Origin of the sequence: Pseudomonas soli (assembly GCF_021283165.2) — a bacterium.
Lineage (GTDB): Bacteria > Pseudomonadota > Gammaproteobacteria > Pseudomonadales > Pseudomonadaceae > Aquipseudomonas > Aquipseudomonas soli.
This window is the reverse complement of sequence record NZ_CP128543.1, coordinates 4,126,934-4,184,604: the sequence shown is the minus strand read 5'-3', so window position 1 is coordinate 4,184,604 and position 57,671 is coordinate 4,126,934. Positions and strand designations below refer to the sequence as shown.

Genomic DNA, 57,671 nt, shown 5'->3' with positions numbered 1-57,671 from the left:
CGGTGGCCAGGGACGGCAAGCTCAAACCGGTGGTGCAGCAGGCTAGGCACACGCCAAGCAAGGTCAACCCCGAGCGCCAGGCCGGTGCCCATGTGCATTCGCTGGTGCTGTCGCCCGATGGCCGCCACCTGTATGCCAGCGACCTGGGCGCGGACAAGGTGTTCATCTACCGCTATGACGGCGCCAGCCCCGAGCATCCGCTGAGCCCGGCGATTCCGCCGTCAGTGGCGTTGCCACCGGGCAGTGGCCCGCGTCATCTGCTGTTCGACGCCAAGGGTCGGCACGCCTACCTGACGCTGGAGATGAGCGCCGAGGTGGTGGTATTCGATGTGCAGGACGGTGCTCTGACCGAGCGCCAGCACTTGCCGCTGACCGACAGCAAGGATGCAGCGGCCAGGGCCGCGGGCGGGCTGCACCTGTCGGCCGATGGCCGCTTCCTCTATGTCAGCAATCGCGGCACTGCCAACGAGATCGTGGTGTATGCGGTAGGCAAGGATGACGGCCAACTGAGATTGGTGCAGCGCCGCTCGGTCGAGGGCGACCATCCCCGCGAGTTTGCCCTGGACCCCAGTGGCAACTACCTGCTGGTGGCGAACCAGAAGAGCAACCAGATCGTGGTCATGCGCCGAGATCCGCGCAGCGGCAAGCTGGGGGACACCCTGCAGAAGTTGGCGCAGCAGGCGCCTTCGGACCTCAAGTTCCTCGAATAATGGCGGACACTGAGTTGGCGTGGGAGCGGCATCGGCAATTATCAATGGCCATGATAATGGCTACTGCCGCAATGAATTTTTACAGGCAGATCCATCGGCGTAAGTTTTGACCCAAGGCCCACGACGGGCCAACGTCAACCACCGAAGTCGAGGTCTGCCAGCATGAACTTCAATCTCTTCCCACTCATCGCCGCCTCCGCCATCTCTGCCTCCGTCGTTTTGCCAGCCCACGCCCAGGCGGAGCAGGGTACCAAGGCCTCGAGCACCCACAGCTACACCCAGAAATACCTGCAACAGAGCGCGCATTTCCATGCCGCCTTGAGCAAGCACTCCAACTGAGTGTGTAAAGCCATTGGTAATAGCACAAAGCCATATGATTTAATTTGACGCTAAATTTTTGACTCGCCAAAGGGGCAGAGCATGATGTGGCGTATCACGGCGGTAGTGCTGTTGCTGATGTCCGCGCCGATTCTGGCGTTGTGAGTAGCGGGCGGCAGGAAAAAACACAGGACGAACGACGCTTTTTCCTGCGGCCTGCAGTGTGTCGCGTGGGGCACTATGGCTTCGCCATGACGGCCTCGAACAGGGATGACCCCAGCCAGCCCTGAAGCCAGCTCCGCAGCCGCGGATAAGCAGCCTCGGCGAACCATTGCGGTTCGACCCCGGCAAACTGGCGCATCAAGGGCAGCAAGGCGGCGTCGGCCAGGCTAGGGTGCTCGGCGAGTAGCCAGGGCCTGCCTTCGAGAAGGCTTTCCAGCTCGGCCAGCCAGGGCTCGGCCTGGGCGCGGTAGTGGGCCCGGGAATACTTTGGATAGCGCTCGGCATACTTGTACAGGTTTACCTGCGCCTTGAACGCGCTGTCGTTGCGGGCTATCAGCGCGTCGGCCTGGCGCGCGGCCGCTGGGTCAGCCAGCAGGCGCCAGTCTTCGGGGTCGTGGCGGTCGAGCGCCCAGCGCATGATCTCGAGGCTTTCCTCCAGTACGCCATTCCCGGTATCGAGCACCGGCACCGTGCCCTTGGGCGACAGTGCCAGCAGTTCGGCGGGCTTTTCCTTCATCTTTACCTCGACCACCTGCACGTCGCACCCGGCGTAGCGCAGCGCCAGGCGTGCGCGCATGGCCCAGGGGCAGCGGCGGAACGAGTAGAGAATCACCCGCACACCTCGACATCGCTCAGCCCATTGCCCTGACGGCGCACCTGGATCTGCACCGGGATGCGTTCGTGCATCTCCTGCACGTGGGAGATCACCGCTACCTTGCGGCCCTGAGCCTGCAGACCGTCGAGGGCGTCCATGGCCAGTTGCAGCGACTCGGGGTCGAGGCTGCCGAAGCCTTCGTCGATGAACAGCGATTCGATGCGCAGGGTGCTGGAGGCCATCGACGCCAGGCCCAGGGCCAGCGCCAGGGAGACCAGGAAGGTTTCGCCGCCCGACAGCGAGTGCACAGAGCGCAGCTCGTCGCCCATCTCGGTGTCCAGCACCAGCAGGCCCAGCGCGCTGCCGCCGCGCTTGAGGCGGTAGCGTTTGGCTAACTGGCGCAACTGGCTATTGGCGTGGTGCAGCAGCAGGTCGAGATTGTAGCCCTGGGCGATCTTGCGGAACACATCGCCCGAGGCCGAGCCGATCAGCGCATTCAGGCGCGCCCAGCGTTGCCATTGCTGGTAGGCCTGCTCGATCTGCTCGGCCAGGGCCTGGCTGGCCTGCTGACGGCGCTGGTCGTCGGCCTGGCGCGCGCGTAGTTCGGCGCAGCCTTGTTCTTGAGCGGCCAGTTGCTGCTGGAGCTCGCTGAGTGCTTGCTCCAGTTCTTCCGCCGGCAATTCGCCGTGGGCCTGGCTGGCATGTTGCTGCAGGCGTTGTTCACGCTCCTGAAGCAGCACCCGGCCTTGCTCGATGGCCTTCTCTGCAGTTTGCAGGCGCTGACGCAATTCACCGAGCTGGGCATCGTCGACGGCCAGCAGGCGGTCAAGGCCGGCATCGTCCAGCTCAGGGTGCGCGCTGCGCCAATTGGCGATTTCGCCCTGCAACTGCTGATGCTCCTGTTCCAGGGCCTGCTGACGCTGCTGGTTGGCCTTGAGGTCGCCGGCCAGTTGCACGCTTTGGGTGTGCAGCGCTTGCAGCTTCTGGACGCAGTCGGCCTCGGCGCTGCGCGCCTGCTCCAGCTGGGTATCCATGTACTGTTGCCAGGCTTCGGCGCTGGGCTGTTCACCGAGCAGTTCGCCAAGTGTGGCGCGGGCCTGCTGGTGTTGCGCGTCCAGCGTGGCAAATTTCTGTTGCAGTTGCTGATGCACGTGCAGGCGTGTCTGTTGCTGGTCCCGCAGCTTGTCGAGCTGGACTTGACGGGCCTGTTGCTCTTCCTGTTCGTCCTTGCGCAGGTCGAGTTGTTGGCGGCGCTGGGCGATCTGCTGGTCGAGGCCGAGGAAGGCGTTGGCCGGGTCGTCGCGCAGGGCCTGGAGAATGTCCTGGGGCAGCACGCTGCCCAGGTCGTCGAGGCTTTGTTCCAGTTGCTGGGCGTCGGCGGCCAGGGCCTGGTGCTGCTGGTCGAGGTGACGCTGCGCCTGTTGCTGGGCCTCGCCTGCGGCCTGCAATTGCTGGGTAAGGCGAGCGGCATCCTTCTGCAGGGTGAGCAGGGCGCCCTGACGTTTCTCGTCGCGGTCTATCTCCTCGCCGAGGCGGCGTAACTGGCCGTCGAGCCACTTGCCGCGGGCCGCGTCGTCTTGCGGGGCAAGCGCCGGCCACAGAGCATGGGCGTGGAGCTGTTCGGTCACAGGCTGCAACTGCTCGCCGAGCTGCTGTTGTTGTTGCTGGTAATCCTTGAGCTGGGCATTGACCACGCCCAGTTCGGTGCGCAGTTCCACCAGCTTGCCATTGAGCTGCTCGACTTGCTTGTGCGCCGCCTCTTCCTCGGCCTGGTCGTGTCGACCAAGGCTGTGCAGCAGGGCTTCGGGCTGGTGGAACGGGTGTTCGGCGCTACCGCAGACCGGGCAAGGCTCGCCGTCGCGCAGTTGCGCGCGCAGCTCTTCGACGCTGGTGTTGCGCGCCAGGCGCTGGCGCTCGAGCAATTGACGGGTGAGGGTCAGCGCTTGCTCGGCGCTTTCCAGCTCGGCCTTGGCCGCGGTGCCTTCGCCGATCAGTTGCTGGCGCCGCTGCATGGCTTGCTGCTGGCGTTCACGCAGGGCGGCGATGGCCTGGCGCAGTTCCTGCTCGCGACCATGCAGGCGGCCCAGCTCTTCGACGGCGCGCTGTTGCTTGCGGTTGTCCTGAAGCATGGCGCCGAGCAGATCGACCTGCTCGGCCAGCGCATGGGGTTCGGCACCGGCTTCGCGGAACAGCAGTTCGAAATGCTCGCGTTGCGCTTGCAGTTGGGCGTTGGCCTGGCTGGCCTGGGCCTGCAGCCCGGGCAGCTCTTCGCGGCCCTTGGCCAGGCGGCCGCCGGTCAGCATGACCTGCTTGAGTTGTGGCAGATAGGCCTGCCAGGCGTCGGCGAGGCCGCCCAGATGCTGGCTTTCGGCCAGGGCGGCATCGATCTGCGACAACTGCTGCTGGCTGCGTTGCTGATGGTCCTCCAGCTGTTGCAGCTGCTGCTGGCCCGCGCTGGCCTCCTGCTCGGCCTGGTTACAGGCTTCGCGCTGTTCCGTCAGGTCCTTGTCCAGGCGTGCGATGTCGCCTTGAGCGGCGAAGGCCTGGCGCAGGCGCGGAGCGTTTTCGCCTTGCAGGGCCTGCTGTTGGCCCAGGTGCTGGCGGGCGGCTTCGAGGGACTGCTGCAGTGCGTCGATATCTTGCTGCATATCGCTTTGCTGGCGTTGTTGCTGGTCGATATCCGCCTGCACCGGGGCCAGTTGCGCGGCCAGGTGCTGTTGGCGATGGAACTGGTGGCGCTGGGGCGCCAGGCGCTCCAGGCGTTGCAGGTCGACGCGCTGTTCGGCCAGTTGCTGCCACGCCTGCTCGGCGGCTTGCAGGGCAGTGCCGGCCTCATGGTGCTGGGCGTGCAGGCGCTGCTGTTCTTCGAACCAGGTGCGCTGTTGTTCGAGCAGGCGCTGGCGTGCCTGGCCGGCCTTGAACTGTTGCTGGGCCAGTTCAAGTTCCTGGTCGAGGGCGGCACGAGCTTCGGCGTCCATCGGCAGCAGATGCTCGGCCTGCTTCTTCAGATCGTTGTGTACCTCGCCGGTTTCCCGAGCCTTGCTGAAGGCGCGCTGGCCGAGGCGGGTGTAGATCGCCGTGTTGGTGAGTTTTTCCAGCAATTCGCTGCGCTCACGGTCGTCGGCCTTGAGAAAGGCGCCGAACTCGCTCTGGGCCAGCATCACCGCGCGGGTGAACTGCTCGAAATTCAGGCCCAGGCGGGCCTCGACCAGCTGCTTGTATTCGTTCTTGCCGCTACCCAGCAACTGCTCGCTGTCCAGGTCGTAGAGGCTTTGGCGGCTGTTCTGCAGCTTGCCGGTGGCTTTCTCGCGGGCGCGATTGGCTTCCCAGCGGGCGCGGTAGCGGCAGCCGTCGATGCCGATGAAATCCACCTCGGCAAAGCCGCTGCCGGTGCCACGGCGCAGCAGGTTGCGTGGGTCGGAGGTGGGGATCTCGCCGTCGGCATCCGGCACCTTGGCTTCCCGGGCGATATCGTTCAGGCGTGGCACGCTGCCGAACAGGGCCAGGCACAGGGCGTCGAGCAGTGTGCTCTTGCCGGCCCCGGTCGGCCCGGTGATGGCGAACAGGCCGGCGCTGGCCAGGGGCTCGGCGGTGAAGTCGATGTCGATGGGGCCGGCAAGGGAAGCCAGGTTCTTCAGGCGGATGGCGAGAATCTTCATGGTCGTTCCTCCTCTTGCAGCACGTCCTGCAGCAGCTCGGCAAAGTCGGCCAGGGCCTGCTCGTCGGCAGGGTTGCCGTACTGTTGTTGCCAGGCACGGCCGAACAGGTCCTGCGGGGTCAGCTGCGCCAGTTCGACAAAGGTTTGTTCATCCTCCTCCTGGCGCCCGGCGCCGGCATACTCGGCGCTGATGCGCACCAGGCGCACAGCCTTGCCTTGCAGGGCGGTCTCGATCTGCTGGCGCAGGTCGGGCTGCGGCTCGTCCAGGCGTACCCGCACCTCCAGCCAGGGTTGGCGGTTGGGGTCTTCGAGCAGGTCGATCACCGGCAATTGGCCCAATTGTTCGAGCAACTCGCCCAGCGGTGCCGGGCCGACCCGCTGCAGGGCCACGGCACGCGGCACCGGGCGCGGCTCGACGCTGACCAGTTCGGCGCCCTCCAGCTCCACTTCCAGCACCTGGTGCGGGTAGTTGATTTCAGCGAAGGACAGCGGGATCGGCGCGCCGCTGTAGCGGATGCGATCCTCGCGGTTGACCTTCTGCGGCTTGTGCAGATGACCCAGGGCGACATAGCTGATGGCCTTGTCGAACAGCCGCGCCGGCAGCGCCTCGGCATTGCCGATGATCAGGCTGCGTTCGGAGTCTTCCGAGATGCTGCCGCCGGCCATGTGCGCATGGCTGATGGCGACCAGCGCCTGGTCCTTCTTGCGTTTCTTCTGTGCTGCCGCGATCAACTGCTCGTGGACCTGGGTGATGCCCTGCAGGTAGTCGTCACCCAGCGCCGGCCCGGTGACTTCGGCGGGGCGCAGGAAGGGCAGGGCCAGGCACCAGGCGCCGACCTTGCCGCGGGCGTTGGTCAGCGGGATCAGCAGGCGCTCGGCGTCCAGCTGGCCCTCGTCGAGCCAGTGCACGCGGCCCAGGGCGTGGGTGCGCAGGCGGCGCATCAGTGGCGCCGGCAGCTCGATGCGCGAGCCGGAGTCGTGGTTGCCGGCGATCATCACGATGTCCAGCTTGGGCTGTTGCTCGTGGGCCTGGACGATGAAGTCGTAAAGGCGTTCCTGGGCTTTGACCGGCGGATTGACGGTGTCGAAGATGTCGCCGGCGATCAGCAGCGCATCGGGCTGGCGCAGGCGCAGCTGGCCTAGCAGCCAGTCGAGGAAGCAGGCGTGTTCGAAGTCGCGTTCCTGGCCATGCAGGCTCTGGCCCAGGTGCCAGTCGGAGGTGTGAAACAGACGCATGGAAGATCCGTAGGGTGAGCGGCAGGGGGCGTTTGGATTCGGGCGCTATGGTAACTCATCGCGGACTTGTGGGAGCGGGCTTGGCCCGCGATGGGGCTACTTGGGATAAAGCGGAGGCAGGCTACTGGCCTCGCCCGTCGGCGCCAGCTCCTGCTCGGCCGGCGGTATGGCGCCGATGGCCCGCCATAGCTCGTCGCCATGCCAGTACTGGCCGCTTTCGCTGTACAACGCACCGTTCAACCCATCCAGCGCATCGGACAACGGCACGAAGCGCGCCGCCATCTCGGCCAGGGTTTCCGGCTGCTGCCGCGCCCAGGCGTCCAGCGCCTGGCGGGTGGCCTGCGGATCGTTGGCCTGGCAGGCGCGCTTGAGGTCGTCGAGCAGCGTGCGTGGACTTGGGCCAGTCTGCGCCGCCCGCAGTACCGCCGGTTGCGAACGGGCCCGCCACCACAGGGTGAAACCGAGCAAGGTGGTCAGCGCCAGTACCAGCGTAGCCAACTGCCAGGGCCAGAGCAGGCTGGGGGCCATGTTGCTGTCGCCGACCGGGGTGTCGGCGCTGAGCGCCGGATTGTCCTGCACGTTCAGGGTGCGTGCCGGCAGGCTGCTGTGCTCCAGGTGGTCCTCGCGGGTGTTCCACCAGGTCACCTCCAGCGCCGGCAGGGCCAGCTCGCCGGCGTGGGTCGGCACCAGCGCCTCGCGTTCCTCACGGTTGGCGACCATGCCGCGCTCGCCGATCTCATTGCGCAGCAACGGCTGGTCGGGGTAACGGCGCAGGCCGGCGGCCTCGGTGGCCGGCAGCGGCGGCAACTGAGTGCTCGAAAGGCCCTCGGCGCGCACACTGATGTTGCGCGTCAGCGAGTCGCCGATCTGCGTCGGCTGGCTGTTCGGGTCGGGGTTCCAGTGTTCTTCCAGGGTCAGGCTGCGTGCCGGCAGCCAGGGGCGGTCGGCCGGGTAGCCGGCCGGGATCGGCTTGACGGTCAGGCGCAACGGCAGCGAACTAACCTGCACCTGGCGGCCGACCCTTGGCGTGCCGGCGGGTTGCTCGCCATTGTCGGCGGCGGTGGCGGTGAAGCGCAGCGGCGGCACGTCAAGGTCGCCGCTTTGCTGGGGGTAGATGGCGTAGCGGGTCTCGATCACCCCATGGCGCACGCCATTAATCTCTTTCTCGTACGTGCGCGACTCACCCAGGGGGTCAACCTTGGCGTTTTCCAGTTGCAACGGGCTGAGACTGCTGTCGTCGTATAGCGCGACCGAATGGTAGATGCGCAGGGTCAGCACGGCCTGGGCCTGGACATAGACCGCGCTGCTGTCCAGGGTGGCCTCGACGAACACTTGCGAGGCTGCGTCCGGGCGCTGGCTGTCGGCCTGCAGCACCTGCAGCTCGATGGCCTGGCTGCGCGACTGGCCCAGTTGCAGCTCGGGGATGCGCAGGCTGCCGCTGCGCCGGGGCAGCAGGGTGATGATCCAGCGGGTGCTGGCGCGGGTTTCGCCGTCGAGGGTGTGCAGGCTGTTGAGCTGGCGTGTGCCGCGAACCTCGAAATCCGGCTCGAGGGTGCGCAGGTCGGGCTTGCCGAACTGGGTCACGTCCTGGCTCTCGAGGGTGAGTTCCAGGGTTTCGCCGGCCTCGAGGCGCGTGCGGTCGACACTGGCCTGCAGGGTCGGTTCGGCCTGGGCCGCGAGGCTCCACAACAGGCCTAGGAGAAAGACGCCGAAGCGACTCATCGTGGGGTTTCCTGATGCAATTGCTGTTCATACCAGAATTTGCGCCGCAGCAGTTCCGCCGGATTGTCGGGGATCTCCCGCAGCCACTGTTCCAGGGCCTGGCGCTGCTCGGCGTCGAGGCTGGTGGAGAGCGGCCGCTGGGGCGGCTGGGTGATGCTGTCGTCATCGCCGTCGGCAGTGCCGGACGGAGCCTGGGAGTTGCCCTGATTGTCACCGTTCTGCTGGCCTTGTGCCGGGTTTTCGCTGTCCGGCGCGCCCTGGGCCTGGCTGCTGGTCGAGCTGCTATTGCCTTCCGTCTCATTGCCGGGCGTGTCCCGGGCATCGGCGTTGTTTGGCTGTTCCTCGGCCTTGGCCTGGCGCTGTTGCAACAATTGCTGGACCAGCGCCTGGTTGTCCAGCGCGGCTTTCAGGTCGGGCTGGCGCTCCAGTGCCTGTTCGTAGGCGTCCAGCGCCGCTTCCAGTTCGCCGGCGCGGGCCAGGGCGTTACCACGATTGTAATGGGCGGCTGCTGTGCCGGCTTGGGCGAATGCGGCGGCGGCGCCTTCGAAGTCGCCGGCCTGGTAAAGTGCCATGCCACGCCATTGGCTGTCGGCGAAGTGCCGGGCGGCCTCGGCGGGGCGTTGTCGTTCCAGCAGGCGCTGGCCCTGCTGGTCGGGGCGCAGCCACAGGTCGTTGAACTCGAAGGCCTGGCTCGGCTGCGGCAGGGCCAGCAGCAGGGGGAGGCAGAACAGCCAGCCACGCCGGCCGGCGCAGGCGGCGAGCAGCAGCAGGGGCAGTAGCAGCCAGTATCCCTGATCGGCCCAGCTGTCCAGTTGCAGGGGCTGTCCGTCGTTGTGCAGCAGGCGCGGGTTGTCGAACAGGCCCAGGCCGCGCAGGTCGAGGTCGTCGATGCGGGCATGGCGATAGCGCCCGCCGGTCGAGCCGATGAAAGTCTTCAGCGAAGCGCTGTCCAGGCGTGGCATAAGGATGCCGCCCTGGTCGTCCTTGAGGTATTCGCCATTGGCCTGGCGCACCGGCGCGCCCTCGGCGCTGCCGACACCCAGCATCAGCAGGCTCGGGCCCTGGCGGCCAAGGGCCTGGCGTATGCCTTCGCGTTCAAGTTCGCTCAGCGACGAGCCGATCAACAGCAGGCGGCCCTGGCCCAGACCGCTTTGCGCTAGCAGCGCGAGGCCCTTGCGTACGGCCAGGTCAGCGCGCTGGCCGGGCTGCGGCATGATCGATGGATCGACGGCCTCGAGCAGGTTGCGCGTGGTGCCCAGGTCATCTGACAGCGGCACCAGGGTGTGGGCGCTGCCGGCATAGACGATCAGTGCGGTCTGGCTGTCGCGACGATGCTCGAGCAGGTCGAGCACCTTGCGTCGGGCCTGCTCCAGGCGGTTCGGCGCGCTGTCCTCGGCGAGCATCTGCGGCGTCAGTTCGAGCAGGATCACCAGCGGGTCGGCCGGGCGCTGGCGGGTTTCCTCGAGGCGTTGCCAGCTGGGGCCGAGCAGGGCCAGGACGATCAGCAGCCAGGCCAGGCCCAGGGCGATCCACGGCAGCTTGCTGGTGCTGCCGCTGCCGCCACCGAGCAGTACCGCGTGGAACGGTTGCGGCAGGATCAACTGCCAGCGTCCGGCGCGCTTGCGTCGGTGCCAGAGCTTGAACAGCAGCCAGCCAAGCAGTGGCAGTACCAACAGCCAGAGCGGGCGCAGCCATTGCGGCCAGAGTTCGATCATCGCCGCCTCCTCAGGCGCAGGCGCTTGAGGCGCTGGCGCCATTCCGGGTGAGGCTGCAGGAAGCGCGGTTTGCGCAGCAGGCGTTGCAGCAGGTTGTCCGGCCACTGCACGGCCACCACCAGCAGCACGCTGAGCAACAGCGCCAGTGCCAGTGGCCAGGCGTACAGCTCATGGGCGGTGCGCGCCTGGGTCGGCTGCTGGGCCACCGGTTCCAGTTGGTCGAGGGTGTCGCCGATGGCGTCGAGCTCGGCGCCGTCGTGGGCGCGGAAGTAGCTGCCATGGGTGATTTCGGCGATCTCCTTGAGCGCGGCCTCGTCCAGGTCCAGGCTCGGATTCAGGCCCAGCAGTCCCGGCGTGCCGCTGGCCTCGGGGTTGGCGCCGATGCCGATGGGGTAGATGCGCACGCCTTCCTGGGCGGCCAGGCGCGCGGCGGTCAGCGGGTGGATCTGCCCGCCGTTGTTGGCGCCGTCGGTGATCAGGATCAGCACCCGGCTCTGCGCCGGGCGCTGGCGCAGGCGTTTGACGGCCAGGCCAATGGCGTCGCCGATGGCGGTGTTCTTGCCGGCGATGCCGATCTGCGCTTCGTCGAGGAAGGTGCGCACGGTGCGCCGGTCGAAGGTCAACGGGGCCTGCAGGTAGGCTTGGCTGCCGAACAGGATCAGGCCGACGCGGTCGCCCTGGCGGTCCTGCAGGAAGTCGCCCATCAATGCCTTGACCAGGTCCAGGCGGCTGATCTCGTCGTCCTTCCACTGCATGTCGGGGAAATCCATGGAACCTGATACGTCCACCGCCACCAGCAGGTCGCGGCCACTGGCCGATACCGGCAGCGGATCGCCCAGCCATTGCGGGCGGGCGGCGGCCAGCAACAACAGTAGCCAGATCAGGATGAACGGTGCCTGCTGGCGCCAGGTCGGCAGGTTCAGGCGGGCACGGCGCCCGGCCAGGCCCTCGAGTTCGTCAAGGAAGCCGACCTTGAGCACCGGTTCGCCGCTGTCGGCGGCCGGCAGCAGCAGGCGCGCCAGCCAGGGCAGCGGCAACAGCAGGAAAATCCACGGCCAGCCCAGTTCAAACATGCTTGCGGATCCAGGTTTCGACCGCCTGGGCGAGCCCGGCGATGGCCTTGTCATCGAGCTTGCACTCGGGCTTGTAGGCGCCTTCGACCAGCACCATCCAGCGGGTCAGGCCGGCTGCCGGGCAGCGATTATCGAGAAACGCCAGCCATTGCCGGCCATTGAGGGTATGGCTGTTGGCCCCCGGGTAGTGATTACGGCACAGGCGTTTGAGCAGGGCGTTGATCTGCTGCAGCCAGGCCCCGGCGGGCGCGCCGTCATAGGGACGCGGCAGGCGCGCAAGTTCCGCCAGGGCCTCGACGCGGATCGGGTCCAGCGGCAGTTCGGCGCGCACCACCTTGCGCTTGCCTGGGCGCCAGTGGCGCAGGCGCCAGGCGCCCCAGCCGAGCAGGGGCAGCATGGCCAGCAGCAGCCACCAGCCGGGCGCGGGCGGCCACAGGCCGATGGCGGGTGGCGCGATCAGCGGCTGCAGCTGGTCCAGCGGGTTCATTTCGCGCCTCCAGGGCGCTGTGCATTCAGGTATTCACGCAACTGCTCGATCATCTCGCTCTGGGTGCTCAGCGGCATCAGCACCACGCGCAGTTTCTGTGCCAGCAACTCCCAGCGCTCGATGCGCGCTTCGGCCTGCTGGCGGTAGGCCTGGCGCAGGTTGGCGTCGAGGGTGTCGAGTTCCAGCTGCGCGCCGCGCTGGGCGAAGCGCAGCAGGCCGGCGGCGGGCAGGGCGTGGTCGAGCGGGTCGCTGACCGGCATCAGCAGCACGTCGCAGTGCCGTGACAGCATGGCCAGGTGCTGCTCGACGCTGGCGCTGAGGGCGCGTTCGTCGCAGATGACGATGGCCAGGCTGCCCGGGCGCAATACCTCTCGCGCCCGGCGCAGGGCAAGGCCCAGGCTGTCGGCCTGGGGCTGGGCCTCGGTGTGCAGGGCCTGGTTGATCTTGGCCAGGCGGTTGAGCAGTTGCAGCAGGCTCTGCTTGCTGCGCCTGGGCTTGACTTCATGGTGCTCGTTGTCGCCGAACACCAGCCCGCCGATACGGTCGTTGTGGCCCAGCGCAGCCCAGCCGAACAGGGCGGCGGCCTGGGCGGCCAGGACCGACTTGAACATCTGCCCGGAGCCGAAGAACAGCCGCTGGCTCTGCTCGACCATGATGAAGATCGGCCGTTCGCGCTCTTCATGGAACAGCTTGGTGTGCGGCTCCTGGGTGCGGGCGGTGACACGCCAGTCGATATTTCGCACATCGTCGCCGGCCTGGTAGACCCGTACCTGGTCGAAGTCCACTCCGCGGCCACGCAGCTTGGAGTGGTGCAGGCCCACCAGCGGGCTGCGTTGGCCGGGCCGGGAGAACAGCTGGATCTCGCGCACGCGATGGCGCATGTCGATCAGGTCGGCCAGGCCGATGCGGATGCCGGGTTCGGCCAGCTGTGTGGTGGGCATGGGGTCAGGCGACGGCGACGACGTCGAGGATGCGCTGAACCACGCGGTCCTGGTCGACCCCCGCCGCCTCGGCCTCGAACGACAGGATGATACGGTGGCGCAGCACGTCGAACAGCACCGCCTGGATATCCTCGGGGCTGACGAAGTCGCGCCCGGCCAGCCAGGCGTGGGCGCGGGCGCAGCGGTCGAGAGCGATCGAGCCGCGGGGGCTGGCGCCGTAGGCGATCCAGTCGGCCAGTTCGCTGTCGAACTTGGCCGGGGTGCGGGTGGCCATCACCAGTTGCACCAGGTATTCCTCCACCGCATCGGCCATGTACAGGCCGAGGATTTCCTTGCGCGCGGCGAAGATCGCCTGCTGGCTGACCCGTCGCTCGGGCTTGACCTCGCCGCCCAGGGCCTCGCCCCGCGCTTGCAGGAGGATGCGCCGCTCGACGGCGGCATCGGGGAAACCGATCTTCACGTGCATCAGGAAACGGTCGAGCTGGGCTTCGGGCAGCGGGTAGGTGCCCTCCTGCTCGATCGGGTTCTGCGTGGCCATCACCAGGAACAGGGGCGACAGCTCGTAGGTGCTGCGTCCGACGCTGACCTGACGCTCGGCCATGGCCTCGAGCAGGGCCGACTGCACCTTGGCGGGGGCGCGGTTGATTTCGTCGGCCAGCACCAGATTGTGGAAGATCGGGCCTTGCTGGAACACGAAGCTGCCGGTTTCCGGGCGGTAGATCTCGGTGCCGGTGATGTCGGCCGGGAGCAGGTCGGGGGTGAACTGGATGCGATGGAACTGGGCCTCGATACCCTCGGCGAGCTCCTTGATGGCCTTGGTCTTGGCCAGGCCCGGGGCCCCCTCGACCAGCATGTGGCCGTCGGCCAGGAGCACGATCAGCAGGCGCTCGACCAGTTTTTCCTGGCCGAGGATCTGGGAAGAGAGAAAGGTGCGCAGCGCGATCAGCGCCTCACGGTGTTCCATCGTTGACGGTTCCTGGGGATGAGCCCTGGCGCGCTGGGAGCGGATGCCGGGCGAGGGGGGATACTTTAATCCATCCGGGGGGGCGGGGACCAATGGGGGTTTGCAAAAAACGTGTAAAGGATGGATTGGGGAGCAAGACTGTCCCGATCCCGATCCCGATCCCGATCCCGATCCCGATCCCGATCCCGATCCCGATCCCGATCCCGATCCCGATCCCGATCCCGATCCCGCTCTTGCCTTTGCCTTTGCCCTTGCTCTTGCTCTTGCTCTGCTTTTGCTTCTAAGTGCGCGATAGTTCAGGCGACACAAATTGCGACTTCAGGAGGCCGAACGCAGGTCTTGCGAAGGGAGGTGACGGGCATGGATGCCCGTCAAGCGCTGCGCCCCAGGATGGGGCGTTCAGCGCGGTCCTCCCGGGAGCAAGGCCGGAGTGAGGGGACCCCGGAGCGAAGCGTAGGGGCCGGATGAATGGAGCGAGCATTTTTTGGTTCCTTTTTGATGCTTCAAAAAGGGACCCGCCGTAAGGGCGGAAAGGTGATTATGCGTCACCATCGCAAATGAATGCGCATATAACTTTCGAGACGCACGCTGTGTAAGTCAAAGTCAAAGTCAAAGTCAAAGTCAAAGTCAAAGTCAAAGTCAAAGTCAAAGTCAAAGTCAAAGTCAAAGTCAAAGTCAAAGTCAAAGTCAAAGTCAAAGTCAAAGTCAAAGTCAAAGTCAAAGTCAAATGCGATCGGCGTGGGTTTCCACAGTTGTAAGCGCATTCATTTACTATACTGACGCATAGTCACCTTTTCGCCCTTACGTGAACTGACCCCCGAAAGTTGGACAGGTAGCGCTATGCGGCCAGCGCTTGGGTTCGGAATTCTACCGGACTCAAGCCATTCAGTCTGAGACTGATGCGTTCTTGGTTGTAGTAGGCGATGTAATCCTCTAGTCCTGATGCCAGTTGCTCAACACTCTCAAACGACTCCAGGTAAAAAAACTCGCTCTTGAGCGTGCCGAAAAAGCTTTCCATGGCGGCGTTGTCCAGGCAATTGCCCTTACGCGACATGCTCTGCTCGATATTCTTCCCAGCCAGCATATGCCGGTAAGTTGGCTGTTGATACTGCCAGCCTTGATCGGAATGCAGTATCGGTGTGTCACCTGGATTCAGCCGCTCGAAGGCTTGCTCCAGCATTGTCGAAACCATCTTGAACTCAGGACGCCGGTTGATCTGATAAGCAAGGATCTCGCCGTTGTACAGGTCCATCACAGGCGAGAGAAACAGCTTCTGCCCCTTTACCTTGAACTCTGTCACGTCGGTTGCCCATTTCTGATTGGGGGCTTCTGCCTTGAATTTGCGTTTGAGTAGATCAGATGCAACAACCCCCTCGGAGCCTCGGTACGAGCGATATTTCTTAACTTTTACCAGAGATTTGAGGTCCATCAACTGCATCAGTCGCTGCACCTTCTTGTGGTTGACCACCTCGCCATTGTGCCCGAGGGCCGCAGTGATGCGACGATAGCCATACCGCCCCTTATTTCCGTGATAGAGGCTGTTGATGCGCTCTTTGAGAGCAGCATGCTTGTCAGCCACCAGCACTTTGCTTTGGTAATAAAAGGTACTGCGTGCCAGCCCTGCAGCACGTAGCAGCAGAGCAAGTCGATGCCCGCGCCTCAATCCTTGGATAGCCTGCGTTTTCTTGCCTGCGCAGTTCGAGGGTCCGCTTGGATCAAGGCATCGAGCTTTTTTAGATAAGCATTCTCCGCGCGCAGGTATTCCAGCTCTTCGAGCATTTGCTTTGGTGTCAGCTCGCTGTCCGTTGGAGTGGGCGGGCTTGTGCTGGACTGTTTTGATGGCTTGCGGGGCATGCTGAACTCTCGGGTACGGCGCGGGTGAAGGGCTTCTACTCCGCCTTTATCGTACAACCTTTTCCATTGCCTGATGCTACTCGGGCCGCGGATATCAAACTGCACGCAAGCTTGCTGAGCGGACAGTCCGTCTTGCTCAATGCACTGCAAAACCTTCAATTTGAACTGCGCGTCGTAGTGGCTGTACTTGGCAATCAAACCGGCTGCACCGTGTTGCTCGTAGCCCTTTACCCAGCGGCGTAACAGCGATGGACTCAGGTCATGCTTGAGCGCCACCTCATGAACACTGCGGGCAGAAAGGCACTCTTCGATGAGTATCTGCTTGAGTGCCAGGTTGTATTTCGTCATGGAACACCCTCCGGTTGGGGATCAGGTGTCCAACTTTCGGGGGTCAGTTCAACGGCGAGTCACTTTTTGTCAAACGCGACAAAAAGTAACCAAAAAACGCTGCGGGTATGACTCACCCACATGGGTTACAAATCAGTTCACGCACATAGGTAACAGTCTTTAACTGGCAGGGTCGGTTTTCGAGGATCTGACCATGCCTTGGCGAGAGCTGAAACCTATGGACCTTAAAATGCTTTTCATTGCGGATTACCTGCAGGGGCCGCCCAGCTTCAGCGCCCTGTGCCAGGCCTACGAGATCAGCCGAAAGACCGGCTACAAATGGGTCGAGCGATATGAGAAAGAGGGGCCTTCGGGGCTGGAAGAACGCAGCCGCCGCCGGTTGAACCAGGATTGGGTCGTACCCGCCGCAGTTCGCGAAGCCATCATCGAATTGCGCAGTCGAGGCGAAACGGAACCGGGGCCGAAAAAGATCCAGGCTGCGCTGCAGGAGCGTTTCCCTGATCAGGCGCCGCCCTCGAAGACAGCGATCTACAACATCCTCAAGAAAGCCCAATTGGTCAAACCACGCCGCTTACGTCAGCGTGTAGCGGTCTATCCCAAGCCCCTGGAGAAGGCCGAGTCGCCTAACCAGCTGTTCAGTGCGGACTACAAAGGTCAATTTCTGACAGGTGCAGGCGTCTGGTGCTATCCGCTGACGATCATGGATCACGCCAGTCGTTTCCTGCTCGCCTGCCACAGCATGCCCAATACCAACCTGCTGGAAACCCAGGCCGTTTTCACCCAAGTGTTCCGAGAGAATGGTTTGCCTGAGCGGATTCGTACCGATAACGGTGTGCCGTTTGCCAGTAAGGGGCGTGCGGGACTTTCTCAGCTGTCGATCTGGTGGCTGCGTCTAGGCATCATTCCCGAGCGCATTGCGCCTGGTCGGCCTGAACAAAATGGCCGCCACGAGCGCATGCATCGAACGCTCAAAAGCACGCTCCCATCGCCGCCGGCAGTGGCCTGGGAGGCTCAACAACGGCACTTTGATCGCTTTCGGCAGCACTACAATCACGAGCGCTTGCATGAAGCGCTGAAGCAGAAAACACCGGCGTCTTGCTACCAGCCATCTCCACGCCCATTCCCTGAAAAGCTCCCCGAAATGACCTATCCCAGTCATATCGAGAGCTTGCCGGCTGATAGCTCCGGCATCATCAATCGCCGGGGCTTGAGGATCTACGTAGGTTATGTGCTCAAGCACCAGACCATTGGACTGGAGCAGGTTGGGGATGGCGTCTGGGATGTTATTTTCGGTCCCATCATCCTTGGCAGAGTCGATGTGCGGGATGCCACTGATGGTTATGTAACACTCAAGGTGTTGTCACCTATGTGAGTGAACTTTTGTGTAACCCATGTGGGTGATCCGTACAGCGCTCCATTCATCCGGCCCTCCGCTTCGCTCCGGGTCCCCTCACTCCGGCCTTGCTCCCGGGAGGACCGCGCTGAACGCCCCATCCTGGGGCGCAGCGCTTGACGGGCATCCATGCCCGTCACCTCCCTCCGCAAGACCTCCGTTCGGCCTCCTGAAGTCGCGAAGTTACGGGCGGCGCCTGAACTGACGCAGCTGTCGCTAGTGACTACGCAGTTAATCTTGCGATCAAGATCAAGATCAAGATCAAGATCAAGATCCGATCGTGGCTTTGTTTAGTTCTTCGCCTTCGAATGCCTCCACCCTTGGTCAAAGAACGCAAACACCACCACCAGCACCCCGGCCACCGCCAATATCATCGCCACGCCATCGGTTGAATGAGTCGCGGAACCTGCCACCAGCGCCAGCCCGCCCAACGGCGCCAGGCCACCGGCCACCGCGGTACCGACCTCTCGCCCGGTGCCGAACCCGGACGAGCGCGTCTGGGTGGGGAACTGCCGGCTGAGGAACGACCCCTGCGGGGCAAACATCATCGGCGCCAGTATCCCGGTGCCCACGGCGATGGCCAGGTAGATCATCATCGGCTCGCCAGTCGACAGCAGTTGCAGGAACGGGAAGGCGAACAGCGCCGACAGCAGCCCGCCGAGCATCAGCACGGTCTTGCTGCTCCACTTGTCGCACAGCCAGCCGAAGAACGGCACGGCGAAGATCGCCACCAGGCTGGCCAGGGTCACCGACAGCGAGGTGACATGCGCCTCGACGCCCTTGAACTGGGTCAGGTAGGCCAGCGAGAAGGTCTTGAAGATGTAGCTCAGGGCGTTGTAGCCCACCGCCACGAAAAACACCACGGCCAGGCCCTTGAGGTCATTCCTGAACAGCAGCTTCAGCGGCGACACCTGCGGTTTGTCATCGGCCTTGTCCAGCTCCTTGAAGTCCGGGGTCTCGGGGATGCTCTTGCGCACCCACAGGCCCACCGCCACCAGGGCGATACTGGCGATGAACGGGATGCGCCAGCCGCCGGCCAGCAGGAATTCGTTGCCGTTCATGGTCAGCAGGTACACGGTCAGCGACGACAGCAGCAGGCCCAGGTTCAGCCCCAGCGCCGGCCAGGCACCCTGGCTGCCGCGCTTGCCTTCGCTGGCATGCTCGTAGGAGGTCACTGCCGCGCCGGACAGCTCGGCACCGGCGCCCAGGCCCTGGATGATGCGGATGATCACCAGCAGGATCGGCGCCCAGATACCAATGGTCGCGTAGCCGGGGATCAGGCCGATCAGCATGGTGCACAGGCCCATCATGCAAAAGGTGATCACCAGCACATGCTTGCGCCCGAAACGGTCACCCAGGTAGCCGAACAGCACACCGCCGAACGGCCGGGCGATGAAACCGATGGCGAAGGTGGAAAACGCCAGCAGCGAGGCCACCGCCGGGTTGCTCGGGTCGAAGAAGATCTTCGAGAAGACGATCGCGGCCATGGTCGCGTAGAGATAGAAGTCATACCACTCCAGCATTGAGCCGAAGATGGTCGCCGCCGCCACCTTGCGCAGGCGCTTGCGTTGCTGTTCGGGGGTTTCCGGCGCGGCCGGGGCCGTCTCGTATACCGACATCTGAGGTTTCCTTGTTGTCTTTGTAGTTGTGGATGCAGCAGGTGCTTCAGCGGGCCTCGAGGATCTTTTCGGCGATCATCTGGCCGATGGGGATGGCCGAAGTGGCGGCCGGCGACGGTGCGTTGCACACGTGCACCATTCGCGGCGTCTCGGCGAACAGGAAGTCGTGCACCAGGGTGCCGTCGCGCATCACCGCCTGGGCGCGGATGCCGGCCTCATAGGGCAGCAGGTCCTCGACTTGGAGCGACGGGCAGTACTTGCGGCACTGCTCCAGGTAGCCGCGCTTGAACAGCGAGTTCTTCATCTCGGCGGTGCCGGAACCGAGGTTGTTCCAGATGGTTTTCCAGAAACCGGGGAAGCGTGCGTACTCGGCGACATCGCGCCAGTTCACCGAGAACTTGCGGTAGTTCTCCCGGCCAAAGCCGAGCACCGCGTTGGGGCCGACGGTGACGCTGCCGTCGATCATTCGCGTCAGGTGCACGCCAAGGAACGGCAGCTCCGGATCGGGGATCGGGTAGATGAGGTGGTTGACGATCTGGTTCTTGCTCGCCGGCAGGCGGTAGTACTCGCCGCGGAAGGGGATGATCTGGTGGTCGATCTTCACCCCGGCCAGGCGCGCCAGGCGGTCGGATTGCAGGCCGGCGCAGGCCACCAGCTGGCGGGCGCGCCAGGTGTTGTCGTCGGTGCTGACCGCGACATGATCGGCATGCTCCTGGATGGCGCGCACGGCGGTGGACAGGTGCACTTCGCCACCGGCCTGGCGAATCACCTTGGCCATGGCGTCGCATACCTGCTGGTAGTCGACGATACCGGTGGCATCGAGGAACAGCGCGCCCTTGCCGACGATGTTCGGCTCGCGTTCACGCAGGGCGTCGGCGTCCAGGCGCTCGACCTTCAGGCCGTTCTGTTGCGAACGCTCGTACAGCGCCTGCATGCGCTGCACCTCCAGGTCGTTGGAGGCCACCAGCAGCTTGCCGCAGACCTCGAAGGCGATGCCGTGCTCGGCGCAGAAGTCCTTGGTGGCCTGGGCGCCGCGCTTGCACAGGTCGGCCTTGAGGCTGCCGGGTGCATAGTAGATACCAGCATGGATCACGCCGCTGTTGTGGCCGGTCTGGTGGCGGCCGAGGCTGGCCTCCTTTTCCAGGATCAGCAGCGAGGCGCCGGGGCGATGGGTGAGCAGGGCCATCGCGGTGGCGAGGCCGACGATGCCGCCGCCGATGATGCAATAGTCGTAGGTCATGCAGGGTACCTTGGAATTCTTGTCGGTGAATCTGCTTATCAGGTTGTCAGACTAAGTGGTGCGCGTAAAAACCTCGCCAGGTTGCGATAGGGTTCTCCGGGGTCAGTCGAGGTCGGGGAGGTCGAGTTTCAAGCGCTTGGCCGAGGCGCGCAGGTGGGCTTCGGCGCAGGCGGCGGCCGCATGGCGGTCACCGTCGGCAATGGCCTGGTACAAGGCCCGGTGCTCACGCAGGGCGTCAGCCGAGCCGCCTACCGCCGGAGTGGCGGAGTTTTCCCAGGCGGTGCGGCGCGCGGCGGCCAGCTGGCCACCGAGGAAATCGTGGAAGGCGACGAAGTAGTCGTTCTTGCCGGCGTCGGCGATGGCACGGTGAAAGGCCACGTCGGCGGCCGCGGCGGTGGCAAAGTCGCTGCGCGGGTCTTCCATGGTGCCCAGGGCCGCGGCCATGCGCTGGAGGTCATCGGTATCGCGGCGGCGGGCGGCGATGGCGGCGGCCTGGGTCTCGATCCACAGGCGCATCTCGAACATCTGCACCAGGTCCGGCTTGCGCCCGTTGCTGCCAGGGAAGCGGAACACCGTGCCGTTTGGGGTCTGCGAGATGTACGAACCGAGCCCACGGCGAGCGATCAGCACGCCGTCGGCCTTGAGCTGCGCCACGGCCTCGCGCACCACCGAGCGGCTGACATTGAGCTGGTCGGCCAGTTGCTGTTCGGTGGGCAGGCGCGACTCGGCGGCCAGGCGGCCGGCATCGATCTCGGCGCGGATGGCGCTGACGACGCGTTCAACGAGGGTGTCGGGGCGCTGGAGCTCTAGCATGGACGTGCGGGTGCCTATTGGTCAGGTTGTCAGACAATGCCTGCCCCTGTGGTCAGCTGTCAACGCTGTCGTTGTTTCTGCTGGGGATCGGAGCAGCGCTGCAAGTATCCGGCGTGGGAGCGGGCTTGCCCCGCGATGGGGCGTATGGCACCGGCTTTGCCGGTGATCGCGGGTCAAGCCAACTCCCATGCTGTCCTGGTCGAACTGCGTTTTGTTCATGAGCGTGGCGATGCGCCGGGCTCAGATCTCGGACACGAAGGTCCCGGTGCCGTCGAGGATGTTGCGCAAGGTCAGCGCCACTTCCTCCAGGTCGCTGCCCGAGGTAGTCAGGATGATCTCCAGTTCTTCGTCGCCCTTCAGCGCATCGCGATCCCCGGCCGCCACTTCGATCAGCAGGCGGGTGGCGCTCAAGGTCACCTTCAGCCCGTCCAGCGTCGACGGCTCGTCGTCCAGGGTCAGGTCGACGGTGTCCTCGTCCGGGTAGCGGGTCAGCAGGAACATCTGGCCCTTTTCGCTGTGGCAGCACAGGGTCGCCATGTTGTCTTCCTCGTCGTCGCAGGCGGTGGCGAAGAGCAGGGCGGTTTTCAATTGCATGGCGCACTCGGATTAATGGAGATGAAAAGGAATTCTGACAGCCTTGCGCACACTGATAAACGTAAAGTTACCGCGCATTGACCGAAATTGTCGCAGCGCTGCAAGCCCAAGTGACCGTTCAGTCGTTAAGCTGCCCTGTCGATGGGTTCCCGTAAAGGCACAGCCACCTGGCAGTCGCTTTTGCAGGCACCCAACGCTTCTGTCTTGCCACGGGTTGGCTATGGTTGATCCGTACAAGGCGCATGTACGCGACGCTTCACCTATAACAAAGCCCAAGCGGAGTACCACAGATGGCGTTCTTCACCGCAGCCAGCAAAGCCGACTTCCAGCATCAACTGCAAGCGGCCCTGGCGCAGCACATCAACGAACAGTCCCTGCCACAAGTGGCACTGTTCGCTGAACAGTTCTTCGGCATCATCTCTCTGGACGAACTCACTCAGCGCAGGCTGTCGGACCTGGCCGGCTGCACGCTGTCCGCCTGGCGCATCATCGAGCGCTTCGACGCCGCGCACCCGCAGGTGCGGGTCTACAACCCCGATTACGAACGCCACGGCTGGCAATCCACGCACACCGTGGTCGAGGTGCTGCACCACGACCTGCCATTCCTGGTCGACTCTGTGCGCACCGAGCTCAACCGCCGCGGCTACAGCATCCACACCCTGCAAACCACCGTGCTCAGCGTGCGCCGCGGCGCCAAGGGCGAGCTGGTCGAGCTGCTGCCCAAGGGCACCCTGGGCGAGGGCGTCAGCCATGAATCGCTGATGTACCTGGAGATCGACCGCTGCTCCAACACCGGCGAGCTCAACACCCTGGCCATGGAGCTGGAGCAGGTGCTGGCCGAGGTGCGGGGCGTGGTAGCCGACTTCGAGCCGATGAAGGCCAAGATCCGCGAGCTGCTGGACCTGGTGGAGCAGAACGCCTTCGGCCCCGCGCAGAACGACAAGGCCGAGGTGAAGAGCTTCTTGTCGTGGCTGCTGGACAACCATTTCACCTTCCTCGGCTACGAGGAGTTCACCGTCGAGTCCGACGCCGACGGCGGCCACCTGGTCTACGACGACGCCTCGTTCCTGGGCCTGGCCCGCCTGCTGCGCGCAGGCCTGGGCGCCGATGACCTGCGCATCGAGGACTACGCCGTCGCCTACCTGCGCGAACCGCGCCTGCTGTCCTTCGCCAAGGCTTCGCAGCCAAGCCGCGTGCACCGCCCGGCCTACCCGGACTACGTGTCGATCCGCCAGATCGACCAGGACGGCAAGGTGGTCAAGGAATGCCGCTTCATGGGCCTGTACACCTCGTCGGTGTACGGCGAGAGCGTGCACACCATCCCCTACATCCGCGGCAAGGTCGCCGAAGTCGAGCGCCGCTCGCATTTCGACCCGAAGGCGCACCTGGGCAAGGAATTGGCCCAGGTCCTGGAAGTGCTGCCCCGCGACGACCTGTTCCAGACCCCGGTGGACGAGCTGTTCAGCACCGCCATGTCGATCGTGCAGATCCAGGAACGCAACAAGATCCGCGTGTTCCTGCGCAAGGACCCGTACGGCCGCTTCTGCTACTGCCTGGCCTACGTGCCGCGCGAGATCTACTCCACCGAGGTGCGGCAGAAGATCCAGCAGGTGCTCATGGAGCGCCTGAAAGCCACCGACTGCGAATTCTGGACCTTCTTCTCCGAGTCGGTGCTGGCCCGCGTGCAACTGATCCTGCGGGTCGACCCGAAGAATCGCATCGAGATCGATCCGCAGCAGCTGGAGAACGAAGTGATCCAGGCCTGCCGTTCGTGGCAGGACGACTTCTCGGCGCTGGTGGTGGAAAACTTCGGCGAAGCCCACGGCACCAACATCCTCGCCGACTTCCCGAAAGGCTTCCCGGCCGGCTACCGCGAGCGCTTCGCCGCGCATTCGGCGGTGGTCGACATGCAACATGTGCTCAACCTGTCCGAGGCCAAGCCGCTGGCCATGAGCTTCTACCAGCCGCTGACGCAGCTCGGTGAGCGCACGCTGCACTGCAAGCTCTACCACGCCGATACGCCGCTGGCACTGTCGGACGTGCTGCCGATCCTGGAAAACCTCGGCCTGCGCGTGCTCGGTGAGTTCCCTTACCGCCTGCGCCACGCCAGCGGCCGCGAGTTCTGGATCCACGACTTCGCTTTCACCTACAGCGAAGGCCTCAACCTCGACATCCAGCAGCTCAACGACACCTTCCAGGACGCCTTTGTCCATATCGTCAAGGGCGACGCCGAGAACGACGCGTTCAACCGCCTGGTGCTGACCGCCGGCCTGCCATGGCGCGACGTCGCGTTGCTGCGTGCCTACGCCCGTTACCTCAAGCAGATCCGCCTGGGCTTCGACCTGGGCTACATCGCCAGCACCCTGAACAACCACACCGATATCGCCCGCGAGCTGACCCGGTTGTTCAAGACCCGCTTCTACCTGGCGCGCAAGCTCACCAACGAAGACCTCGACGACAAGCAGCAACGCCTGGAGCAGGCGATCCTCACCGCCCTGGACGATGTCCAGGTGCTCAACGAGGACCGCATCCTGCGGCGCTACCTGGACCTGATCAAGGCCACCCTGCGCACCAACTTCTACCAGCCGGACGCCAACGGCCAGAACAAGTCGTACTTCAGCTTCAAGTTCAACCCCAAGCTGATCCCCGAGCTGCCCAAGCCGGTGCCGAAGTTCGAGATCTTCGTCTATTCGCCCCGGGTCGAGGGCGTGCACCTGCGCTTTGGCAACGTCGCCCGCGGCGGCCTGCGCTGGTCGGACCGCGAGGAAGACTTCCGCACCGAGGTGCTCGGCCTGGTCAAGGCCCAGCAGGTGAAGAACTCGGTGATCGTCCCGGTCGGCGCCAAGGGCGGCTTCCTGCCGCGCCGCCTGCCGCTGGGCGGCAGCCGTGACGAGATCGCCGCCGAAGGCGTGGCGTGCTACCGCATCTTCATTTCTGGCCTGCTCGACATCACCGACAACCTGAAGGACGGTGGCGTAGTGCCGCCGGCCAACGTGGTGCGCCACGATGACGACGATCCGTACCTGGTGGTGGCGGCCGACAAAGGCACCGCGACCTTCTCCGACATCGCCAACGGCATCGCCATCGACTACGGCTTCTGGCTGGGCGACGCGTTCGCCTCGGGCGGCTCGGCCGGCTATGACCACAAGAAGATGGGCATCACCGCGCGTGGCGCCTGGGTTGGTGTGCAGCGCCACTTCCGCGAGCGCGGCATCAACGTGCAGGAAGACCCGATCACCGTGGTTGGTGTCGGCGACATGGCCGGCGACGTGTTCGGCAACGGCCTGCTGATGTCCGACAAACTGCAACTGGTGGCGGCGTTCAACCACCTGCACATCTTCATCGACCCGAACCCGGACCCGGCCACCAGTTTCGCCGAACGCAAGCGCCTGTTCGACCTGCCGCGCTCGGCCTGGAGCGACTACGACACCGGCATCATGTCCGAAGGCGGCGGGATCTTCCCACGTAGCGCCAAGAGCATCGCCATCAGCCCGCAGATGAAGGAACGCTTCGCCATCGAAGCCGACCGCCTGACCCCGACCGAACTGCTGCATGCACTGCTGCAGGCACCGGTGGACCTGCTGTGGAACGGTGGTATCGGCACCTACGTCAAGGCCAGCAGCGAAAGCCACGCCGATGTCGGCGACAAGGCCAACGACGCCCTGCGCGTCAACGGCAACGAGCTGCGTTGCAAGGTAGTGGGCGAGGGCGGCAACCTGGGCATGACCCAGCTCGGCCGTGTCGAGTTCGGCCTGAACGGCGGCGCCACCAACACCGACTTCATCGATAACGCTGGTGGCGTCGACTGCTCCGACCACGAGGTCAACATCAAGATCCTGCTCAACGAAGTGGTGCAGGGTGGCGACATGACCGAGAAGCAGCGCAACCAGCTGCTGGGCAGCATGACCGACGAAGTCGCCGGGCTGGTGCTGGGCAACAACTATAAGCAGACGCAAGCGCTGTCGCTGGCGGCCCGCCGTGCCCGCGAGCGCATCGCCGAGTACAAGCGCCTGATGGCCGACCTGGAGGCACGTGGCAAGCTGGACCGCGCCATCGAGTTCCTGCCCAGCGAAGAGCAGCTGGCCGAGCGCCTGGCGGCGGGGCAGGGCCTGACCCGCGCCGAGCTCTCGGTGCTGATCTCATACAGCAAGATCGACCTCAAGGAGCAACTGCTCAAGTCGCTGGTGCCGGACGACGACTACCTGACCCGCGACATGGAGACCGCGTTCCCGCCGTCGCTGGTCAGCAAGTTCGCCGACTCGATGCGCCGCCACCGCCTGAAGCGCGAGATCGTCAGCACCCAGATCGCCAATGACCTGGTCAACAACATGGGCATCACCTTCGTGCAGCGCCTGAAGGAGTCCACCGGCATGAGCCCGGCCAACGTGGCCGGTGCCTATGTGATTGTGCGCGATATCTTCCACCTGCCGCATTGGTTCCGCCAGATCGAGGCCCTGGACTACCAAGTTCCGGCCGAGATCCAGCTGACCTTGATGGACGAGCTCATGCGTCTGGGGCGTCGGGCCACCCGCTGGTTCCTGCGTAGCCGCCGCAACGAGCAGGACGCCGGGCGTGACGTGGCGCACTTCGGGCCGAAGATCGCCCAGCTGGGGCTGAAACTCGACGAACTGCTGGAGGGACCAACCCGTGAGCGCTGGATGAACCGTTACCAGGGCTTCGTCAATGCGGGTGTACCAGAATTGCTGGCACGCATGGTCGCCGGTACCACCCACCTGTACACCCTGTTGCCGATCATCGAGGCTTCGGACGTCACCGGGCACGATCCGGCGCAGGTGGCCAAGGCGTTCTTCGCCGTGGGCAGCTCGCTGGACCTGACCTGGTACCTGCAGGAGATCAGCAACCTGCCGGTGGAGAACAACTGGCAGGCCCTGGCCCGCGAGGCGTTCCGCGACGACATCGACCTGCAGCAGCGGGCGATCACTATCTCCGTACTGCAGATGGCCGACGCGCCGGAAGACATGGACGCCCGCGTGGCCCTGTGGTGCGAGCAGCACCGGGTGATGGTCGAGCGCTGGCGCGCCATGCTCGACGACCTGCGCAACGCCACCGGCACCGACTATGCGATGTACGCGGTGGCCAACCGCGAGCTGGTCGACCTGGCGCTGAGCGGGCAGGCGACGGTGATGCCGTCCTGAGCCTTGCGTTGAGGTAAAAGAAAGCCCCGGCAGTGATGCCGGGGCTTTTTCATGGGGCGCGCGCTGAGTTTGTGGTGGTGCGCGAATCGAGCGCCGCCCGCGCCGCGCTCGGTCTCACTGGCGATGAAAATCTTGTGACGAGCCCCTCGCGTTACTTGAACCGCCGCTCCACCCCTTTCTCCACCAGAATCTTCGCCGAAATCTCTTCCACCGAAAAATGCGTGGAGTTGATGTTGGGAATGTTTTCCCGACGGAACAGGTTTTCCACTTCGCGCACTTCGAATTCGCACTGCGCGAAGCTCGAATAGCGGCTGTTGGGCTTGCGTTCGTGGCGGATCGCGGTCAGTCGGTCGGGGTCGATGGTCAGGCCGAACAGCTTGTTGTGGTGCTTCTTGAGCACTGGCGGCAGCTGCAGGCGTTCCATGTCGTCCTCGGTCAGCGGGTAGTTCGCGGCACGAATACCGAACTGCATGGCCATGTACAGGCAGGTTGGGGTCTTGCCGCAGCGTGATACGCCCACCAGGATCAGGTCGGCCTTGTCGTAGTAGTGGGTACGCGCGCCATCGTCGTTGTCCAGGGCGAAGTTGACCGCCTCGATCCGCTCCATATAGTTGGAATTGCCACCGATCGAGTGGGACTTGCCCACGGAATACGACGAATGGGCAGTCAATTCCTGCTCGAGCGGGGATAAAAACGTCGAGAAGATGTCGATCATGAAGCCATTGGACGTGGCCATGACCTCACGGATGTCCTGGTTGACGATGGTGTCGAATATGATCGGACGCACCCCGTCGCGCTCGGCCGCGGCGTTGATTTGCTGGACCATGGCCCGGGCCTTTTCCAGCGTGTCGATGTAGGGTCGCGTGAATTTATTGAACGGAATGCTCTCGAATTGTGCGAGCAGGCTCTGGCCCAGCGTTTCTGCAGTGATGCCGGTACCGTCGGAGATGAAGAACGCGGTTCGTTTCATTTGCACCTGGGGGCCTTAAGCTGCCGAAGATTTCTGGATATGATAGGTTCGGTTTGCCGAACGCGGTTGCACGGCATTCTCACTTATTTTCCAGGTCCAGGCCACAAGCGTCCGGCCCAGTCAGTCAGGCAGGCGGGCGCCCTTGAGCTTTTCCAATACAGTTAGTGGAGAGATCACCTTGGTAGAGTACGTAGTTTCCCTCGATAAGCTCGGCGTCCATGATGTGGAGCATGTGGGGGGCAAGAACGCATCCCTGGGCGAGATGATCAGTAACCTCGCAGGTGCTGGTGTCTCGGTGCCGGGCGGCTTTGCCACTACGGCTCAGGCGTACCGCGATTTTCTCGAGCAAAGTGGCCTGAACGACCGCATTCATGCGGCGCTCGACGCGCTGGATGTCGACGATGTCAACGCCTTGGCCAAGACCGGTGCGCAAATTCGCCAGTGGGTGATGGAAGCCGATTTCCCGGCCCGCCTTGATTCGGAAATCCGAACCGCTTTCGCCGAAATGTCCCAGGGCAACGACAACATGGCGGTGGCCGTGCGTTCCTCGGCCACGGCCGAAGACCTGCCAGACGCCTCCTTCGCTGGCCAGCAGGAGACTTTCCTCAACATCCGTGGCGTCGACAACGTGATCCGCGCGGCCAAGGAAGTGTTCGCCTCGCTGTTCAACGATCGGGCCATTTCCTACCGTGTACACCAGGGCTTCGACCACAAACTGGTCGCCCTGTCCGCCGGCGTGCAGCGCATGGTCCGTTCCGAAACCGGCACCGCGGGTGTGATGTTCACCCTGGACACCGAGTCGGGCTTCCGCGACGTGGTATTCATCACCGGTGCCTATGGCCTGGGTGAAACCGTGGTGCAGGGGGCGGTCAACCCGGACGAATTCTACGTTCACAAGAACACCTTGCAGGCCGGTCGCCCGGCGATCCTGCGCCGCAACCTGGGCAGCAAGGCGATCAAGATGGTCTATGGCGACGAAGCCAAGGCCGGTCGTTCGGTCAAGACCGTCGAGGTCGACCGCGCCGAGCGTGCGCGCTTCTGCCTGAGCGACGACGAAGTCAATGAACTGGCCAAGCAGGCCATGATCATCGAACAGCACTACCAGCGCCCGATGGACATCGAGTGGGCCAAGGACGGTGACGACGGCAAGCTGTACATCGTCCAGGCCCGTCCCGAGACCGTGAAGAGCCGCGCCAGCGCCAATGTCATGGAACGCTACCTGCTGAAAGAGAAGGGCACCGTACTGGTCGAAGGCCGTGCCATCGGCCAGCGCATCGGCGCCGGCAAGGTCCGCGTGATCAACGACGTGTCCGAGATGGACAAGGTCCAGCCAGGCGATGTACTGGTCTCGGACATGACCGACCCGGACTGGGAGCCGGTGATGAAGCGCGCCAGCGCCATCGTCACCAACCGTGGCGGGCGTACCTGCCACGCGGCGATCATCGCCCGTGAGCTGGGCATCCCGGCCGTCGTCGGCTGCGGCAACGCCACCCAGGTCCTGAAGGATGGCCAAGGCGTGACCGTCTCCTGCGCCGAAGGCGACACCGGATTCATCTTCGAAGGTGAGCTGGGCTTCGACGTCAAGCAGAACTCTGTCGATGCCATGCCGGAGCTGCCGTTCAAGATCATGATGAACGTGGGCAACCCGGATCGCGCCTTCGACTTCGCCCAGTTGCCCAATGCCGGTGTCGGCCTGGCGCGCCTGGAGTTCATCATCAACCGCATGATCGGCGTACACCCCAAGGCGCTGCTGAATTACGCCGGCCTGCCGCCGGAACTGAAAGAGAGCGTCGACAAGCGCATTGCCGGCTATAACGACCCGGTCGGCTTCTATGTCGAGAAGCTGGTCGAGGGCATCAGCACCCTGGCCGCAGCCTTCTACCCGAAAAAGGTCATCGTGCGCCTATCGGACTTCAAGTCTAACGAGTACGCCAACCTGATCGGCGGCAAGCTGTATGAGCCGGAAGAGGAAAACCCAATGCTGGGCTTCCGCGGCGCTTCGCGTTACATCAGCGAGTCGTTCCGTGACTGCTTCGAGCTTGAATGCCGCGCCCTCAAACGCGTGCGTAACGAGATGGGCCTGACCAACGTCGAGATCATGGTGCCGTTCGTGCGTACCTTGGGCGAGGCCAGCCAGGTTGTCGACCTGCTCGCCGAAAACGGCCTGGCCCGCGGTGACAACGGCCTTCGCGTGATCATGATGTGCGAGTTGCCGTCCAACGCCATCCTGGCCGAAGAGTTCCTCGAGTACTTCGATGGCTTCTCCATCGGTTCCAACGACCTGACCCAGCTCACGCTGGGCCTGGACCGCGACTCGGGGATCATCGCTCACCTGTTCGATGAGCGAAATCCGGCCGTGAAGAAACTGCTGGCCAACGCCATCGCCGCGTGTAACAAGGCCGGCAAGTACATCGGCATTTGTGGCCAGGGCCCGTCGGACCACCCGGACCTGGCCAAGTGGCTGATGGAACAGGGCATTGAAAGCGTGTCGCTGAACCCGGACTCGGTGCTCGAGACCTGGTTCTTCCTGGCCGAGGGCCAGGGCGCGGCCTGATGCTGTGAGCAGGGTGCTTGCGCCCTGATGTTAATGCGTGGGAGCGGGCTTGTCCCGCGATAGCGTCAGCGAAGACACATCTGTAGTCTGCTCTGACGCTCTCGCGGGGCAAGCCCGCTCCCACGTTTCATGTCCACTGAATCTGTGAACCCATGCAAAGCAGCTCCACCCAATTTCCCGTCGCGTTGCTCAGTGCCGAGCGCCGCGGCGACCTTAGTGAAGACGTCTACCGGATCAAGGCTGGCAACAGTCCCGACCATAGCGTCGAGCTGGCCGTCACCCGTCTGGGCCTGGCTGATCAGCACGGTGTCCAAGGTGTGCCGGTCATTCTCCTGCACGGCAGCTTCTCCAACCGGCGTTTCTGGTATTCGCCCAAGGGCATAGGCCTGGGCGCTTATCTGGCGCGTGCTGGCTTCGATGTGTGGATCCCGGAGATGCGCGGCCACGGCTTGTCGCCGCGCAACCGCGATTGGCGGCAGAATCGGGTGGCCGATTATGCGCGCTACGACCTTCCGGTGATCGGCGCCTTCGTTCATGAAAAGGCTGGGCAGGCCCCACGCTGGATTGGCCACTCGTTGGGTGGTACGACGTTGGCGGCGGCGCTGGGCAGCGGTTATCTGGCCCCGGGCCTTGTCGCCAGCGTGGCGTTGTTCGGGACCCAGGTCAGCCGGGTTTACTGGCCACTGAAAGTGCCACCCGTCGAGTGGGGCGCGCGGATGCTGCTCAAGCGGTTCGCGCAGATTTCCGGTTCGCGCCTCAAGCGTGGCCCGGAAGACGAACCCATAGGCCTGGCTTTGGAGAGCCTGCGCTGGAATGGTCTGTTCGGGCGCTTTGGCGACAAGGACCGCGACTGGTGGGCGGGCCTGGCCGAGGTCGAGGTGCCACTGCTGGCGGTGGCCGGTGCAGGGGATTTCCAGGATCCGGTCTGGGCTTGCCGCAAGCTTTTCGGCCAGTGGGGTGGTGACAGCAAGCAGTTCCTGCGCCTGGGGCGTGAGGAGGGCTTCGAGGCCTTCGGGCATGTCGACATGCTGGTCAGCAAGCCGGCGCAGGCGCAGGTATGGCCGTTGGTGGAGAGCTGGTTGCGCGATCCCCTGGTGCCGGTGCACGCCTCGACGGTGGTGATGGAGGAGGCTGTGGCTGCCAGTTGAAACGTAGTTGCTGCATCTTGCTCCATCGCCGGCTTGCCGGCGATGAAGCCGGTGCGGTGGACGTTCAACTGACTGCTCGGTCCCGGATGACTGCCAGCCCTCCTAAGGTGTAGCCTTGCTCGACATCCGCTTCGTTGTGACTGACAGGAGTTTCCCATGCAGCATTACGTAACGCCCGACCTGTGCGACGCCTACCCGGACCTGGTCCAGGTGCTCGAGCCCATGTTCAGCAACTTTGGCGGCCACGACTCGTTCGGCGGCCAGATCGTCACCATCAAGTGCTTCGAAGACAACTCCCTGGTCAAGGAGCAGGTCGAGCTTGATGGCAAGGGCAAGGTGCTTGTGGTTGATGGCGGCGGCTCGCTGCGCCGGGCGCTGCTGGGCGACATGCTTGCCGAGAAGGCCGCGAAGAATGGCTGGGAAGGCCTGCTTATCTATGGCTGCGTACGTGACGTGGACGTGCTGGCGCAGACCGATGTCGGTATCCAGGCCCTGGCCAGCCACCCGATGAAAACCGACAAACGCGGCATTGGTGACCTCAACGTCGCGGTGACCTTTGCCGGCGTGACCTTCCGCCCGGGCGAATACGTGTACGCCGACAACAACGGCGTGCTGGTCTCGCCAAGCCCGCTGAAGATGCCCGAGTGATCCGCCGCACACCCATGGAGCTTTGATGTTCGAGGAAGACAACGCGCAATGGGGCCTGGTGCATGCCCTGGTGCTCGATGGCAAGGGTGGCGCGCGTTCGATCGCCCGCACCGAGCTGGACGACCTGCAGTTGCAGCCGCAGGAGAGCCTGTGGCTGCATTGGGATCGCAGCCATCCGCAGACCCGCACCTGGCTGCTGCACGACAGCGGTCTGAGCGAGTTCGCCTGCGACCTGCTGCTTGAAGAAAATACCCGTCCGCGCTTGTTGCAGATGGCCGGCGAGCAGATGCTGCTGTTCTTGCGCGGTGTCAACCTCAACCCGGGTGCCGAACCCGAGGACATGGTGTCGGTGCGTATCTTCGCCGAAGCGCGGCGGGTCATCTCGCTGCGTTTGCGACCGCTGCGCGCCAGCGACGAGGTGCTTCAGCAACTGGACGAGGGCAGGGGGCCGAAAACGGCCTCCGAACTGTTGTTGCTGATGGGCGAACTGCTGACCGAAAAGGTCCAGGCACTGGTCAGCGACCTGTCCGAAGCGGTCGATCTGGAAGAGGAAAAGGCAGAATCCGACGAACGGTATTCCCCGGCCCAAGGCAGCCTGCAGCAGATCCGCCGTCGTGCTGCCGGCCTGCGCCGTTTCCTCGCTCCCCAGCGCGATATCTATGCCCAGCTTTCGCGCAATAAATGCAGTTGGTTCGCCGATGCCGACGGGGACTACTGGAACGAGCTGAACAACAGCCTGATCCGCTACCTCGAAGAGCTGGAGCTGGCCCGCGAGCGAGCCGCCCTGGTGCTGGAAAGCGAGGATCGGCGCCGCAGCGAACGGATGAACCGGACTATGTACCGGTTTGGCATCATCACCTGCATCTTCCTGCCCATGAGCTTTATCACCGGATTGCTCGGGATCAATGTTGGCGGAATTCCGGGCTCCGACAGCCCCTATGGATTCCTGTTCGCCAGCTTGATCGTGCTGGGGCTGGCGGCAGGGCAATGGCTGCTGTTCCGGCGTTTGCGGTGGGTGTGATGTGTCCTGTCGCGGGGCAAGCCCGTTCCCACGGTCTCAGCTTGGTTTCCTGGGAGCGGGCTTGCCCCGCGATGGGCTCGGGCACTCATTTTGAAACATTCGTGCCACATCGCTGTGTGACCCATCGCCCGGCACCCACGTCTTTGACTGACATTGCGCGAGGTGCCCATGCACGATCCGTTTGAAGAATCCCTGCGCGACCTGCTCAAGGCGTCGCCGTCCGGCCAGGACCGTGACGACGCCGCGTGCCTGGGGCGCGTGCTAAAGACCGCCAACCGCCAGGTTGGCGCGGGCGATCTGTTCAGCCTGCTTGGCCGCTGGAGCCAGGCGCTGCTGATCGCCGTGAACAATGGCTCGGCGCATGTCGCGCCGGTGCGCCGCAACTCTACCCGCAACCCTGCCGCAGGCAGCCCTGCAGATAAGGCCGATTGAATATGGAACTCGATCTCTGGACCCAGAGCCTGGTCACCGCCATGACTGCCCTTTGGACCAAGGTGGCGAACTTCATCCCCAACCTGTTCGGCGCGCTGGTCGTGGTGCTGCTTGGTTTCGTCGTGGCCAAGCTGCTCGACACCTTGCTGTCGAAGGTGCTGGCCAAGTTCGGCCTGGACCGCCTGATGAGCGGTACCGGCCTGACCAAGATGCTCGCCCGGATTGGTATCCAGGTACCGATTTCGACGCTGATCGGCAAGATCGTCTATTGGTTCGTGCTGCTGATATTCCTGGTTTCGGCGGCTGAATCGCTGGGCCTGGAGCGGGTCTCTGCGACCCTGGACATGCTGGCGCTGTACCTGCCCAAGGTATTCGGCGCGGCGCTGGTGATGCTGGCCGGCGTGCTGTTGGCGCAACTGGCCAACGGCCTTGTGCGCGGCGCCGCCGAGGGCATCGGCCTGGAATACGCCGCTGGCGTCGGGCGTATCGTCCAGGGCCTGGTGATCATCATCAGTATTTCGGTGGCCATCAGCCAGCTGGAGGTCAAGACCGACCTGCTCAACCACGTGATCGTCATCGGGCTGATTACCGTTGGTCTGGCAATTGCCCTGGCGATGGGCCTGGGCAGCCGTGAAATTGCCGGGCAGATCCTGGCCGGCATCTATGTGCGTGAGCTCTATCAGGTCGGCCAGCACGTGCGCATTGGCGAGGTCGAAGGGCACATCGAGGAGATCGGCACGGTCAAGACGACCCTGCTGACCGATGATGGCGAACTGGTGTCGTTGTCTAATCGCGAGCTGCTCGAGCAGCGCGTGAATAGCCGCTAACCGAACAAAAGCTGTTAATGTATGCCGCCGCAAAAATCGGCCCACGGGGCCGAGCGGCGACATTGACCTGACTGTCGGCCAGATCCGTTTTGAATAAAGTTCATTCGCCGCCCATGCGCTATGACCCCCGCGAGCTCACCGACGAGGAGTTGGTGGCGCGTTCGCATGAGGAGCTGTTTCACGTCACCCGCGCCTATGAGGAGCTCATGCGGCGCTACCAGCGCACGCTGTTCAACGTCTGTGCGCGTTACCTGGGGAACGATCGGGATGCCGACGATGTCTGTCAGGAGGTGATGCTCAAGGTGCTGTACGGGTTGAAGAATTTCGAGGGCAAGTCCAAGTTCAAGACCTGGCTGTACAGCATCACGTACAACGAATGTATCACCCAGTACCGCAAGGAGCGTCGCAAGCGTCGGCTGATGGATGCGTTGAGCCTGGACCCTGTGGAAGAGGCGTCCGAGGACAAGGCACCAAAGCCGGAAGAAAAAGGCGGGCTGGATAAATGGCTGGTGCATGTGAACCCGATCGATCGGGAAATCCTGGTGCTGCGTTTTGTCGCGGAACTGGAGTTCCAGGAGATCGCTGACATCATGCACATGGGCCTGAGCGCCACGAAAATGCGCTACAAGCGTGCGCTCGACAAGCTTAGAGAGAAATTTGCAGGCGTGGCTGAAACTTAGTGGTCTGCAAATACCTCTAACCAACCGGCAAGTTCTGCTAGACTTGCCGTCGAGTTGTCCCCCGGATGTTGGTGGGACTGCTTAACTATCACCAGATGGGGATTTAACGGATGAAATTGAAAAACACCTTGGGCTTGGCCATTGGCTCTCTCGTAGCCGTGACTTCGCTCGGCGCTCTGGCTCAAGGCCAAGGCGCGGTCGAAATCGAAGGTAACGTTACCAAGCAGTTCTACGACAGCGAGCGTAACTTCAAGAACGACGGCACCAACCCTGGCGTTCGTCTCGGCTACTTCCTGACCGACGACGTCTCCCTGGACCTGGGCTACAACGAGACTCACAACGCTCGTGGTGAAGTCTTCAACAAAGACATCAAAGGCTCCAAGACCAAGCTCGACGCTACCTACCACTTCGGTACCGTAGGCGACGCGCTGCGTCCGTACGTTTCCGCCGGTTTCGCTCACGAGAGCCTGGGCCAGGCTACCCGTAGCGGCCGTGACCACTCCACCTTCGCCAACGTTGGCGCTGGCGCCAAGTGGTACATCACCGACATGTTCTTCGCCCGTGCCGGCGTCGAAGCCATGTACAACATCGATAACGGCAACACCGAGTGGGGTCCGACCGTTGGTCTGGGTCTGAACTTCGGTGGCAGCGGTGGCCAGAAAGCCGCTCCTGCGCCGGCTCCAGTTGCCGAAGTCTGCTCCGACAGCGACAACGACGGCGTCTGCGACAACGTCGACAAGTGCCCTGACACCCCAGCCAACGTTACCGTTGACGCTGATGGCTGCCCGGCTGTTGCCGAAGTCGTTCGCGTTGAGCTGGACGTCAAGTTCGACTTCGACAAGTCGGTCGTCAAGCCAAACAGCTACGGCGACATCAAGAACCTGGCTGACTTCATGAAGCAGTACCCACAGACCACCACCACCGTGGAAGGTCACACTGACTCCGTCGGCCCAGACGCTTACAACCAGAAGCTGTCCGAGCGTCGTGCCAATGCTGTCAAGCAGGTCCTGACCCAGCAGTACGGTGTTGAATCGAGCCGTGTTGATTCGGTTGGCTACGGTGAGACCCGTCCGGTCGCCGACAACGCCACCGAAGCTGGCCGCGCCGTGAACCGTCGCGTAGAAGCTCAGGTAGAAGCCCAGGCCAAGTAATTGGTTTGATGCTGCACGGAAAACCCGGCCTTGGCCGGGTTTTTCTTTGTCCGCGATTTCTAGGTCGTGTTCAGCGTTTGAGCAGCACCAGCAGTAACAGCATGTTCAGCAACATCGACAGCAGCCCTAGCGCTCGCCATACCTTCAACGGCTCACGCTCCAGCAGCGGCCGTGGCCGCTCGTCCAGCTCCTGACGATCTCCTCGCTCCAGCAGCAGCAACCATTGTTCAGCGGTCTCGAACCGCTGCGCCGGGTCTGCCGCCACCGCCTGCAACAGGTTGCGCTGCAACCATTCCGGTATATCTGGGCGGTAGCGCGCGGGGTTCACGGGTGCCCCGAAGCGTGGCCGTTGGAACGCCTCGACCTCGCCGTAGGGGTAGTGGCCGGTAAGCAGGTGGTAAAGTGTCACGCCCACCGCATAGAGGTCCTGGCGCGGCCGGGGGGGCAGGCCGTCGAAGGCTTCCGGGGCAAGGAACGTGGGGGTGCCCGGCAAGGTATGGGGCGGGTCCTCGGAAAGCCCTGGGCAGTACGCCAGCCCGAAGTCCAGCAGGCGCAGTTGGCCATCGCTGCCGTAATGCAGGTTTTCCGGTTTGATGTCGCGGTGCAGCAGGTTACGTCGATGCAGCGCGCCGACGGCCTGCAGCAATTGGCGGGCTATCTCCAGCCATTGCGCCAGCGGTAGGGGACCGCCCGCCTTGAACAGGTCGGCAAGGGTCGTGCCTGGGTATTCGCGCATCAGGTAATACAGGTGCTGTCGATGGCGGGCCGGGTGTACTTCGGGGAAGTGCCGGCCGGCGACCCGGCGCAGGAACCACTCTTCCAATAGCAGGGCTTGGGCCGCCCCTGGGTCCTGACGGGTCTGCGGCAAGGTCTTGAGCAACCAAGCCTGACCTTGTGGATCACAAACGCGATAGAGCAGCGACTGCCGGCTCTGGGCGAGCAAACTGTCGACTTGCCAACCGTCGATCAATTGGTCGTCACGCAGCGCGCCGGGCAGGGGCCACTGCTGGAGCTGCGCCAGGGTGTCGCCGAGGTTGGTCGCGCCCAGCCGGTCGACCCGCACCAGCAGGGCACTGGCGTTGTCCTGGCTGCCACGATGATGCGCGCTGGCCACGAGGGTGTCGGCGGCTTGCTGCAGGTCAGGTTGTTCGCGCAGGATCGACTGGATGTGCGCGTCGCCCAGGCAGGCCCACACGCCATCGCTGAGTAGCACGAAGCACTCGCCTTCACGAAGGTCGCCTTCCAGGTAATCCACCAGCAACTGCTGGTCCAGGCCCAGGGCCCGCTTGAGCACATGTTGCATGCCGGGCTGTTCCCACACATGGTCTTCGCTCATGCATTGCAATTGCCCGTTTTGCCAGCGATATACCCGGCAGTCACCGATATGCGCGAGGGTGAAGCGTCGCCCACGCAGTACCAGGGCGCTGAGGGTGGTGAGCAGCGGCTGGCCATTGCCCTGGGCGCGCAACCAGCGGTTTTGCGCCACCAGCAGGCGGTCGATGGCCTGCGCCACGCTCCAGGTGGCGGGCGTGGCGTAGTAGTCCAGGGCCAGGGCCTGCAGGCTGGCGCGCGCTGCCAGGCCGCCGTCGGCGCACTGGCTGACGCCATCGGCCAGCGCGCACAGGTAGCCTTTGCTGGCCGCGAGTTCCGGCACCGGGGTGACCAGGCGCAGGGCGTCCTGGTTATCCGGGCGTGGCCCGGTGGCACTGGCATGAGCGAAGCTCAATTGCAGGCTCATCGCGTGCCCTCAGACTCGGGCCGCGGTGACTGCGGCCGATCCCCAGGTTGTGCGCCAGCGCTGCTTGACGCCATGCAGGCCGAACCAGGCCAGCAGGCCGAGGCTGGCGAACAGCCACAGTCCCAGTTGATAGTCGCCGGTATGTTGCTTGATGCTGCCCAGGCCTGCGGCGAGCAGGAAGCCACCGATACCGCCGGCCATGCCGATCAGCCCGGTCATCACGCCGATTTCCTGGCGGAAGCGCTGTGGCACCAACTGGAATACCGCGCCATTGCCAGCGCCCAAGCCGAGCATCGCGCTGACGAACAGCGCCAGGGCCGCCGTCGCGCTGGGCAGGTTGAAGCCCACCGCCGCGATGCATACGGCGGCCACGCTGTACATTGCCAGCAAGGTGCGGATGCCACCGAAGCGGTCGGCCAGGGCGCCGCCGAGCGGGCGCATGAGGCTGCCGGCGAACACGCAGGCGGCGGTGTAGTAGCCGGCAGTCACCGGGCTCAGGCCATACTGGTCGCTGAAATAGCCAGGCAGGGCGCTGGCCAGGCCGATGAAGCCGCCGAAGGTGACGCTGTAGAAGAACATGAACCACCAGCTGTCGCGGTCGCCGAGGGCCTTGAGGTAGTCGGCGGTGGCCTTGGGCTTGGGCCGTTGCGGGGCATTGCGGGCCAGCCAGGCGAACAGCACCAGGGTCAGCAGCAGCGGCAGCAGGGCAAAGCCGAACACATTGTTCCAGCCGAAGGCGGCCGCCAGCGCCGGCGCCAGCAACGCGGCGAACACCGTGCCGGAGTTGCCGGCACCGGCGATGCCCATGGCCTTGCCCTGGTGTTGCGGCGGGTACCACTGCGAGGCCAGCGGCAGGGATACGGCGAACGAGGCGCCGGCAAAGCCAAGGAACACACCCAGCAGCAAGGCTTGTTCGTAGCTGTGCACGCCCAGCTGCCAGGCACAGGCCAGGGCGACGATCACCGTCACCTGGCCGATCAGCCCGGCGGTCTTGGGCGACAGGCGATCGACCAGTACGCCCATGGCAAAGCGCAGCAGCGCACCGGCCAGGATCGGCGTGGCCACCATCAGGCCGCGTTGCTGTGCGGTCAGTTGCAGGTCGGCGGCAATCTGCACCGCCATCGGCCCGAGCAGGTACCAGACCATGAAGCTCAGGTCGAAATACAGGAAGGCGGCGAACAGGGTGGGCACATGCCCGGATTTCCAGAAGCTCGTATTCATCGGACACCTCGTGGGGCGCACAACACAGGGTGGAAACGAAAAGACGCCGCTGCCCGGTCCACGGATGAGTGGCGGGGAAGCGACGTCTTTGTCGGGGTCTGGGGGGCAACCGCCGTTGGCTACCCGGGGTTGCATGAGCAAGAGGCGGGCCAAGGTCTTGCCTACCCCAGCAGCTCCGACATGGCGATGATCTGTTCCGCTACCTGGATCAGCTTCTGCTGGCGGCTCATGGCCTGGCGGCGCATCAGGGTGTAGGCCGCTTCCTCGTTGCAGTCCTTCATTTTCATCAGCAGGCCCTTGGCTTGTTCGATGCGCTTGCGCTCGGCCAGTTGCTGGTCGCGGGCCAGCAATTGCGCCTTCAGCGCCTGGTCGCTTTCGAAGCGGGCCATGGCCACGTCGAGGATCGGCTGCAGGCGCGTGGCCTGGATCCCCTCGACAATGTAGGCGCTGACTCCAGCCTGGATCGCCTGGCGCATCACGTCGGGGTCGTGCTCGTCGGTGAACAGCACGATCGGGCGGGGGCGATCGCGGCTGACCAGCACTACCTGTTCCATCACATCGCGGCCAGGTGACTCGGTATCGATCAGCACCACGTCCGGGTGCACCGTTTCGACACAGGCGGGCAGGTCGATGCTCAGGTTGCCGGCCTCGATCACTTCGAAGCCGGCCTCGATCAGGGCCGCCTTGAGACGACCGACTTTCTTTTCGGTGTCGTCGATCAGCAGAATACGCAGCATGTTCGCCCCCCTCAGTGACTGGCGCGGACATCAGGCGCCGCGTCCAGGGCGTGCAGGGGGAAGCTGCGCGCATAGCCATGGGGGTCGCTGCCGTCCCAGCGGCGGCCGTCGAGCAGCAGGCTGCTGCGCATGGGCAGGTCGGCGCAGGGCACGCCCAGTGCCGAGGCGGCCTCGCGGTAGAGGGCCAGCTGTTGCACCTGGCGGGCGACCCCGAGGTAGTCCGGGTCGTCACGCAGCAGGCCCCAGCGGCGGAACTGGGTCATGAACCACATGCCGTCGGACAGGTAGGGCAGGTTGGCCCGGCCCTGGTCGAACAGGCGCAGGCCATGGGGGTCGTGCCAGCGATGGCCGAGGCCATCCTGGTAGTCGCCGAGCAGGCGCGGCTCGATGCTGTCGACGGGGGTGTCAAGGTAGGCGCTGCCGCTGAGCAGTTGCGCGGTACTGCGGCGGTTTTCCTGGCTCTGCTCGATGAAACGCGCGGCGGCGAGTACCGACTGGATAAGCGCGCGGGCGCTGTTGGGGTACTGCTCGACGAAACCGCGCGCGCAGGCCAGGACCTTTTCGGGGTGATCGGGCCAGATCGACTGGCTGGTGGCCAGGGTGAAGCCCTGGCCCTTGGCGAGCGCTTCCGCCGACCAGGGTTCGCCGACGCAGAAGCCGTCGATACGCCCGGCCTGCAGGTGGGCGGCCATCTGTGCCGGGGGCACCACGACGCTGCTGACGTCACGCAATGGGTGGATACCCTGGCTGGCCAGCCAGTAGTACAGCCACAGGGCATGGGTGCCGGTGGGAAAGGTCTGGGCGAAGGTCAGCCGTGCGCCTTGCTGGTGCACCAGCCGCGCCAGTGCCTCGGGGTTGGTCACGCCCTTGCGCTGCAGTGCGGGAGAGAGGTTGATGGCCTGGGCGTTCTGGTTCAGGCCCATAAGCACGGCCAGGGGGCTGGCGGGCACGCCGCCGATACCGAGGTGCACCGCGTACACCAGGCCATAGAGGCAGTGGGCGGCGTCGAGCTCGCCGCTGACCAGCTTGTCGCGCAGTCCGGCCCAGGAGGCCTGGCGGCGCAGGTTGAGAGTCAGGCCAAATGGCTGGGCGAAACCCTGGGTGGCGGCGACCACTACCGAGGCGGAGTCGGTGAGGGCCATGAAACCGATGTCCAGGCTGGGTTTTTCCGGCGCGTCGCTGCCGTTGACCCAGGCCAGGGGCGTTGTCGGGAGGGCTGTGTTCACGGAGTTCCTCGAGCGTTCGCAATGGGCTGCCTGCAACTGACATAGCAACCCATGTGCCATGGGCCTGTCGCCCTGGCGGCGCGCTGGCTATAATCGCCCCCTCACACACCGCGAGTCCGCCCGCCCATGTATACCCTGGCCCGCCAGCTGCTGTTCAAGCTCTCCCCGGAAACCTCCCACGACCTCTCGCTGGACCTGATCGGCGCCGGTGGCCGCCTCGGGCTCAACGGTCTGCTGTGCAAGCAGCCGGCGGCGTTGCCGGTGACGGTGATGGGCTTGAACTTCGCCAACCCGGTCGGCCTGGCCGCAGGCCTGGACAAGAACGGCGCAGCCATCGACGGTTTCGCCCAGCTGGGTTTCGGTTTCGTCGAGATCGGCACCGTGACGCCGCGCCCGCAGCCGGGCAACCCCAAGCCACGGCTGTTCCGCCTGCCTGAAGCCACGGCCATCATCAACCGCATGGGCTTCAACAACCTGGGTGTTGACCACTTGCTGGCACGTGTGCGCGCCTCGAAATACACCGGGGTACTGGGCATCAACATCGGCAAGAACTTCGACACTCCGGTCGAGCGGGCCCAGGACGACTACCTGATCTGCCTGGAAAAGGTCTACAACGACGCCAGCTACATCACCGTCAACGTCAGCTCGCCGAATACCCCGGGCCTGCGTTCGCTGCAGTTCGGCGACTCGCTCAAGCAACTGCTCGATGCCCTGGCCGAACGACGTGAACAGCTGGCCACGGCCAACGGCAAGCGCGTGCCGGTGGCGATCAAGATCGCACCGGACATGAGCGACGAAGAGACCGCGCTGGTTGCCGCGGCGCTGCGCGAGTCGGGCATGGATGCGGTGATCGCCACCAACACCACCCTGGGCCGCGAAGGTGTCGAAGGGCTGCCGTTCGGTGGCGAGGCGGGCGGCCTGTCGGGCGCCCCGGTACTGCAAAAGAGCACGCACACGGTGAAGGTGCTGGCGGGCGAACTGGGCGGCAAGCTGCCGATCATCGCCGCTGGCGGTATTACCGAGGGGCGCCACGCGGCTGAGAAGATCGCCGCTGGGGCTAGCCTGGTGCAGATCTATTCGGGCTTCATCTACAAAGGCCCGGCGTTGATTCGTGAAGCGGTGGATGCGATTGCGGCGATGCCGAAACCATGAAATGAGCCGCTCCCACGCTGTATAGAAGATTTGGCGGGAAAATACGGTGCATAAAAAAGGGCCCCTTCAAAGGGGCCCCTGGGCCGTAGCCCGCCGCCCGGATAGGGCGCGCATGGTGACTCGAATTCAGTGTCCTCGTTCAGCCAACGGCGTGATTTTCGTTGAGTCTATGAATGCCAGCGGTGCCGGTCATGCCATCCCAGTTATCGCCGCGACCTTCGCGCCAGCCGTTGATCCAGGCTTGGCGTACAGAGGGTAGATTGAAGGGGCAAAGTTCGCGGGATTTGCCGGTGACTCCATACTGGTAGCCACGTGAATATGCTCTTTCCAACGGATCACGCTTAAGTCTTCTCATAGGGTGTTGCCCTCACTTGTTGACTGTAATGTCCCGTCGGCCTCTCCGAGGCCGGGCAGAATCGTTCTGCCGGTTTGCGCCCGCTGCCGGCGTCGCGGGCTGAAAGTGCCGCCCCGTTGCGGTGCGGCCTGAGATCAGTTCTAACGAATGCGAGTCACAGTGTGAATGATCGATTTGTCATAAGGACGTAACCTTTCCGAGGGTGAGGGGATAAGTAAATAAATGCGACTCAACCTTGTTTGCCGTTGAGCCCGCTATGATCAGGGTTTAGTCAGCGTTGACGTCAAATGGCCAGCGTTGCTCGCTGATGACAGTAATAATTGGTAATGCGACGAAGGGTCACATCTGAATCCTGGGTCCACGAAATTTTCACACTGCCCGACGATCAAAGCCTCTTTCGCTTCTGCGCGAGGCGTTGGTCTGCCGGGCGGCCAGGTCTTGCGAGCGCTTCGCAAGGCCACCCGGGCGCCTGCTGGAAAGGTGCCCGGGCAAACAGCGGCAGCCGATGCGTCGGTTTGCCATCTACCTAGCCAAAGGCTCTGGATTGCACATGTCGGACCGTTTCGAACTTTATCTCACCTGCCCCAAGGGTCTTGAAGGCCTGCTCGCCGAGGAGGCCCGCCAATTGGGCCTGAGCGAGGTGCGTGAACACACCTCGGCCATTCGCGGCGACGCCGATATGGAAACCGCCTATCGCCTGTGCCTGTGGTCGCGCCTGGCCAACCGGGTGCTGCTGGTGCTCAAGCGTTTTTCCATGAAGAACGCCGATGACCTCTATGACGGTGTGCATGCCCTCGATTGGGCTGATCACCTGGCGGCCGACGGTACGCTGGCGGTGGAGTTCAGCGGCCATGGTTCGGGTATCGACAACACCCACTTCGGCGCCCTGAAAGTGAAGGACGCCATCGTCGACAAGCTGCGCAACCGCGAAGGCCTGCGCCCGTCGGTGGAGAAGGTCGACCCGGATGTGCGCGTACACCTGCGCCTGGATCGTGGCGAGGCCATCCTGTCCCTCGACCTGTCCGGCCACAGCCTGCACCAGCGCGGTTATCGCCTGCAGCAGGGCGCGGCGCCATTGAAGGAAAACCTGGCAGCGGCGGTGCTGATCCGTTCGGGCTGGCCACGTATTGCAGCCGAGGGCGGCGCCCTGGCTGACCCGATGTGCGGTGTGGGCACCTTCCTGGTCGAGGCGGCGATGATCGCCGCCGACATCGCCCCCAACCTCAAGCGCGAGCGCTGGGGCTTCACGGCCTGGCTCGGGCATGTGCCGGCGCTGTGGCGCAAGCTGCACGACGAGGCCCAGGCCCGTGCCCAGGTGGGCCTGGCCAAGCCACCGCTGTGGATTCGTGGCTACGAGGCCGACCCGCGGCTGATCCAGCCGGGGCGCAACAACGTCGAGCGCGCAGGCCTGGGCGACTGGGTGAAGATCTACCAGGGCGAGGTAGCGAGCTTCGAACCGCGCCCGGACCAGAACCAGAAGGGCTTGGTGATCAGCAACCCGCCCTATGGCGAGCGCCTGGGTGATGAAGCCAGCCTGCTGTACCTCTACCAGAACCTCGGCGAGCGCCTGCGCCAGGCGTGTATGGGCTGGGACGCGGCGGTGTTCACCGGTGCGCCGGAGCTGGGCAAGCGCATGGGCATCCGCAGCCACAAGCAATACGCTTTCTGGAACGGCGCATTGCCGTGCAAGTTGCTGCTGTTCAAGGTCCAGCCGGACCAGTTCGTCACCGGCGATCGTCGCCAGGCCCAGCCCGAGGCGGGCGAGGACGAGCCGCGCCGCCAGGCAGCGGTGGCCAGCGAGCCGGCGCGCCTGTCGGAAGGCGCGCAGATGTTCGCCAATCGCCTGCAGAAGAACTTCAAGCAGCTGGGCAAGTGGGCCCGTCGCGAGAAAGTCGATTGCTACCGCGTGTACGATGCCGACATGCCCGAGTACGCGCTGGCAGTCGACCTGTATCACGACTGGGTACACGTGCAGGAATACGCCGCGCCCCGCTCGATCGATCCGGACAAGGCCCAGGCGCGCCTGCTCGACGCGCTCAGCGCGATTCCCCAAGCCCTGGGCGTCGATCCGCAGCGCGTGGTGCTCAAGCGCCGGGAACGCCAGACCGGCACTCGCCAGTACGAACGCCAGGCCACCGAAGGACGCTTCCAGGAAGTCAGCGAAGGCGGCGTCAAGCTGCTGGTCAACCTCACCGACTACCTGGACACCGGCCTGTTCCTCGACCATCGCCCGATGCGCCTGCGTATCCAGCGCGAGGCGGCGGGCAAGCGCTTCCTCAACCTGTTCTGCTACACCGCCACGGCCAGCGTGCACGCAGCCAAGGGTGGCGCGCGCAGCACCACCAGCGTCGACCTGTCGAAGACTTACCTGGACTGGGCACGGCGCAACCTGTCGCTCAACGGTTTCTCCGAGCGCAACCGCCTGGAGCAGGGCGACGTCATGGCCTGGTTGGAGAACGCCCAGGACAGCTACGACCTGATCTTCATCGACCCGCCGACCTTCTCCAACTCCAAGCGCATGGAAGGGGTGTTCGACGTGCAGCGCGACCATGTGCAGCTGCTCGACCTGGCCATGGCGCGCCTGGCGCCGGGTGGTGTGCTGTACTTCTCCAACAACTTCCGCAAGTTCCAGCTCGACGAGCACCTGGCGACGCGGTATGCGGTGGAGGAAATCAGCGCCCAGACCCTGGATCCTGACTTCGCTCGCAACAACCGCATCCATCGCGCCTGGCAGCTGCGTTTGCGCTGAGCCGACGAGGTACATGGCGTGGCCACTGGCCAGCGGCTATAAAGCAGGACAGGGCGGGACAATACGCAGGACGCTGACGTTGCTGAGAGTCCTCTATGTCGAACCCAGGCGTACCTGCGAAGCCGCTTGGCCTGTTCGGTGACGAGCTGTCGGCCTGGGGCGTGGCCCTGGCGGCGCTGGTCGCCGGGGCGCTGCTCACGGCCGCGCTGGCCATGGCCACGCAGACCTTCTTCAAGCAGCAACTGCGCCAGCGTTTCGAGCTGTTGGCCAGTGAGCGCTACAGCCGTATCGTTGAACGATTCGAGGAGCAGGAGCTGCGCCTGGATGGCCTGCGCCGCTTTATCACATACTCCAGTGAAGTCACGCCCTACGCGTTCGATGGTTACGCACGCCCATTGCTGCATCGCACCCAGGCCTACTCCTGGGCACCGCGGGTAGCGTCGGGGCAGCGTAGCGCGTTCGAGCAGCGCTCCAGCGCCTTGCTGGGTCAGCCATACCAGATCCGTGACCTGGACGCCCAGGGCCGATTACAGCCGGCTGCGATGCGCGACCACTATTACCCGATCCTGTATACCCAGGCGGCGAGCCATGAGGCCCAGCCCTATGGTTTCGACCTGGGCGGGCAGGCGCCGCGCGCCGCGCCACTTGCCCGGGCCCAGGCACGCGGCAGCATGGCGGTGTCCGCGCCGCTGGACATGATCAATGTCCAGCCGACCTACACCCGTGGCCTGCTGATGGTCGCTCCCGTCTTTGGCGATGAGGCGTCTGCGAATGGGTTGCCCCGAGGTTATGTGATGGCCTTGCTGAGCCTGCACCAGTTGATTGCCGAGAGCCTGCCCACCGTAGCCGACGACAACCTGGTGGTGCGCATTCTCGACCTGTCCAACGAGGGTGGTCACGAGGTGCTGTTCGATTCTGGCGGGCCGCCTGCGCGCATGGGCCTTGCCAGCAGTCACCTGCTGCACCTGGCTGACCATCACTACCAGCTCGACATTCGCCCAAGCCAGGACTTTCTATTGGCCAACCAGTCGTCGGCGGTACCGGTGGTGGCATTGCTCGGCGGCCTGTTGAGCGTATTGCTGGCGCTGTTGCTTTACAGCCTGTTCAGCCAGCGCCAACGTGCCCTGGGCCTGGTCGCACGGCGTACTGCCGAACTACGTGTCAGCGAGCAGTCGTTGCGCGAGACTCACAATCAGTTGCGCAGCGTGCTTGATGCTGCGACTCAGGTTGCGATTATCGCCACCAGCTTGCGCGGGGTGATCGGCACTTTCAATGCGGGTGCCGAACGCATGCTGGGCTATTCGGCCAGTGAAGCCCTGGGCCAGCTGCGTCTGGAGGACCTGGTACTGGCTGATGAGCTGCACCAGCGCGCCCATGCCCTGAGTCAGCGTTTTGGTCGCGAGGTCGGCGCCGGCCAGGCGATGTTTGCCGAGACTGCGCAGGAAGGTGGCGCACAGCCAGCGGACTGGACACTGGTGCGCAAGGACGGCAGCCATCTGCTGGCCAACATGCTGGTGACGGCGGTGCTGGATGAGCAGGGGTTGTGGGTGGGTTACCTGGCAATCTGCATCGATGTCACCGAGCGGCGTCGGGTACACGAGGCCCTGGCGGCCCGCGACCGCTTGCTGGAGAAACTCAGTGCCGAGGTACCTGGCGGAATCTACCAGTATCGCCTGGATGCTGATGGACATTCCTGTTTCCCCTACGCCAGCCAGGGGCTGCACGAGATCTATGAAGTGGACCTGGCGGTGTTGCGCGAGGATGCCACGGCGGTGTTCGAGCGAATTCACCCGGACGACCTGGAGCGGGTACGGCGTTCGGTGCGCTATTCCGCCGAGCACCTGACGCCATGGCGGGAGGAGTACCGGGTATGCCTGCCGCAAGCGGGGCTGCGCTGGGTGCGCGGGGAGGCGACGCCGGAGATCGGCGAGCACGGCAGCACGCTTTGGCATGGCTACCTGACGGATATCTCGGATCTCAAGCGGGTCGAGGAAGAGTTGCGCGCATTGTCGGTGACCGACGCCCTGACCGGCATTTACAACCGGCGCTATTTCCAGGAGCGGTTGCGCAACGAGCTGGATCGGGCGCAGCGCGAAGGTCTGGACCTGGCGGTGATCATGCTGGACATCGACCATTTCAAGCGTATCAACGATCAGTTCGGGCACGCGGTCGGGGATCATGTGCTGCGCAGCTTGTGCCAGCGGATCGCGCATCGGCTGCGGCGGACCGATGTGTTCTGCCGATTGGGTGGGGAGGAGTTCATGGTGTTGTGTCCCGGGAGCAATGCCGAGCAGGCGCGGGTGCTGGCACAGGAGTTATGGCGGGGGGTGCGCAGTGTGCCGGTGGAAGGCGTCGGGCGGGTCACGGCGAGTTTCGGGGTGGCGGGGTGGCGCGCTGGGGAGGGGGCGGATGCATTGTTGCTGCGGGCGGATGCTGGTGTATATGCGGCCAAGCAGGGGGGGAGGGATCGGGTTGAGGGGGAGTTGTTGTCTTGACTTAAGTTTGATGTTTTTGTTGATTGGCGAGTGGTAGTTAGTGTCGGTTTGAAGTTGCATGCGAATTCAGGTTGTATTTCGGTGCGTCGGTGTATTGTCTTATTTTCAATCGATAATTCTCCAAGTTTTGCTCTTGCTCTTGCTCTTGCTCTTGCTCTTGCTCTTGCTCTGCTTTTGCTTCTAAGTGCGCGATAGTTCAGGCGACACAAATTGCGACTTCAGGAGGCCGAACGCAGGTCTTGCGGAGGGAGGTGACGGGCATGGATGCCCGTCAAGCGCTGCGCCCCAGGATGGGGCGTTCAGCGCGGTCCTCCCGGGAGCAAGGCCGGAGTGAGGGGACCCCGGAGCGAAGCGTAGGGGCCGGATGAATGGAGCGAGCATTTTTTGGTTCCTTTTTGATGCTTCAAAAAGGGACCCGCCGTAAGGGCGGAAAGGTGATTATGCGTCACCATCGTAAATGAATGCGTATATAGCTTTTAAAACATACTCTGTGTAAGTCAAAGTCAAAGTCAAAGTCAAAGTCAAAGTCAAAGTCAAATGCGATTGGCGTGGGTTTTTACAGTTGTAAGCGCATTCATTTGCTATAATGACGCATATTCACCCTTTCGCCACCCGTGAACTGACCCCCGAAAGTTGGACAGGTAGCGCTATGCGGCCAGCGCTTGGGTTCGGAATTCTACCGGACTCAAGCCATTCAGTCTGAGACTGATGCGTTCTTGGTTGTAGTAGGCGATGTAATCCTCTAGTCCTGATGCCAGTTGCTCAACACTCTCAAACGACTCCAGGTAAAAAAACTCGCTCTTGAGCGTGCCGAAAAAGCTTTCCATGGCGGCGTTGTCCAGGCAATTGCCCTTACGCGACATGCTCTGCTCGATATTCTTCCCAGCCAGCATATGCCGGTAAGTTGGCTGTTGATACTGCCAGCCTTGATCGGAATGCAGTATCGGTGTGTCACCTGGATTCAGCCGCTCGAAGGCTTGCTCCAGCATTGTCGAAACCATCTTGAACTCAGGACGCCGGTTGATCTGATAAGCAAGGATCTCGCCGTTGTACAGGTCCATCACAGGCGAGAGAAACAGCTTCTGCCCCTTTACCTTGAACTCTGTCACGTCGGTTGCCCATTTCTGATTGGGGGCTTCTGCCTTGAATTTGCGTTTGAGTAGATCAGATGCAACAACCCCCTCGGAGCCTCGGTACGAGCGATATTTCTTAACTTTTACCAGAGATTTGAGGTCCATCAACTGCATCAGTCGCTGCACCTTCTTGTGGTTGACCACCTCGCCATTGTGCCCGAGGGCCGCAGTGATGCGACGATAGCCATACCGCCCCTTATTTCCGTGATAGAGGCTGTTGATGCGCTCTTTGAGAGCAGCATGCTTGTCAGCCACCAGCACTTTGCTTTGGTAATAAAAGGTACTGCGTGCCAGCCCTGCAGCACGTAGCAGCAGAGCAAGTCGATGCCCGCGCCTCAATCCTTGGATAGCCTGCGTTTTCTTGCCTGCGCAGTTCGAGGGTCCGCTTGGATCAAGGCATCGAGCTTTTTTAGATAAGCATTCTCCGCGCGCAGGTATTCCAGCTCTTCGAGCATTTGCTTTGGTGTCAGCTCGCTGTCCGTTGGAGTGGGCGGGCTTGTGCTGGACTGTTTTGATGGCTTGCGGGGCATGCTGAACTCTCGGGTACGGCGCGGGTGAAGGGCTTCTACTCCGCCTTTATCGTACAACCTTTTCCATTGCCTGATGCTACTCGGGCCGCGGATATCAAACTGCACGCAAGCTTGCTGAGCGGACAGTCCGTCTTGCTCAATGCACTGCAAAACCTTCAATTTGAACTGCGCGTCGTAGTGGCTGTACTTGGCAATCAAACCGGCTGCACCGTGTTGCTCGTAGCCCTTTACCCAGCGGCGTAACAGCGATGGACTCAGGTCATGCTTGAGCGCCACCTCATGAACACTGCGGGCAGAAAGGCACTCTTCGATGAGTATCTGCTTGAGTGCCAGGTTGTATTTCGTCATGGAACACCCTCCGGTTGGGGATCAGGTGTCCAACTTTCGGGGGTCAGTTCACCGGCGAGTCACTTTTTGTCAAACGCGACAAAAAGTAACCAAAAAACGCTGCGGGTATGACTCACCCACATGGGTTACAAATCAGTTCACGCACATAGGTAACAGTCTTTAACTGGCAGGGTCGGTTTTCGAGGATCTGACCATGCCTTGGCGAGAGCTGAAACCTATGGACCTTAAAATGCTTTTCATTGCGGATTACCTGCAGGGGCCGCCCAGCTTCAGCGCCCTGTGCCAGGCCTACGAGATCAGCCGAAAGACCGGCTACAAATGGGTCGAGCGATATGAGAAAGAGGGGCCTTCGGGGCTGGAAGAACGCAGCCGCCGCCGGTTGAACCAGGATTGGGTCGTACCCGCCGCAGTTCGCGAAGCCATCATCGAATTGCGCAGTCGAGGCGAAACGGAACCGGGGCCGAAAAAGATCCAGGCTGCGCTGCAGGAGCGTTTCCCTGATCAGGCGCCGCCCTCGAAGACAGCGATCTACAACATCCTCAAGAAAGCCCAATTGGTCAAACCACGCCGCTTACGTCAGCGTGTAGCGGTCTATCCCAAGCCCCTGGAGAAGGCCGAGTCGCCTAACCAGCTGTTCAGTGCGGACTACAAAGGTCAATTTCTGACAGGTGCAGGCGTCTGGTGCTATCCGCTGACGATCATGGATCACGCCAGTCGTTTCCTGCTCGCCTGCCACAGCATGCCCAATACCAACCTGCTGGAAACCCAGGCCGTTTTCACCCAAGTGTTCCGAGAGAATGGTTTGCCTGAGCGGATTCGTACCGATAACGGTGTGCCGTTTGCCAGTAAGGGGCGTGCGGGACTTTCTCAGCTGTCGATCTGGTGGCTGCGTCTAGGCATCATTCCCGAGCGCATTGCGCCTGGTCGGCCTGAACAAAATGGCCGCCACGAGCGCATGCATCGAACGCTCAAAAGCACGCTCCCATCGCCGCCGGCAGTGGCCTGGGAGGCTCAACAACGGCACTTTGATCGCTTTCGGCAGCACTACAATCACGAGCGCTTGCATGAAGCGCTGAAGCAGAAAACACCGGCGTCTTGCTACCAGCCATCTCCACGCCCATTCCCTGAAAAGCTCCCCGAAATGACCTATCCCAGTCATATCGAGAGCTTGCCGGCTGATAGCTCCGGCATCATCAATCGCCGGGGCTTGAGGATCTACGTAGGTTATGTGCTCAAGCACCAGACCATTGGACTGGAGCAGGTTGGGGATGGCGTCTGGGATGTTATTTTCGGTCCCATCATCCTTGGCAGAGTCGATGTGCGGGATGCCACTGATGGTTATGTAACACTCAAGGTGTCGTCACCTATGTGAGTGAACTTTTGTGTAACCCATGTGGGTGATCCGTACACTGCGCTCCATTCATCCGGCCCTCCGCTTCGCTCCGGGTCCCCTCACTCCGGCCTTGCTCCCGGGAGGACCGCGCTGAACGCCTCATCCTGGGGCGCAGCGCTTGACGGGCATCCATGCCCGTCACCTCCCTCCGCAAGACCTGCGTTCGGCCTCCTGAAGTCGCGAAGTTACGGGCGGCGCCTGGGCTGACGCAGCTGTCGCTAGCTGGGTATGGCGCTAGACTCCTGATCGGCAACGGCAACGGCAACGGCAACGGCAACGGCAACGGCAACGGCAACGGCAACGGCAACGGCAACGGCAACGGCAACGGCAACGGCAACGGCAACGGCAACGGCAGTATCAAAGGTAATTTGAGCGTTCGTCGGCGCGCCGACGTGGTCGGCTATCACTTCTCTGTCACGTAACTGTATTGTTGGCTATTCTCCAATCTGTCCCAGTACACTTCGGAACTGTTACGGTATTCTGGCCCGCAGTGAGCCACACAAGAACAATGACCCGTCAGCGCTTCGAGAACACGCCATGACCAACCTGCTGCTGTACCAGCGCATTGCCCAGCAACTGGCCGATGACATCCGTCGGGGTGTCTACCAGCCGGGTGAGCGGGTGCCGTCGGTGCGCAAGATGAGCGCGCAGCTCAATGTCAGCCATGCCACCGTACTGCAGGCTTACGCCAATCTCGAGGATCAGGGTCTGATACGTGCCCGGCCGCAGTCCGGCTACTACGTCCACCAGACCCCGGCGTTGACGGCGCAGACCCCGGATATCGCGCGGGTCGAGCGCCCGGGCCTGGTCACCCGGGCAAGCATCATCCAGCAAGTGCTAGTCGAGGCGCGGCGCGATGGGGTTTTCCCGTTCGGCGCCGCGGTGCCGCATGTGGACTACCTGCCCGTGCGTGCCCTGCACCAGCAGTTGGCCAAGGTAACGCGCTTCCATAGCCCGCGTGCCTTCAGCTACATGTTCAGCCCGGGGTTCGAACCCCTGCGCCGACAGATCGCCATACGCATGCGTGATGCCGGCGTACTGGTCGATCCACGTGAGGTGGTGGTCACCCATGGCTGTGTCGATGCGCTGCAGATGGCGCTGCGGGTCCTTACCCGGCCGGGCGACCTGATCGCGGCCGAGTCGCCCACTTACTACGGCCTGCTGCAATTGGCCGACCTGCTGGGGCTCAAGGTCATCGAAATCCCCAGCGATCCCTCTACCGGTATCAGCCTGGAGGCCCTGCAACTGGCCGCCAACCAGTGGTCAATCAAGGCGCTGGTGTTGACGGCGCGTTTGAGCAACCCGCTGGGCGGCACCATTCCTGAGGAGCGGCAGAAGCAACTGCTGCGTTTGGCATCGGATTTCGACATACAGATCGTCGAGGACGATATCTACGGCGAACTGATGTTTGAGCAGGGGCGCACCAAGGCGCTTAAGGCGTTTGATCGTCTTGACCGGGTGATCTACTGCTCGAGCTTCTCCAAGACCTTGTCACCAGGGGTGCGGGTCGGCTGGATGATCGCCGGGCGCTACCAGGACGAGATCCAGCGCCTGCAGACCTTCACCACGCACTCGGCCTGTAGTGTCACGCAGATGGCGGTGGCCGCCTACCTGGAGAACGGGGGCTACGATCGCCACCTGCGCTACATTCGCCAGGAATATCGCAAGAACCTCAGTGCCTACCAGCTGGCGGTGCAGCAGCATTTCCCTGAGGGCACGCAGATGACCCGGCCCACAGGTGGCTTCATCCTCTGGGTGAGCCTGCCAGGGCGAGTCAATACTCAGGAGCTGCATGTGCGGGCGTTGGAGCAGGGGATCAGCATTGCGCCGGGCCTGATCTTCAGTAACACCGAGCAGTTCAATCACTGTATCCGGCTTAATTGCGGCATTCCCTGGAACCGCGAGGCGGAGCGCGCGGTGATGACCCTGGGGCTGCTGGCCCAACAATTGTGCCGTGAGCCTACAGGTTCACTTTTGTAGGCTTGTCAGATGAGTGGGGAACAGGGAGCATACGCGTTTTGCAGCTTACGTTCCCGGTACCCATGAACCTGTTTCGTCCTCTTGTCATTGCCCTGTGTTGCGCGTTGCCCTGGCTGCCGGCCGGAGCGGTGCAGGCTGCCGAGCCTGCTGCCAAGGCGCAGGGGGTGCACAAGTCGGCGGCCAAGACTGCAGCCAAGTCCAAGGCTAAACCAAAGGCCAAGCCCAAGGTGAAGGCCAAGCCTGTCAGCAAGGCTGTCGCCAAACCGCTGCACAAGCCGAAGATCGACCTGAGCCTGCCGAGTGAGATGGTCAGGCATCTCGAGCCGGACCTGGGTGGCGGGCCGGTGGTGCGCAAGCCTCTGCTGCCGTCGATGTTCCCCACCAAGCCGGAATCCGAAAGCAGCCCGTTCCAGCTCAACGGCCGACTGATCAGCAACGAAATGCAGCTGCAGTTGCGCAACGACAGCCGGCGCGATGTCGAAGGTGCAGCGATCGATTTCGAGTTTCGTAACTGACTGCCGGGTCACGGTCTTTTTCATTCGCTCGGCAATTTCAAACATATGTTTGAGCGGTTAGTATCCAGGGACGTTCGTCCCGTTTTGCTCCTGGGAGTCCTGTTGTCATGAAATGCCGCGAGGGCTGCGGTGCCTGCTGCATCGCCCCGTCCATCAGTTCGCCTATCCCCGGCATGCCCCAGGGCAAGCCGGCCGGCGAACGCTGTCTGCACCTTAATGTCGAAAACCTCTGTGCGCTGTTCGGCAAGCCCGAGCGACCGCAGGTGTGTGGCGGCTTCAAGGCGGAAGCGGACATCTGTGGCAACGATCGTGACGAGGCCATCCGCATCATCGGGTGGTTGGAGCAAATGACGGCGGCATGACAGGTTGGATCCTCGACAACAAGGAACAAGATGATGAGATCGATCAAGCGTATTGCACTGCTGTGTGGCATGGGTGTCGTGCTGGCACCCACGGCCTGGGCCGAGAACTGGCAGGTGGCCAAGGACGAGGAGGGGATCAAGGTGTCCCTCAGCGAGGTGGCCGGTTCCAAGTACAAGGCCTACCGTGGCGTGACCGTGATCAAGGCACCACTGGCCAAGGTCAAGGCGTTGCAGGAGGACGTGGTCGGGGCCTGCGCCTGGATCCACGAGTGCAAGTCGCAGAAACTGCTCAAGAGCGAGGGCGACCAGAGCTGGACCTACACTCAGTTCAATACGCCATGGCCGGTGACGCCACGCGATTCCGTCCTGCATGTGACCACTGTCCAGGAGGCTGATGGTAGCCTGACCCGCAAGCTTGAGGAGCAGCCGAAGTATCTGCCGGAGGAAAAGGGCTTCGTGCGCGTCGCCCAGGTAGAGGGCTACTGGAAGCTGGTGCCCAAGGGTGACAGCACCGAGGTGACCTACCAGGTGCACACCGAACCAGGTGGCAGCGTGCCGTCCTGGCTGGCCAACAAGTTCGTGGTGGATGCACCGTTCAATACCCTGAAGGGGTTGAAGGAGCGTGCCGAGAAACAGTGATCGGCTTTGGTAATGCAGAAACAAGAAAGGCTGCCCGAGGGCAGCCTTTTTGCGTTCGGCCGAAAAGGCTTACTTGCGGTCTTTCAGCTCGACGATGTCACGCTGCTCGTAGCCGGTGTAAAGCTGGCGCGGGCGGCCGATCTTGTACGGGCTGGAGAGCATTTCCTTCCAGTGCGAGATCCAGCCGACGGTCCGCGCCAGGGCGAAGATCACAGTGAACATGCTGGTCGGAATGCCGATGGCCTTGAGAATGATGCCCGAGTAGAAGTCGACGTTCGGGTACAGCGAGCGCTCGACGAAGTACGGATCGGTCAGGGCGATCTCTTCCAGGCGCATGGCCAGTTCCAGCTGCGGGTCGTTCTTGATGCCCAGCTCGTTGAGCACTTCGTCGCAGGTCTGCTTCATCACGGTGGCGCGCGGGTCGCGGTTCTTGTACACGCGGTGACCGAAGCCCATGAGCTTGAACGGGTCGTTCTTGTCCTTGGCCTTGGCGATGAACTTGTCGATGTTCGAGACATCGCCGATTTCATCGAGCATGGTCAGTACGGCTTCGTTCGCACCGCCGTGGGCAGGGCCCCACAGTGCGGCGATACCGGCGGCGATACAGGCGAACGGGTTTGCGCCCGAGGAGCCCGCCAGGCGCACGGTGGAGGTGGAGGCGTTCTGCTCGTGGTCGGCGTGGAGGATGAAGATCCGGTCCATCGCCTTGGCCAGCACCGGGCTGATCGGTTTGATCTCGCACGGGGTGTTGAACATCATGTGCAGGAAGTTTTCCGCGTACGACAGGTCGTTGCGCGGGTACATCATGGGCTGGCCCATGGAGTACTTGTAGACCATCGCGGCCAGGGTCGGCATTTTTGCGACCAGGCGTACCGCGGAGATTTCGCGGTGCTGCGGGTTATTGATGTCCAGCGAGTCGTGATAGAACGCCGACAGAGCGCCGACCACGCCGCACATCACCGCCATCGGGTGGGCGTCGCGGCGGAAGCCGTTGAAGAACGACTTCAGCTGCTCGTGAACCATGGTGTGGTTCTTCACGGTGCTGACGAACTGGGCCTTCTGCTCGGCATTCGGCAATTCACCGTTGAGCAGAAGGTAGCAGGTCTCGAGGTAGTCCGACTGTTCGGCGAGCTGTTCGATCGGGTAGCCGCGGTGCAGCAGCACGCCCTTGTCGCCATCAATGTAGGTGATCTTCGACTCGCACGATGCGGTCGCCATGAAACCTGGGTCGAAGGTGAAGTGGCCTGATGCCCCCAACCCGCGGACGTCGATAACATCGGGACCAACGGTGCCGGTTAAAATGGGCAGCTCGACGGGGGCAGCGCCCTCGATGATCAACTGCGCTTTTTTGTCAGCCATGTGGCCTCCTATTAATGCTTGAAATCATCAGACAGACCCCCCACGCAGGGCCCGCACCACTATAGAGGGATAAATTCGAATGTCAATTTGCCTAAAGGCTGGTTGAAACGCCCTCTGAGGCCTAATTTTTCACGAAATTCTCGCCCGTTTACGCCTTTTGTCCGTTAAAGGCAATGCGCTATTTGGGCTAGCCCCTCACGTTGTCATAAGCAGCCTAACTGTCTATACTCGGCAGCCGACTCCCAGGGGCTTTCAAGCCCGCCCTGCTGGGTGTCGTCGCTCTCCTGGGTGGTGGGTACCTGACCAGTACACTTACCAACAACTTTGCCCTGTTAGCTAGGGGCTCTTCAGTGTGAAAAAAGCCGTGAAAAGCCAACGACCTGTAAACCTAGACCTAAGGACCATCAAACTCCCGATCACCGCGTACACGTCCATTCTTCACCGTATTTCCGGCGTCATCCTCTTCCTCGGCCTTGCCATCATGCTGTACGCACTGGGCAAGTCGCTGGGTTCGGAGGAAGGCTTTGCCGAGGTGAAGGCGTGTCTGACCAGTCCGCTGGCCAAACTGGTGACCTGGGGCCTGCTGTCCGGCCTGCTGTACCACCTCGTGGCAGGTGTGCGCCACCTGATCATGGACATGGGGGTCGGTGAGACGCTGGAAGGCGGCAAGCTGGGCTCGAAAATCGTGATCGTCATCTCCGTGGTGCTGATCGTTCTGGCAGGAGTTTGGGTATGGTAACTAACGTCACGAACCTGTCGCGTTCGGGCCTCTACGACTGGATGGCGCAGCGCGTCTCGGCGGTCGTTCTCGCGGCTTACTTCATTTTCCTGATCGGCTACCTCGCCGCCCACCCGGGCATCGACTACGCCCAGTGGCATGCTCTGTTCACCAACAATGCGATGCGCATCTTCAGTCTGCTGGCCCTCGTTGCCCTGGGCGCACACGCCTGGGTCGGCATGTGGACCATTGCCACCGACTACCTGACGCCGATGGCGTTCGGCAAGTCGGCGACTGCGATTCGTTTCCTGTTCCAGGCGGTATGCGGCGTTGCGATGTTCGCTTACTTCGTCTGGGGTGTGCAGATTCTCTGGGGTATCTGATTCATGGCTAACATTCCAACCATTTCCTTCGACGCCATCATCATTGGTGGTGGCGGCGCGGGCATGCGCGCAGCACTGCAACTGGCTCAAGGCGGCCACAAGACCGCCGTAGTCACCAAGGTGTTCCCGACCCGTTCGCATACCGTTTCCGCCCAGGGCGGCATCACCTGCGCCATCGCTTCGGCCGACCCGAACGACGACTGGCGCTGGCACATGTACGATACCGTCAAGGGTTCCGACTACATCGGTGACCAGGACGCTATCGAGTACATGTGTCAGGAAGGCCCGGCCGCGGTCTTCGAGCTCGACCATATGGGCCTGCCGTTCTCGCGTACCGAAACCGGCCGTATCTACCAGCGTCCGTTCGGTGGCCAGTCCAAGGACTTCGGCAAGGGCGGCCAGGCTGCCCGTACCTGTGCAGCCTCCGACCGTACCGGTCACGCGCTGCTGCACACCCTGTACCAGGGCAACCTGAAGGCAGGCACCACCTTCCTCAACGAGTACTACGCCGTTGACCTGGTGAAAAACCAGGACGGCGCTTTCGTCGGT

General features: G+C 63.3%; 47 protein-coding genes (2 of these 47 running past the window's edge). 24 read left to right on the top strand and 23 right to left on the bottom strand.

Annotated elements, in window-relative coordinates; genetic code table 11:
* Together LU688_RS19320 and LU688_RS19315 are read left to right on the top strand one after the other, a co-directional pair.
* Window positions 1–710 carry the 3' portion of a lactonase family protein gene (locus LU688_RS19320; protein ID WP_031315541.1) on the top strand. The gene continues 421 nt to the left of window position 1, outside the view, so the window shows 710 of its 1,131 coding nt (coding positions 422–1,131); its start codon lies off the left edge, out of view; its stop codon occupies window positions 708–710.
* Window positions 711–872: 162 nt separating this feature from the next.
* Window positions 873–1,049 (top strand): hypothetical protein, encoded by a 177-nt coding sequence (locus tag LU688_RS19315; RefSeq protein WP_023631376.1) that lies wholly within the window; start codon window positions 873–875, stop codon window positions 1,047–1,049.
* Window positions 1,050–1,266: 217 nt separating this feature from the next.
* Here LU688_RS19315 and LU688_RS19310 read toward each other — a convergent pair whose 3' ends face one another.
* From LU688_RS19310 to LU688_RS19260, 11 genes are all read right to left on the bottom strand, one after another.
* Entirely contained in the window at window positions 1,267–1,863 is a 597-nt protein-coding gene (locus tag LU688_RS19310; protein WP_094012587.1) for a glutathione S-transferase, read from the bottom strand.
* Complete coding sequence (locus LU688_RS19305) at window positions 1,860–5,504, bottom strand: AAA family ATPase (RefSeq protein WP_094012588.1); 3,645 nt, start codon at window positions 5,502–5,504, stop codon at window positions 1,860–1,862. Before LU688_RS19305 ends, LU688_RS19310 begins: the two co-directional genes overlap by 4 nt.
* On the bottom strand, window positions 5,501–6,739 hold the full coding sequence (locus LU688_RS19300) for an exonuclease SbcCD subunit D C-terminal domain-containing protein (protein WP_094012589.1): 1,239 nt from the start codon (window positions 6,737–6,739) through the stop codon (window positions 5,501–5,503). Before LU688_RS19300 ends, LU688_RS19305 begins: the two co-directional genes overlap by 4 nt.
* Before the next feature lie 96 nt (window positions 6,740–6,835).
* The gene (locus LU688_RS19295) at window positions 6,836–8,461 is read right to left on the bottom strand and encodes a BatD family protein (RefSeq protein ID WP_094012590.1); all 1,626 of its coding nucleotides are present in this window, start codon (window positions 8,459–8,461) and stop codon (window positions 6,836–6,838) included.
* The gene (locus LU688_RS19290; protein ID WP_094012591.1) at window positions 8,458–10,176 is read right to left on the bottom strand and encodes a vWA domain-containing protein; all 1,719 of its coding nucleotides are present in this window, start codon (window positions 10,174–10,176) and stop codon (window positions 8,458–8,460) included. Before LU688_RS19290 ends, LU688_RS19295 begins: the two co-directional genes overlap by 4 nt.
* The gene (locus LU688_RS19285) at window positions 10,173–11,249 is read right to left on the bottom strand and encodes a vWA domain-containing protein (RefSeq protein ID WP_038706521.1); all 1,077 of its coding nucleotides are present in this window, start codon (window positions 11,247–11,249) and stop codon (window positions 10,173–10,175) included. Before LU688_RS19285 ends, LU688_RS19290 begins: the two co-directional genes overlap by 4 nt.
* Window positions 11,242–11,736 carry a DUF4381 domain-containing protein gene (locus tag LU688_RS19280; RefSeq protein WP_046854739.1) on the bottom strand — a complete coding sequence of 165 codons (495 nt, stop codon included), beginning with the start codon at window positions 11,734–11,736 and terminating at the stop codon, window positions 11,242–11,244. The genes LU688_RS19285 and LU688_RS19280 overlap by 8 nt, the downstream gene beginning before the upstream one ends.
* Window positions 11,733–12,677, bottom strand: coding sequence for a DUF58 domain-containing protein (locus tag LU688_RS19275; RefSeq protein WP_038706519.1), 945 nt, complete (start codon window positions 12,675–12,677; stop codon window positions 11,733–11,735). The genes LU688_RS19280 and LU688_RS19275 overlap by 4 nt, the downstream gene beginning before the upstream one ends.
* A gap of 4 nt (window positions 12,678–12,681) precedes the next feature.
* Complete coding sequence (locus tag LU688_RS19270) at window positions 12,682–13,641, bottom strand: AAA family ATPase (RefSeq protein WP_011532987.1); 960 nt, start codon at window positions 13,639–13,641, stop codon at window positions 12,682–12,684.
* Between the two features lie 545 nt (window positions 13,642–14,186).
* A complete protein-coding gene (locus LU688_RS19265; RefSeq protein ID WP_289678220.1) occupies window positions 14,187–14,405 on the bottom strand; it encodes a hypothetical protein in 219 nt (72 codons plus the stop codon).
* A 74-nt stretch (window positions 14,406–14,479) separates the two neighbouring features.
* Window positions 14,480–15,843 (bottom strand): IS3 family transposase gene (locus tag LU688_RS19260; RefSeq protein WP_123902472.1). Its coding sequence is split into 2 segments (ribosomal slippage): window positions 14,480–15,378 and window positions 15,378–15,843, totalling 1,365 coding nucleotides; the frame shifts between segments, so codons are not numbered across the junction.
* A gap of 193 nt (window positions 15,844–16,036) precedes the next feature.
* On the opposite strand from LU688_RS19260, the gene LU688_RS19255 reads away from it, so the two are divergent.
* Window positions 16,037–17,215 (top strand): integrase core domain-containing protein, encoded by a 1,179-nt coding sequence (locus tag LU688_RS19255; protein ID WP_104444790.1) that lies wholly within the window; start codon window positions 16,037–16,039, stop codon window positions 17,213–17,215.
* A 311-nt stretch (window positions 17,216–17,526) separates the two neighbouring features.
* Here the strand turns inward: LU688_RS19255 and LU688_RS19250 are convergent, their stop codons facing one another.
* From LU688_RS19250 to LU688_RS19235, 4 genes are all read right to left on the bottom strand, one after another.
* The gene (locus tag LU688_RS19250) at window positions 17,527–18,855 is read right to left on the bottom strand and encodes an MFS transporter (RefSeq protein WP_023632061.1); all 1,329 of its coding nucleotides are present in this window, start codon (window positions 18,853–18,855) and stop codon (window positions 17,527–17,529) included.
* A gap of 46 nt (window positions 18,856–18,901) precedes the next feature.
* Window positions 18,902–20,095, bottom strand: a complete 1,194-nt coding sequence (gene lhgO, locus LU688_RS19245; RefSeq protein WP_023632060.1) for an L-2-hydroxyglutarate oxidase — start codon at window positions 20,093–20,095, stop codon at window positions 18,902–18,904.
* A 102-nt stretch (window positions 20,096–20,197) separates the two neighbouring features.
* On the bottom strand, window positions 20,198–20,908 hold the full coding sequence (locus tag LU688_RS19240; RefSeq protein WP_094012039.1) for a FadR/GntR family transcriptional regulator: 711 nt from the start codon (window positions 20,906–20,908) through the stop codon (window positions 20,198–20,200).
* Window positions 20,909–21,148: 240 nt separating this feature from the next.
* On the bottom strand, window positions 21,149–21,502 hold the full coding sequence (locus tag LU688_RS19235; RefSeq protein WP_094012040.1) for a hypothetical protein: 354 nt from the start codon (window positions 21,500–21,502) through the stop codon (window positions 21,149–21,151).
* A gap of 290 nt (window positions 21,503–21,792) precedes the next feature.
* Here LU688_RS19235 and LU688_RS19230 point away from each other — a divergent pair, with 290 nt between their 5' ends.
* Entirely contained in the window at window positions 21,793–26,658 is a 4,866-nt protein-coding gene (locus LU688_RS19230; RefSeq protein WP_094012041.1) for an NAD-glutamate dehydrogenase, read from the top strand.
* Between the two features lie 151 nt (window positions 26,659–26,809).
* Here LU688_RS19230 and ppsR read toward each other — a convergent pair whose 3' ends face one another.
* Window positions 26,810–27,628: a posphoenolpyruvate synthetase regulatory kinase/phosphorylase PpsR gene (gene ppsR / locus LU688_RS19225; protein WP_023630327.1), complete on the bottom strand. Its 819-nt coding sequence runs from the start codon at window positions 27,626–27,628 to the stop codon at window positions 26,810–26,812.
* 178 nt (window positions 27,629–27,806) lie between these two features.
* Here ppsR and ppsA point away from each other — a divergent pair, with 178 nt between their 5' ends.
* From ppsA to LU688_RS19185, 8 genes are all read left to right on the top strand, one after another.
* Entirely contained in the window at window positions 27,807–30,182 is a 2,376-nt protein-coding gene (ppsA, locus tag LU688_RS19220) for a phosphoenolpyruvate synthase (protein WP_023630328.1), read from the top strand.
* A 152-nt stretch (window positions 30,183–30,334) separates the two neighbouring features.
* A complete protein-coding gene (locus tag LU688_RS19215; RefSeq protein ID WP_023630329.1) occupies window positions 30,335–31,330 on the top strand; it encodes an alpha/beta fold hydrolase in 996 nt (331 codons plus the stop codon).
* A 156-nt stretch (window positions 31,331–31,486) separates the two neighbouring features.
* The gene (gene rraA / locus LU688_RS19210; RefSeq protein WP_023630330.1) at window positions 31,487–31,978 is read left to right on the top strand and encodes a ribonuclease E activity regulator RraA; all 492 of its coding nucleotides are present in this window, start codon (window positions 31,487–31,489) and stop codon (window positions 31,976–31,978) included.
* Between the two features lie 25 nt (window positions 31,979–32,003).
* A complete protein-coding gene (locus LU688_RS19205) occupies window positions 32,004–32,999 on the top strand; it encodes a zinc transporter ZntB (protein WP_094012042.1) in 996 nt (331 codons plus the stop codon).
* 168 nt (window positions 33,000–33,167) lie between these two features.
* Window positions 33,168–33,431 (top strand): hypothetical protein, encoded by a 264-nt coding sequence (locus LU688_RS19200; RefSeq protein WP_038706516.1) that lies wholly within the window; start codon window positions 33,168–33,170, stop codon window positions 33,429–33,431.
* A gap of 2 nt (window positions 33,432–33,433) precedes the next feature.
* Entirely contained in the window at window positions 33,434–34,258 is an 825-nt protein-coding gene (locus tag LU688_RS19195; RefSeq protein ID WP_023632140.1) for a mechanosensitive ion channel family protein, read from the top strand.
* Between the two features lie 113 nt (window positions 34,259–34,371).
* Window positions 34,372–34,938 (top strand): RNA polymerase sigma factor SigX, encoded by a 567-nt coding sequence (sigX, locus tag LU688_RS19190; protein ID WP_046854750.1) that lies wholly within the window; start codon window positions 34,372–34,374, stop codon window positions 34,936–34,938.
* Between the two features lie 110 nt (window positions 34,939–35,048).
* Window positions 35,049–36,089 carry an OmpA family protein gene (locus LU688_RS19185; RefSeq protein WP_023632142.1) on the top strand — a complete coding sequence of 347 codons (1,041 nt, stop codon included), beginning with the start codon at window positions 35,049–35,051 and terminating at the stop codon, window positions 36,087–36,089.
* 70 nt (window positions 36,090–36,159) lie between these two features.
* Here LU688_RS19185 and LU688_RS19180 read toward each other — a convergent pair whose 3' ends face one another.
* The 4 genes from LU688_RS19180 to LU688_RS19165 all read right to left on the bottom strand — a co-directional run bounded on the left by LU688_RS19180 (window position 36,160) and on the right by LU688_RS19165 (window position 41,011).
* Window positions 36,160–37,827 carry a bifunctional protein-serine/threonine kinase/phosphatase gene (locus tag LU688_RS19180; RefSeq protein WP_038706514.1) on the bottom strand — a complete coding sequence of 556 codons (1,668 nt, stop codon included), beginning with the start codon at window positions 37,825–37,827 and terminating at the stop codon, window positions 36,160–36,162.
* 9 nt (window positions 37,828–37,836) lie between these two features.
* A complete protein-coding gene (locus LU688_RS19175) occupies window positions 37,837–39,048 on the bottom strand; it encodes a nitrate/nitrite transporter (protein WP_038706513.1) in 1,212 nt (403 codons plus the stop codon).
* A gap of 161 nt (window positions 39,049–39,209) precedes the next feature.
* Window positions 39,210–39,785, bottom strand: a complete 576-nt coding sequence (locus LU688_RS19170) for an ANTAR domain-containing response regulator (protein ID WP_023631803.1) — start codon at window positions 39,783–39,785, stop codon at window positions 39,210–39,212.
* 11 nt (window positions 39,786–39,796) lie between these two features.
* Window positions 39,797–41,011 carry a CmpA/NrtA family ABC transporter substrate-binding protein gene (locus tag LU688_RS19165; RefSeq protein WP_038706512.1) on the bottom strand — a complete coding sequence of 405 codons (1,215 nt, stop codon included), beginning with the start codon at window positions 41,009–41,011 and terminating at the stop codon, window positions 39,797–39,799.
* A 126-nt stretch (window positions 41,012–41,137) separates the two neighbouring features.
* Between LU688_RS19165 and LU688_RS19160 the strand changes: the two genes are divergently transcribed.
* Window positions 41,138–42,163 (top strand): quinone-dependent dihydroorotate dehydrogenase, encoded by a 1,026-nt coding sequence (locus LU688_RS19160; RefSeq protein WP_038706511.1) that lies wholly within the window; start codon window positions 41,138–41,140, stop codon window positions 42,161–42,163.
* A gap of 139 nt (window positions 42,164–42,302) precedes the next feature.
* Here the strand turns inward: LU688_RS19160 and rmf are convergent, their stop codons facing one another.
* Entirely contained in the window at window positions 42,303–42,518 is a 216-nt protein-coding gene (rmf, locus tag LU688_RS19155) for a ribosome modulation factor (RefSeq protein ID WP_003248687.1), read from the bottom strand.
* Window positions 42,519–43,068: 550 nt separating this feature from the next.
* On the opposite strand from rmf, the gene rlmKL reads away from it, so the two are divergent.
* Window positions 43,069–45,267 (top strand): bifunctional 23S rRNA (guanine(2069)-N(7))-methyltransferase RlmK/23S rRNA (guanine(2445)-N(2))-methyltransferase RlmL, encoded by a 2,199-nt coding sequence (gene rlmKL, locus LU688_RS19150; protein WP_094012044.1) that lies wholly within the window; start codon window positions 43,069–43,071, stop codon window positions 45,265–45,267.
* Between the two features lie 95 nt (window positions 45,268–45,362).
* Entirely contained in the window at window positions 45,363–47,762 is a 2,400-nt protein-coding gene (locus tag LU688_RS19145) for a sensor domain-containing diguanylate cyclase (protein WP_160291327.1), read from the top strand.
* Window positions 47,763–48,409: 647 nt separating this feature from the next.
* On the opposite strand, the gene LU688_RS19140 is transcribed toward LU688_RS19145, so the two are convergent.
* Window positions 48,410–49,773, bottom strand: a protein-coding gene (locus LU688_RS19140) for an IS3 family transposase (RefSeq protein WP_123902472.1) whose coding sequence is annotated in 2 segments (ribosomal slippage) — window positions 48,410–49,308 and window positions 49,308–49,773 — 1,365 coding nt in all. Because the reading frame shifts where the segments join, the coding sequence is not laid out codon by codon here.
* 193 nt (window positions 49,774–49,966) lie between these two features.
* On the opposite strand from LU688_RS19140, the gene LU688_RS19135 reads away from it, so the two are divergent.
* The 6 genes from LU688_RS19135 (at window position 49,967) to LU688_RS19110 (ending at window position 54,662) form a co-directional block, all read left to right on the top strand.
* Complete coding sequence (locus LU688_RS19135) at window positions 49,967–51,145, top strand: integrase core domain-containing protein (RefSeq protein WP_104443889.1); 1,179 nt, start codon at window positions 49,967–49,969, stop codon at window positions 51,143–51,145.
* 152 nt (window positions 51,146–51,297) lie between these two features.
* Window positions 51,298–51,588, top strand: coding sequence for a hypothetical protein (locus LU688_RS19130; RefSeq protein WP_289678218.1), 291 nt, complete (start codon window positions 51,298–51,300; stop codon window positions 51,586–51,588).
* A gap of 115 nt (window positions 51,589–51,703) precedes the next feature.
* Window positions 51,704–53,146 carry an aminotransferase-like domain-containing protein gene (locus LU688_RS19125; RefSeq protein WP_038706507.1) on the top strand — a complete coding sequence of 481 codons (1,443 nt, stop codon included), beginning with the start codon at window positions 51,704–51,706 and terminating at the stop codon, window positions 53,144–53,146.
* A 62-nt stretch (window positions 53,147–53,208) separates the two neighbouring features.
* Entirely contained in the window at window positions 53,209–53,661 is a 453-nt protein-coding gene (locus LU688_RS19120) for a hypothetical protein (protein WP_094012047.1), read from the top strand.
* A 107-nt stretch (window positions 53,662–53,768) separates the two neighbouring features.
* Complete coding sequence (locus tag LU688_RS19115; RefSeq protein WP_023628900.1) at window positions 53,769–54,023, top strand: YkgJ family cysteine cluster protein; 255 nt, start codon at window positions 53,769–53,771, stop codon at window positions 54,021–54,023.
* Between the two features lie 33 nt (window positions 54,024–54,056).
* Window positions 54,057–54,662: an START domain-containing protein gene (locus LU688_RS19110; RefSeq protein WP_023628899.1), complete on the top strand. Its 606-nt coding sequence runs from the start codon at window positions 54,057–54,059 to the stop codon at window positions 54,660–54,662.
* 69 nt (window positions 54,663–54,731) lie between these two features.
* Here LU688_RS19110 and gltA read toward each other — a convergent pair whose 3' ends face one another.
* Window positions 54,732–56,021 (bottom strand): citrate synthase, encoded by a 1,290-nt coding sequence (gene gltA / locus LU688_RS19105; protein WP_023628898.1) that lies wholly within the window; start codon window positions 56,019–56,021, stop codon window positions 54,732–54,734.
* A gap of 352 nt (window positions 56,022–56,373) precedes the next feature.
* On the opposite strand from gltA, the gene sdhC reads away from it, so the two are divergent.
* The 3 genes in view from sdhC to sdhA are tightly spaced (at most 3 nt apart) and all read left to right on the top strand, a layout consistent with a single transcriptional unit that may run on beyond the window.
* Complete coding sequence (gene sdhC, locus LU688_RS19100; protein WP_023628897.1) at window positions 56,374–56,760, top strand: succinate dehydrogenase, cytochrome b556 subunit; 387 nt, start codon at window positions 56,374–56,376, stop codon at window positions 56,758–56,760.
* Window positions 56,754–57,122 carry a succinate dehydrogenase, hydrophobic membrane anchor protein gene (sdhD, locus tag LU688_RS19095; protein ID WP_023628896.1) on the top strand — a complete coding sequence of 123 codons (369 nt, stop codon included), beginning with the start codon at window positions 56,754–56,756 and terminating at the stop codon, window positions 57,120–57,122. The genes sdhC and sdhD overlap by 7 nt, the downstream gene beginning before the upstream one ends.
* A gap of 3 nt (window positions 57,123–57,125) precedes the next feature.
* Window positions 57,126–57,671, top strand: the beginning of a protein-coding gene (sdhA, locus tag LU688_RS19090; protein WP_023628895.1) for a succinate dehydrogenase flavoprotein subunit. Its footprint extends 1,227 nt past the window's final position; only the first 546 of its 1,773 coding nucleotides appear in the window; it begins with the start codon at window positions 57,126–57,128; the stop codon falls past the right edge of the window.

Coding starts and splice junctions, on each gene's coding strand:
- LU688_RS19315 (WP_023631376.1), top strand. CDS start 873: ATGAACTTCAATCTCTTCCCACTCATCGCCGCCTCCGCCATCTCTGCC.
- LU688_RS19305 (WP_094012588.1), bottom strand. CDS start 5,504: ATGAAGATTCTCGCCATCCGCCTGAAGAACCTGGCTTCCCTTGCCGGC.
- LU688_RS19300 (WP_094012589.1), bottom strand. CDS start 6,739: ATGCGTCTGTTTCACACCTCCGACTGGCACCTGGGCCAGAGCCTGCAT.
- LU688_RS19295 (WP_094012590.1), bottom strand. CDS start 8,461: ATGAGTCGCTTCGGCGTCTTTCTCCTAGGCCTGTTGTGGAGCCTCGCG.
- LU688_RS19290 (WP_094012591.1), bottom strand. CDS start 10,176: ATGATCGAACTCTGGCCGCAATGGCTGCGCCCGCTCTGGCTGTTGGTA.
- LU688_RS19285 (WP_038706521.1), bottom strand. CDS start 11,249: ATGTTTGAACTGGGCTGGCCGTGGATTTTCCTGCTGTTGCCGCTGCCC.
- LU688_RS19280 (WP_046854739.1), bottom strand. CDS start 11,736: ATGAACCCGCTGGACCAGCTGCAGCCGCTGATCGCGCCACCCGCCATC.
- LU688_RS19275 (WP_038706519.1), bottom strand. CDS start 12,677: ATGCCCACCACACAGCTGGCCGAACCCGGCATCCGCATCGGCCTGGCC.
- LU688_RS19270 (WP_011532987.1), bottom strand. CDS start 13,641: ATGGAACACCGTGAGGCGCTGATCGCGCTGCGCACCTTTCTCTCTTCC.
- LU688_RS19265 (WP_289678220.1), bottom strand. CDS start 14,405: ATGCGCTTACAACTGTGGAAACCCACGCCGATCGCATTTGACTTTGAC.
- LU688_RS19255 (WP_104444790.1), top strand. CDS start 16,037: ATGCCTTGGCGAGAGCTGAAACCTATGGACCTTAAAATGCTTTTCATT.
- LU688_RS19250 (WP_023632061.1), bottom strand. CDS start 18,855: ATGTCGGTATACGAGACGGCCCCGGCCGCGCCGGAAACCCCCGAACAG.
- lhgO (WP_023632060.1), bottom strand. CDS start 20,095: ATGACCTACGACTATTGCATCATCGGCGGCGGCATCGTCGGCCTCGCC.
- LU688_RS19240 (WP_094012039.1), bottom strand. CDS start 20,908: ATGCTAGAGCTCCAGCGCCCCGACACCCTCGTTGAACGCGTCGTCAGC.
- LU688_RS19235 (WP_094012040.1), bottom strand. CDS start 21,502: ATGCAATTGAAAACCGCCCTGCTCTTCGCCACCGCCTGCGACGACGAG.
- LU688_RS19230 (WP_094012041.1), top strand. CDS start 21,793: ATGGCGTTCTTCACCGCAGCCAGCAAAGCCGACTTCCAGCATCAACTG.
- ppsR (WP_023630327.1), bottom strand. CDS start 27,628: ATGAAACGAACCGCGTTCTTCATCTCCGACGGTACCGGCATCACTGCA.
- LU688_RS19215 (WP_023630329.1), top strand. CDS start 30,335: ATGCAAAGCAGCTCCACCCAATTTCCCGTCGCGTTGCTCAGTGCCGAG.
- rraA (WP_023630330.1), top strand. CDS start 31,487: ATGCAGCATTACGTAACGCCCGACCTGTGCGACGCCTACCCGGACCTG.
- LU688_RS19205 (WP_094012042.1), top strand. CDS start 32,004: ATGTTCGAGGAAGACAACGCGCAATGGGGCCTGGTGCATGCCCTGGTG.
- LU688_RS19200 (WP_038706516.1), top strand. CDS start 33,168: ATGCACGATCCGTTTGAAGAATCCCTGCGCGACCTGCTCAAGGCGTCG.
- LU688_RS19195 (WP_023632140.1), top strand. CDS start 33,434: ATGGAACTCGATCTCTGGACCCAGAGCCTGGTCACCGCCATGACTGCC.
- sigX (WP_046854750.1), top strand. CDS start 34,372: ATGCGCTATGACCCCCGCGAGCTCACCGACGAGGAGTTGGTGGCGCGT.
- LU688_RS19185 (WP_023632142.1), top strand. CDS start 35,049: ATGAAATTGAAAAACACCTTGGGCTTGGCCATTGGCTCTCTCGTAGCC.
- LU688_RS19180 (WP_038706514.1), bottom strand. CDS start 37,827: ATGAGCCTGCAATTGAGCTTCGCTCATGCCAGTGCCACCGGGCCACGC.
- LU688_RS19175 (WP_038706513.1), bottom strand. CDS start 39,048: ATGAATACGAGCTTCTGGAAATCCGGGCATGTGCCCACCCTGTTCGCC.
- LU688_RS19170 (WP_023631803.1), bottom strand. CDS start 39,785: ATGCTGCGTATTCTGCTGATCGACGACACCGAAAAGAAAGTCGGTCGT.
- LU688_RS19160 (WP_038706511.1), top strand. CDS start 41,138: ATGTATACCCTGGCCCGCCAGCTGCTGTTCAAGCTCTCCCCGGAAACC.
- rmf (WP_003248687.1), bottom strand. CDS start 42,518: ATGAGAAGACTTAAGCGTGATCCGTTGGAAAGAGCATATTCACGTGGC.
- rlmKL (WP_094012044.1), top strand. CDS start 43,069: ATGTCGGACCGTTTCGAACTTTATCTCACCTGCCCCAAGGGTCTTGAA.
- LU688_RS19145 (WP_160291327.1), top strand. CDS start 45,363: ATGTCGAACCCAGGCGTACCTGCGAAGCCGCTTGGCCTGTTCGGTGAC.
- LU688_RS19135 (WP_104443889.1), top strand. CDS start 49,967: ATGCCTTGGCGAGAGCTGAAACCTATGGACCTTAAAATGCTTTTCATT.
- LU688_RS19130 (WP_289678218.1), top strand. CDS start 51,298: ATGCCCGTCACCTCCCTCCGCAAGACCTGCGTTCGGCCTCCTGAAGTC.
- LU688_RS19125 (WP_038706507.1), top strand. CDS start 51,704: ATGACCAACCTGCTGCTGTACCAGCGCATTGCCCAGCAACTGGCCGAT.
- LU688_RS19120 (WP_094012047.1), top strand. CDS start 53,209: ATGAACCTGTTTCGTCCTCTTGTCATTGCCCTGTGTTGCGCGTTGCCC.
- LU688_RS19115 (WP_023628900.1), top strand. CDS start 53,769: ATGAAATGCCGCGAGGGCTGCGGTGCCTGCTGCATCGCCCCGTCCATC.
- LU688_RS19110 (WP_023628899.1), top strand. CDS start 54,057: ATGAGATCGATCAAGCGTATTGCACTGCTGTGTGGCATGGGTGTCGTG.
- gltA (WP_023628898.1), bottom strand. CDS start 56,021: ATGGCTGACAAAAAAGCGCAGTTGATCATCGAGGGCGCTGCCCCCGTC.
- sdhD (WP_023628896.1), top strand. CDS start 56,754: ATGGTAACTAACGTCACGAACCTGTCGCGTTCGGGCCTCTACGACTGG.